Source organism: Neisseria sp. P0017.S009 (assembly GCF_051957375.1).
Taxonomy (GTDB): Bacteria; Pseudomonadota; Gammaproteobacteria; order Burkholderiales; family Neisseriaceae; genus Neisseria; species Neisseria perflava.
This window is the reverse complement of sequence record NZ_JBQCWL010000004.1, coordinates 114,535-172,205: the sequence shown is the minus strand read 5'-3', so window position 1 is coordinate 172,205 and position 57,671 is coordinate 114,535. Positions and strand designations below refer to the sequence as shown.

51 protein-coding genes and 1 pseudogene (2 of these 52 only partly in view) are annotated in these 57,671 nt (G+C 49.7%); 35 read left to right on the top strand and 17 right to left on the bottom strand.

Annotated elements, in window-relative coordinates; genetic code table 11:
* From nrdA to yfaE, 4 genes are all read left to right on the top strand, one after another.
* Positions 1-1,885: the 3' portion of a class 1a ribonucleoside-diphosphate reductase subunit alpha gene (gene nrdA, locus ACTHTG_RS06770; RefSeq protein ID WP_004520361.1), read on the top strand. It extends 395 nt beyond the left edge of the window; the window shows 1,885 of its 2,280 coding nt (coding positions 396-2,280); its start codon lies beyond the left edge, outside the window; the stop codon is at positions 1,883-1,885.
* Between the two features lie 121 nt (positions 1,886-2,006).
* The gene (locus ACTHTG_RS06765) at positions 2,007-2,156 is read left to right on the top strand and encodes a hypothetical protein (protein WP_004520360.1); all 150 of its coding nucleotides are present in this window, start codon (positions 2,007-2,009) and stop codon (positions 2,154-2,156) included.
* A 41-nt stretch (positions 2,157-2,197) separates the two neighbouring features.
* The gene (gene nrdB / locus ACTHTG_RS06760; RefSeq protein ID WP_004520359.1) at positions 2,198-3,331 is read left to right on the top strand and encodes a class Ia ribonucleoside-diphosphate reductase subunit beta; all 1,134 of its coding nucleotides are present in this window, start codon (positions 2,198-2,200) and stop codon (positions 3,329-3,331) included.
* A gap of 105 nt (positions 3,332-3,436) precedes the next feature.
* A complete protein-coding gene (gene yfaE, locus ACTHTG_RS06755) occupies positions 3,437-3,736 on the top strand; it encodes a class I ribonucleotide reductase maintenance protein YfaE (RefSeq protein WP_003686421.1) in 300 nt (99 codons plus the stop codon).
* Positions 3,737-3,813: 77 nt separating this feature from the next.
* Here the strand turns inward: yfaE and ACTHTG_RS06750 are convergent, their stop codons facing one another.
* The 7 genes from ACTHTG_RS06750 to gshA form a co-directional block, all read right to left on the bottom strand.
* Positions 3,814-4,383, bottom strand: a complete 570-nt coding sequence (locus ACTHTG_RS06750) for an acetate uptake transporter (RefSeq protein ID WP_004520357.1) — start codon at positions 4,381-4,383, stop codon at positions 3,814-3,816.
* A 134-nt stretch (positions 4,384-4,517) separates the two neighbouring features.
* Complete coding sequence (gene aroD / locus ACTHTG_RS06745; RefSeq protein ID WP_004520356.1) at positions 4,518-5,267, bottom strand: type I 3-dehydroquinate dehydratase; 750 nt, start codon at positions 5,265-5,267, stop codon at positions 4,518-4,520.
* Positions 5,268-5,294: 27 nt separating this feature from the next.
* A complete protein-coding gene (uvrC, locus tag ACTHTG_RS06740; RefSeq protein ID WP_049335213.1) occupies positions 5,295-7,136 on the bottom strand; it encodes an excinuclease ABC subunit UvrC in 1,842 nt (613 codons plus the stop codon).
* A 64-nt stretch (positions 7,137-7,200) separates the two neighbouring features.
* Positions 7,201-9,972 (bottom strand): DNA gyrase subunit A, encoded by a 2,772-nt coding sequence (gene gyrA, locus ACTHTG_RS06735; protein ID WP_440360584.1) that lies wholly within the window; start codon positions 9,970-9,972, stop codon positions 7,201-7,203.
* A gap of 127 nt (positions 9,973-10,099) precedes the next feature.
* Entirely contained in the window at positions 10,100-10,582 is a 483-nt protein-coding gene (locus ACTHTG_RS06730) for an acyl-CoA thioesterase (protein WP_003686444.1), read from the bottom strand.
* A gap of 114 nt (positions 10,583-10,696) precedes the next feature.
* Complete coding sequence (gene corA / locus ACTHTG_RS06725; protein ID WP_004520352.1) at positions 10,697-11,767, bottom strand: magnesium/cobalt transporter CorA; 1,071 nt, start codon at positions 11,765-11,767, stop codon at positions 10,697-10,699.
* Positions 11,768-11,875: 108 nt separating this feature from the next.
* Positions 11,876-13,234, bottom strand: coding sequence for a glutamate--cysteine ligase (gene gshA / locus ACTHTG_RS06720; protein ID WP_004520351.1), 1,359 nt, complete (start codon positions 13,232-13,234; stop codon positions 11,876-11,878).
* 264 nt (positions 13,235-13,498) lie between these two features.
* Here gshA and leuC point away from each other — a divergent pair, with 264 nt between their 5' ends.
* The 8 genes from leuC to leuB all read left to right on the top strand — a co-directional run bounded on the left by leuC (position 13,499) and on the right by leuB (position 19,786).
* Complete coding sequence (leuC, locus tag ACTHTG_RS06715; protein ID WP_049335217.1) at positions 13,499-14,908, top strand: 3-isopropylmalate dehydratase large subunit; 1,410 nt, start codon at positions 13,499-13,501, stop codon at positions 14,906-14,908.
* 129 nt (positions 14,909-15,037) lie between these two features.
* The gene (locus ACTHTG_RS06710; RefSeq protein ID WP_049335219.1) at positions 15,038-15,292 is read left to right on the top strand and encodes a hypothetical protein; all 255 of its coding nucleotides are present in this window, start codon (positions 15,038-15,040) and stop codon (positions 15,290-15,292) included.
* Between the two features lie 103 nt (positions 15,293-15,395).
* On the top strand, positions 15,396-15,761 hold the full coding sequence (locus ACTHTG_RS06705; RefSeq protein ID WP_440360585.1) for a VOC family protein: 366 nt from the start codon (positions 15,396-15,398) through the stop codon (positions 15,759-15,761).
* A gap of 48 nt (positions 15,762-15,809) precedes the next feature.
* Positions 15,810-16,451: a 3-isopropylmalate dehydratase small subunit gene (gene leuD, locus ACTHTG_RS06700; RefSeq protein ID WP_063067850.1), complete on the top strand. Its 642-nt coding sequence runs from the start codon at positions 15,810-15,812 to the stop codon at positions 16,449-16,451.
* A 68-nt stretch (positions 16,452-16,519) separates the two neighbouring features.
* Positions 16,520-17,188, top strand: coding sequence for a DUF2625 domain-containing protein (locus ACTHTG_RS06695; protein WP_049335224.1), 669 nt, complete (start codon positions 16,520-16,522; stop codon positions 17,186-17,188).
* A gap of 97 nt (positions 17,189-17,285) precedes the next feature.
* A complete protein-coding gene (locus tag ACTHTG_RS06690; protein ID WP_049335225.1) occupies positions 17,286-17,747 on the top strand; it encodes a YhcH/YjgK/YiaL family protein in 462 nt (153 codons plus the stop codon).
* A gap of 38 nt (positions 17,748-17,785) precedes the next feature.
* Entirely contained in the window at positions 17,786-18,649 is an 864-nt protein-coding gene (locus tag ACTHTG_RS06685; RefSeq protein WP_049335226.1) for a DUF1444 family protein, read from the top strand.
* Between the two features lie 66 nt (positions 18,650-18,715).
* Positions 18,716-19,786, top strand: a complete 1,071-nt coding sequence (gene leuB / locus ACTHTG_RS06680; RefSeq protein ID WP_004520344.1) for a 3-isopropylmalate dehydrogenase — start codon at positions 18,716-18,718, stop codon at positions 19,784-19,786.
* A gap of 128 nt (positions 19,787-19,914) precedes the next feature.
* Here the strand turns inward: leuB and ACTHTG_RS06675 are convergent, their stop codons facing one another.
* On the bottom strand, positions 19,915-21,324 hold the full coding sequence (locus ACTHTG_RS06675) for a DEAD/DEAH box helicase (RefSeq protein WP_004520343.1): 1,410 nt from the start codon (positions 21,322-21,324) through the stop codon (positions 19,915-19,917).
* Between the two features lie 115 nt (positions 21,325-21,439).
* On the opposite strand from ACTHTG_RS06675, the gene ACTHTG_RS06670 reads away from it, so the two are divergent.
* The 10 genes from ACTHTG_RS06670 (at position 21,440) to gloB (ending at position 34,871) form a co-directional block, all read left to right on the top strand.
* Positions 21,440-21,643, top strand: a complete 204-nt coding sequence (locus ACTHTG_RS06670) for a hypothetical protein (RefSeq protein ID WP_004520342.1) — start codon at positions 21,440-21,442, stop codon at positions 21,641-21,643.
* 21 nt (positions 21,644-21,664) lie between these two features.
* Positions 21,665-22,057, top strand: coding sequence for a hypothetical protein (locus ACTHTG_RS06665; RefSeq protein WP_004520341.1), 393 nt, complete (start codon positions 21,665-21,667; stop codon positions 22,055-22,057).
* Positions 22,058-22,072: 15 nt separating this feature from the next.
* Positions 22,073-23,017 (top strand): class I SAM-dependent methyltransferase, encoded by a 945-nt coding sequence (locus ACTHTG_RS06660; protein WP_004520340.1) that lies wholly within the window; start codon positions 22,073-22,075, stop codon positions 23,015-23,017.
* 112 nt (positions 23,018-23,129) lie between these two features.
* Positions 23,130-24,311, top strand: coding sequence for an aspartate aminotransferase family protein (locus ACTHTG_RS06655; protein WP_070504572.1), 1,182 nt, complete (start codon positions 23,130-23,132; stop codon positions 24,309-24,311).
* A gap of 227 nt (positions 24,312-24,538) precedes the next feature.
* On the top strand, positions 24,539-25,474 hold the full coding sequence (locus ACTHTG_RS06650) for a dihydroorotate oxidase (RefSeq protein WP_070588477.1): 936 nt from the start codon (positions 24,539-24,541) through the stop codon (positions 25,472-25,474).
* A gap of 90 nt (positions 25,475-25,564) precedes the next feature.
* The gene (rep, locus tag ACTHTG_RS06645; RefSeq protein ID WP_070588476.1) at positions 25,565-27,565 is read left to right on the top strand and encodes a DNA helicase Rep; all 2,001 of its coding nucleotides are present in this window, start codon (positions 25,565-25,567) and stop codon (positions 27,563-27,565) included.
* 307 nt (positions 27,566-27,872) lie between these two features.
* Complete coding sequence (gene purL / locus ACTHTG_RS06640; RefSeq protein WP_070588475.1) at positions 27,873-31,799, top strand: phosphoribosylformylglycinamidine synthase; 3,927 nt, start codon at positions 27,873-27,875, stop codon at positions 31,797-31,799.
* 225 nt (positions 31,800-32,024) lie between these two features.
* Entirely contained in the window at positions 32,025-32,828 is an 804-nt protein-coding gene (locus tag ACTHTG_RS06635; protein WP_070588473.1) for an HNH endonuclease, read from the top strand.
* Positions 32,829-33,012: 184 nt separating this feature from the next.
* Positions 33,013-34,098, top strand: a complete 1,086-nt coding sequence (locus tag ACTHTG_RS06630) for a hypothetical protein (RefSeq protein WP_440360586.1) — start codon at positions 33,013-33,015, stop codon at positions 34,096-34,098.
* Between the two features lie 23 nt (positions 34,099-34,121).
* Positions 34,122-34,871: a hydroxyacylglutathione hydrolase gene (gene gloB, locus ACTHTG_RS06625; RefSeq protein ID WP_049335243.1), complete on the top strand. Its 750-nt coding sequence runs from the start codon at positions 34,122-34,124 to the stop codon at positions 34,869-34,871.
* 71 nt (positions 34,872-34,942) lie between these two features.
* Here the strand turns inward: gloB and guaA are convergent, their stop codons facing one another.
* The 3 genes from guaA to dut all read right to left on the bottom strand — a co-directional run bounded on the left by guaA (position 34,943) and on the right by dut (position 37,622).
* Positions 34,943-36,508 (bottom strand): glutamine-hydrolyzing GMP synthase, encoded by a 1,566-nt coding sequence (guaA, locus tag ACTHTG_RS06620; RefSeq protein WP_003686344.1) that lies wholly within the window; start codon positions 36,506-36,508, stop codon positions 34,943-34,945.
* A gap of 148 nt (positions 36,509-36,656) precedes the next feature.
* On the bottom strand, positions 36,657-36,983 hold the full coding sequence (locus ACTHTG_RS06615) for a hypothetical protein (protein ID WP_049335244.1): 327 nt from the start codon (positions 36,981-36,983) through the stop codon (positions 36,657-36,659).
* A 186-nt stretch (positions 36,984-37,169) separates the two neighbouring features.
* Entirely contained in the window at positions 37,170-37,622 is a 453-nt protein-coding gene (dut, locus tag ACTHTG_RS06610) for a dUTP diphosphatase (protein WP_003680707.1), read from the bottom strand.
* Between the two features lie 111 nt (positions 37,623-37,733).
* Between dut and pdxH the strand changes: the two genes are divergently transcribed.
* The 3 genes and pseudogenes from pdxH to ACTHTG_RS06595 all read left to right on the top strand — a co-directional run bounded on the left by pdxH (position 37,734) and on the right by ACTHTG_RS06595 (position 41,427).
* Positions 37,734-38,366: a pyridoxamine 5'-phosphate oxidase gene (pdxH, locus tag ACTHTG_RS06605; protein ID WP_036490991.1), complete on the top strand. Its 633-nt coding sequence runs from the start codon at positions 37,734-37,736 to the stop codon at positions 38,364-38,366.
* A 159-nt stretch (positions 38,367-38,525) separates the two neighbouring features.
* A complete protein-coding gene (locus ACTHTG_RS06600; protein WP_003686367.1) occupies positions 38,526-39,584 on the top strand; it encodes a pseudouridine synthase in 1,059 nt (352 codons plus the stop codon).
* Positions 39,585-39,835: 251 nt separating this feature from the next.
* Positions 39,836-41,427 (top strand): annotated as a pseudogene (locus tag ACTHTG_RS06595) (vWA domain-containing protein).
* 53 nt (positions 41,428-41,480) lie between these two features.
* On the opposite strand, the gene rlmB reads toward ACTHTG_RS06595, so the two are convergent.
* From rlmB to ACTHTG_RS06580, 3 genes are all read right to left on the bottom strand, one after another.
* Complete coding sequence (gene rlmB, locus ACTHTG_RS06590; RefSeq protein ID WP_004520319.1) at positions 41,481-42,230, bottom strand: 23S rRNA (guanosine(2251)-2'-O)-methyltransferase RlmB; 750 nt, start codon at positions 42,228-42,230, stop codon at positions 41,481-41,483.
* Positions 42,231-42,292: 62 nt separating this feature from the next.
* The gene (locus ACTHTG_RS06585; protein WP_049335252.1) at positions 42,293-42,601 is read right to left on the bottom strand and encodes an AzlD family protein; all 309 of its coding nucleotides are present in this window, start codon (positions 42,599-42,601) and stop codon (positions 42,293-42,295) included.
* Positions 42,598-43,308: an AzlC family ABC transporter permease gene (locus tag ACTHTG_RS06580; RefSeq protein WP_049335254.1), complete on the bottom strand. Its 711-nt coding sequence runs from the start codon at positions 43,306-43,308 to the stop codon at positions 42,598-42,600. The genes ACTHTG_RS06585 and ACTHTG_RS06580 overlap by 4 nt, the downstream gene beginning before the upstream one ends.
* A 102-nt stretch (positions 43,309-43,410) precedes the next feature.
* Here ACTHTG_RS06580 and ACTHTG_RS06575 point away from each other — a divergent pair, with 102 nt between their 5' ends.
* Both ACTHTG_RS06575 and ACTHTG_RS06570 read left to right on the top strand, forming a co-directional pair.
* Positions 43,411-44,385 carry a PhoH family protein gene (locus ACTHTG_RS06575; protein ID WP_004520317.1) on the top strand — a complete coding sequence of 325 codons (975 nt, stop codon included), beginning with the start codon at positions 43,411-43,413 and terminating at the stop codon, positions 44,383-44,385.
* Positions 44,386-44,506: 121 nt separating this feature from the next.
* Entirely contained in the window at positions 44,507-45,493 is a 987-nt protein-coding gene (locus ACTHTG_RS06570) for a malate dehydrogenase (RefSeq protein WP_003680720.1), read from the top strand.
* A 50-nt stretch (positions 45,494-45,543) separates the two neighbouring features.
* Here the strand turns inward: ACTHTG_RS06570 and ACTHTG_RS06565 are convergent, their stop codons facing one another.
* Positions 45,544-46,980: an NAD-dependent succinate-semialdehyde dehydrogenase gene (locus tag ACTHTG_RS06565; RefSeq protein WP_004520316.1), complete on the bottom strand. Its 1,437-nt coding sequence runs from the start codon at positions 46,978-46,980 to the stop codon at positions 45,544-45,546.
* 329 nt (positions 46,981-47,309) lie between these two features.
* Between ACTHTG_RS06565 and dnaG the strand changes: the two genes are divergently transcribed.
* On the top strand, positions 47,310-49,082 hold the full coding sequence (gene dnaG / locus ACTHTG_RS06560; RefSeq protein ID WP_049335257.1) for a DNA primase: 1,773 nt from the start codon (positions 47,310-47,312) through the stop codon (positions 49,080-49,082).
* 194 nt (positions 49,083-49,276) lie between these two features.
* Entirely contained in the window at positions 49,277-51,229 is a 1,953-nt protein-coding gene (gene rpoD, locus ACTHTG_RS06555) for an RNA polymerase sigma factor RpoD (RefSeq protein ID WP_004520313.1), read from the top strand.
* Positions 51,230-51,343: 114 nt separating this feature from the next.
* Here rpoD and ACTHTG_RS06550 read toward each other — a convergent pair whose 3' ends face one another.
* Entirely contained in the window at positions 51,344-52,696 is a 1,353-nt protein-coding gene (locus ACTHTG_RS06550; protein ID WP_308538438.1) for a polynucleotide adenylyltransferase PcnB, read from the bottom strand.
* 218 nt (positions 52,697-52,914) lie between these two features.
* Between ACTHTG_RS06550 and ACTHTG_RS06545 the strand changes: the two genes are divergently transcribed.
* The 5 genes from ACTHTG_RS06545 to ACTHTG_RS06525 all read left to right on the top strand — a co-directional run bounded on the left by ACTHTG_RS06545 (position 52,915) and on the right by ACTHTG_RS06525 (position 55,545).
* A complete protein-coding gene (locus ACTHTG_RS06545; protein ID WP_004520311.1) occupies positions 52,915-53,100 on the top strand; it encodes a DUF3460 family protein in 186 nt (61 codons plus the stop codon).
* An 11-nt stretch (positions 53,101-53,111) separates the two neighbouring features.
* The gene (locus ACTHTG_RS06540; RefSeq protein ID WP_004520310.1) at positions 53,112-53,780 is read left to right on the top strand and encodes a class I SAM-dependent methyltransferase; all 669 of its coding nucleotides are present in this window, start codon (positions 53,112-53,114) and stop codon (positions 53,778-53,780) included.
* A gap of 14 nt (positions 53,781-53,794) precedes the next feature.
* Entirely contained in the window at positions 53,795-54,550 is a 756-nt protein-coding gene (locus ACTHTG_RS06535; RefSeq protein ID WP_004520309.1) for a tetratricopeptide repeat protein, read from the top strand.
* Positions 54,551-54,630: 80 nt separating this feature from the next.
* Complete coding sequence (purE, locus tag ACTHTG_RS06530) at positions 54,631-55,116, top strand: 5-(carboxyamino)imidazole ribonucleotide mutase (protein WP_003686478.1); 486 nt, start codon at positions 54,631-54,633, stop codon at positions 55,114-55,116.
* Between the two features lie 96 nt (positions 55,117-55,212).
* Positions 55,213-55,545, top strand: a complete 333-nt coding sequence (locus tag ACTHTG_RS06525; protein ID WP_004520308.1) for a hypothetical protein — start codon at positions 55,213-55,215, stop codon at positions 55,543-55,545.
* A gap of 82 nt (positions 55,546-55,627) precedes the next feature.
* Here the strand turns inward: ACTHTG_RS06525 and ACTHTG_RS06520 are convergent, their stop codons facing one another.
* Complete coding sequence (locus tag ACTHTG_RS06520) at positions 55,628-57,421, bottom strand: 2-isopropylmalate synthase (RefSeq protein WP_049330811.1); 1,794 nt, start codon at positions 57,419-57,421, stop codon at positions 55,628-55,630.
* Positions 57,422-57,647: 226 nt separating this feature from the next.
* On the opposite strand from ACTHTG_RS06520, the gene ACTHTG_RS06515 reads away from it, so the two are divergent.
* On the top strand, positions 57,648-57,671 hold the start of the coding sequence (locus ACTHTG_RS06515; RefSeq protein ID WP_004520305.1) for a methyltransferase. Its footprint extends 1,092 nt past the window's final position; the window shows 24 of its 1,116 coding nt (coding positions 1-24); it begins with the start codon at positions 57,648-57,650; its stop codon lies off the right edge, out of view.

Genomic DNA, 57,671 nt, shown 5'->3' with positions numbered 1-57,671 from the left:
GCTGAATGCCTATATCGACCACAGCCGCGATATGACCTTCTCTTATGCAGCCGTAAAACAGCTGGAAGGCAAATATCTGGTTCAAAACCGCGTTACCCGCCAAATTTATGAAACGCCGCAGTTCTTATATATTTTGGTCGCCATGTGTCTCTTCAGCAAATATCCGAAAGAGACCCGTTTGGATTACGTCAAACGCTTTTACGATGCCGTTTCCACATTCAAAGTATCGCTGCCTACACCTATCATGAGCGGCGTGCGTACGCCTACCCGTCAATTCTCAAGCTGCGTGTTGATTGAATGCGACGACAGCCTTGACTCCATCAACGCCACCACCAGCGCGATTGTGAAATACGTTTCCCAACGAGCAGGCATCGGCATCAACGCCGGCCGTATCCGTGGCTTGGGTAGTGAAATCCGTGGCGGCGAAGCACAACACACCGGTTGTATCCCATTCTTCAAAATGTTCCAAGCGGCGGTTAAATCCTGCTCGCAAGGCGGCGTACGCGGTGGCGCGGCAACCTTGTTCTACCCATTGTGGCACATCGAAGCCGAAAGCCTGTTGGTATTGAAAAACAACCGCGGCGTAGAAGACAACCGTATCCGCCAACTGGACTACGGCGTGCAAATCAACCGTCTGCTGTACACCCGCTTGATCAAAGGCGGCAATATTACCCTGTTCTCGCCGAATGAAGTTCCGGGTTTGTATGATGCCTTCTTCGCCGATCAAGACGAATTCGAGCGCCTCTACACTCAATACGAGCAAGATCCAAACATCCGCAAACGTACTTTGCCGGCAACAGAATTGTTCTCTACCCTGATGCAGGAGCGCGCCGGTACCGGTCGAATCTACATCCAAAACGTTGACCACTGCAACACGCACAGCCCGTTTGATCCACACGTTGCGCCTGTTCATCAGTCCAACTTGTGTATGGAAATCGCCCTGCCGACCAAGCCTTTGGATAACATCAACGATCCGAACGGCGAAATTGCCTTGTGTACCTTGTCTGCCTTCAACTTGGGCGCATTGAACAACTTGGACGAACTGGAAGAGCTTGCCGATTTGACCGTACGCGCACTTGATGCCCTGTTGGATTATCAAGACTATCCGGTTGCAGCAGCACGCACCGCAACCATGAACCGCCGCACGCTTGGTATCGGCGTCATCAACTACGCCTACTATCTGGCGAAAAACGGCGTACGTTACAGCGACGATTCCGCGCTCGGCCTGACCCACCGTACCTTTGAAGCCATGCAGTATTACCTGCTCAAAGCATCGGTAAACCTTGCCAAAGAATACGGCGCATGCCCGCTCTTCAACCAAACCGTTTATTCGCAAGGCAAACTGCCTATCGACACCTACAAAAAAGACTTGGACGCCGTGTGCAGCGAGCCTTTGCATTACGACTGGGAAAGCCTGCGCGCTGGCATCGTCAAATACGGCCTGCGCAACTCTACCCTGACCGCACTCATGCCGTCTGAAACCAGCTCGCAAATTGCCAACGCCACCAACGGCATCGAGCCTCCACGTGGCCTGGTCAGCGTTAAAGCATCAAAAGACGGTATTTTGAAACAAGTCGTACCGGAATTTGAAACCCTGAAAGATGCCTACGAAACCCTGTGGCAGCTTCCGGGTAACGAAGGCTACCTGAAACTCGTCGGTGTAATGCAAAAATTTGTCGATCAATCGATTTCCGCCAATACCGCCTACGACCCGAACAAATTTGAAGGCAGCAAAGTTTCCATGAAACAAATGCTCAAAGACCTGCTGACCGCCTATAAATACGGCGTCAAAACCCTGTACTACCACAACACCCGTGATGGCGCAGACGATACGCAGACCGATATTCAAGATGACGGCTGTTCGGGCGGGGCTTGTAAGATTTAAAATAGGCTGATTTTTGAAATATATCCAAGGCTTCTAGATAGTAGAAGGCTTTAAGGATTTTCTTAAATTAAAACCTACTACTATATGAAGCTAAGTTGTTATTTTCCAGAAAAGGAAAAATATGGATGCCATTTGGTCATTCTTAGCTGAATATAAATTTTATGTATTTATTAGTGTTCTTTTAGTCTTCGCTATTTTAGGATGGCACTTTATTGATAAAATTCAACATGTTTCATATGGTGAATTAACAATTAATAGAAAAGTCGACTAATTTTTAAAAAGAGAGACATTATGTCCTGCGAACACCTAACCATGTCATACAGCACCTTTTCCAAAACCAAAAACGACGCGCTGAAAGAGCCGATGTTTTTTGGTCAACCGGTAAATGTCGCCCGTTATGACCAGCAGAAATACGAAGTATTTGAAAAACTGATCGAAAAACAATTGTCTTTCTTCTGGCGTCCGGAAGAAATCGACGTGTCGCGCGACCGTATTGACTACGCCAATCTGCCCGAACATGAAAAACATATTTTCATCAGCAATCTGAAATACCAAACCCTGCTCGATTCGATCCAAGGCCGCAGCCCGAATGTCGCGTTCTTGCCTTTGGTGTCTATTCCCGAGCTGGAAACTTGGATTGAAACGTGGAGCTTCAGCGAAACCATCCACTCGCGCAGCTACACTCATATCATCCGCAATATCGTAAATGATCCGTCAGTCGTGTTCGATGATATTGTGCAAAACAAATACATCATCGCCCGTGCTGAAGACATTGCCTGCTATTACGATGATTTGATTGAATACACCCAATATTACAATCTGTTGGGCGAAGGTTCACACAATGTCGGCGGCAAGCTTGTTACCGTGTCTTTACGTGAGCTGAAGAAAAAACTCTATCTCTGCCTGATGTGCGTTAATGTATTGGAAGCCATCCGCTTCTACGTTTCATTTGCCTGCTCGTTCGCCTTTGCCGAGCGCGAATTGATGGAAGGCAACGCCAAAATCATCAAGCTGATTGCCCGCGATGAAGCACTGCATTTAACCAGCACCCAGCATATGCTGAACCTGATGCGTGCCGGTGCCGATGATCCTGAAATGGCTGAAATTGCAAATGAATTACAGGACGAGTGTTTCAATCTCTTCAAAAAAGCAGCCGAGCAGGAAAAAGAATGGGCGGCATATCTGTTTAAAGACGGTTCCATGATTGGCCTGAATAAAGAAATTTTGGCTCAATACGTTGAATATATTACCAATCTGCGCATGCAGGCGGTTGGCCTTCCTGCTGGATTTGAAGGTGCGACTCAAAATCCGATTCCTTGGATTAACGCATGGCTGTCTTCTGACAATGTACAGGTTGCGCCGCAGGAAGTAGAAATTTCCTCTTACCTGATTGGTCAGATTGATTCGGAAGTCAATGCCGACGATTTGGGCGATTTCGAGCTGTAATCGAACATTCGGTTTTATGATCAAGGCCGTCTGAACGGTGTGGCAGAAATCTTTGATTTCGTCTTTACACCGTTTCAGACGGCCTTTCCAATCCAAACAAATCATATGGCACTCATCAGCACACACGACAAAACCTTCCAACTCCAACAAGGCGAAACCTTATTGGAGGGCTTGGAGCGCACCGGTCACGAGGTTGAATACCAATGTCGCAGCGGTTATTGCGGTTCATGCCGGGTCAAAATCTTGGATGGAAAAGTCTCTTATGATAATTTTCCGCTCGCTTTTGTCGCGCCCGGAGAAATTTTGCCGTGTTGCTGTCGGGTTACTGAAGACATCAAGCTCGATTGTCGGGAGCGCATCAAAGAGCCGGACTTATTTGATGTCGATTTATTTGAAGATAAATAAAAAATGCCGTCTGAACATTGTGGCCGAAATCTTTGATTTCATTTCCACCGTTCAGACGGCATTTTGTATGGTCAAGCTTACTTACGTTCGCCAACCGGCAAAACCGTCTTGCCGAAAGATTCGTTGATGACTTCTGCCGCTGCCAAGTAGAACGCACCAAGTGCAGTTACCAAGCCTAAGCAACCGCCGATATGGACGATGCTATGATTTTCCATGCCATCGCCAATACCCAATGCAAAGAAAGTCAGTGTCAAGCAAAAGAAAATACCGCTCAATACTTTAGGCTTGGTCAAGGTGGCCACAAACATCATTAGCGAAAACATACCCCATGCGCAGAGATACCAACCGATAAATGCCGGGGCTGTTTCACCTTTAAAAAAGATGGTAAACAAAGCCCATGTCCACCAGAAGGCGCCATAGCTGATAAAAGCGGTAAAGCCAAACGTATTACCTTTCTTGAACTCAAACATGCCGGCAATAACTTGGGCGATACCACCAAAGGCGAGAGCCATGCCCAAAACTAAGCCGACACCCTCTTGAGCAGTAAAAAAGCCGCCGTTAATCAGGCTGAGCAACCAAGTTGTCAATGCAAAGCCACACAGGCCTACTGGACCTGGATTCGCCAGGTTTTCTTTAGTAGTAGTCATTTTATTTCTCCTCTGGTTATTAAAATAGGAAACCCATTGTTACCTATTTTATTTAAAATTAAAAGAAATAAATTTAAAAAAATCAGGCCATCTGAAAAATATTTTTCAGACGGCCTTGAATATTAATAATTAAACTATCCCAAAATTGCCAAGATTTTCCTTAATTCGTTGGCATCAATTTGGCCGGGGGCCGACGTTTTTTGTGCCGCACCAAAGGTAACGGCCGAGCCGAAAGTCGAGCCGGCCAAGCGACTGACAGCTCCGATTTTACCCATAGACATAGTAATAATCGGGCGGTCGATAATTTGTGAAACATCATATGTTGCCTGTAATAAGGTCAATACATCTTGCGACGATTGCGGCATCACGGCAATTTTGCAGATATTCGCGCCCCACTCGGCCATTGTTTTCAGACGGCCTGTAATATCTACCAAAGACGGCGTGGCTTGAAAATCGTGATTGCAAAGCAAGGCGGCAGTTTGATGTTCATGTGCCAAAGCTATGGTTTGTTTTACGCCATTTTCCTCGGCAAAAAGCTCAATGTCGATCATATCAGCTTGTTTGGAACGGATGATTTTTTCCAATAATTCAAAATAATAGTCATCCGAACAAGGTGTATTGCCGCCCTCTTGCGCCCTTCTAAACGTAAACAGTAAAGGCTTGTCAGGAAAAGCCTGTCGGACAATGCCTAATTGTTCGGTAATAAAATCGGCATCAAGCGCTTCTTGAAAAAAATCTGCACGAAATTCAATAATGTCAAAAGCCGTCTCTTTCAATACGCGCAAAGCCTGCTCCAATTCCTGCGTATTGGCGGCCACCAGCGGCACGGCAATTTTAGGCAGGCCTTTGCCGATCTCGATATTTTTGATGATGACAGGTTTCATATTGTTCCTTTTTGCTGTTCAAGCCAATCAGTGCAGATGCTCGTAAATGGTTTCCGCCAAGGCTTTGCTGATGCCTTCCACTTTTTCCAAGTCCTCGCGGCTGGCTGCAATCACACCGCGCAGACCGCCGAATCGGGTAAGCAATGCTTGGCGGCGTTTGCTGCCGATACCGGGGATTTCGCTGAGTGATGAAGTAACGCGTGCTTTGTCGCGTTTTTTTCGGTGGCCTGTAATTGCAAAGCGGTGCGATTCATCGCGTACGGTTTGCAATAAATGCAAGGCCGGGCTGTTGGGTGGCAGGCGGAAGACTTCGCCGGTAAAAGGCAGTATGAGTTCTTCCATACCGGCTTTGCGCTCAGGGCCTTTGGCGATACCGACCAAAGGAATGTGCAACCCAAGTTCTTCCCATACTGATACGGCTACGCCGATTTGCCCTTTGCCGCCGTCAATCAACACGACATCTGGCCATTTGGCGCTTTCGCCGTTGGCTTCGGCCTCCTGCATTTTGCCGTAACGGCGCGTCAACACTTCGCGCATGGCGGCGTAGTCATCGCCAGGCTTGGCGGTCGTGATATTATAGCGGCGGTATTGTGAAGGCTGGATGTTTTGCTCATCGTACACAACGCAGGACGCAATAGTGGCCTCGCCTTGCGTGTGGCTGATATCGAAACATTCAAGGCGGTTGAGGCCGTCTGAATCCATGCCGAGGATTTTGGCCAGTTCATCAATACGGTGTTGCTGACTGCTTTGTTGCAGGCGGCGTTGTGCAATCGCCATTTGTGCGTTTTGTTCCGCCATTTTCAACCAGACTTTTCGTTCGCCTATGGTTTTGGTGACAAATTGCATCTGCTTGCCGTGTTCGCCTTCCAAAGCCTCTTTCAGCACATCGGGAACGGGAAAGTTGCTGATGATGATGTCGGGTTTGCTTTTGCCCAGATAGTGTTGAGCGACGAAGGCTTCGGCGTAATCTTGCCCGTTTGGCTCGGGATCGTTTTTGGTGTCAGGGAAAAAGCTTTTATCGCCGACATGCCGTCCGCCGCGTATGCTGACCCAGTGTACGCAAACCAGGCCGTCTGAAACCGCCAGCGCGAGCAAATCAATATCGTTGGGATTGTTCGGATTTTTGCTGTCGATAAACTGATTACTCTGCATGATGCCGAGTGCTTGGATTTGATCGCGGTAACGGGCAGCTTCTTCAAATTGCAGATTCGCGGCGGCAGTTTGCATCTTGTGTTGCAAGGTGCGCGTCAATTCGTCGGTTTTGCCATTGAGGAAAGTTGCGGCCTCGCGCACGCTGTCGCGGTAATCTTCTTCGCTGATGTGGCCGACACAAGGCGCGGTGCAGCGTTTGATTTGGTACAGCAGACAAGGACGGTCGCGATGCTCGAATACGCTGTCTTCGCAGGTACGCAGCATAAAGACTTTTTGCAACACTTGAATGCTGTCGCGCACGGCGTTGCTGTTAGGATATGGGCCGAAATATTGATTTGGTTTCTTCAGCGTGCCGCGGTAATACGCCATTTGCGGATATTGATGGCCGCTGAGCATCAAATAAGGATAGCTTTTGTCATCGCGGAAAAGAATATTGTATTTCGGCGACAAGGCTTTGATGAAGTTGTTTTCGAGAATCAGCGCTTCGGCTTCAGAACGCGTGATGGTGGTTTCGATATGGTGAACCTGTTTTACCATCAATGCGATGCGCGGCGAATGGTCGTTTTTTTGGAAATAGCTGGAAACGCGCCGCTTGAGATTGACCGCTTTGCCGACATACAAAACATTGTTGTCTTCGTCAAAAAAACGGTACACGCCCGGTAGATTGGGCAGATTTTTCAGAAAAAGAGGTAAATCGAACGGTTCGGTTGCGCTCACGGGATTTTCTTTTGGAATAAGCAGGCCGTCTGAAAACTTTTCAGACGGCCTTTTTCATTGACGTTTAAGATTCTTGAGACGGAGTATCTTCAGCTTCTACCACTTGGTTTTCAGCTGCATCGCTTTCCAAAGCGGCTTCATCTTCAGCCTCTTCGGCCACGCGCTCCAAGCTGACCAAGGTTTCGCCTTCATCCAAATTAATCAGACGCACGCCTGCGGCAGCGCGGCCGGTCTCGCGGATTTGCTCAACTTTGGTACGAATCAGGACACCGCCGCTGGTAATCAGCATCAGGTCGTCGATTTCACTGACCAAAGTTGCGGCAACCAAATCGCCGTTGCGCTCGCCGGTATTGATAGCGATATTGCCTTGGCCGCCTTTGTTTTTACGGCTGTAATCGGCAATCGGGGTACGTTTGCCATAGCCGTTGGCGGTAGCGGTCAATACTTGCAAATCGCTTTGTTCGGCTTCAGGGGCAAAGGTAATCAGGCTGACAATCTTGCCATCGGCCGGCAGGCGCATACCGCGCAAACCGCCACTGCCGCGACCGGACGGACGGACACCGTGTTTGCCGCTTGGCAATGCGTTTTCGGCATTTTCATCATCCAGGCCGTCTGAATCTTCGTTTTCGGTTTCGATATCGGCATCTTCTGCTTCATCGTTACCGGATTTTTCCCAATATTCGTTAAAGCGGATGGCTTTGCCCAAGTTGGAGAACAACATAATGTCATCCGCACCGCCGGTTTGCGCTGCGCCGACCAAGTAATCGCCTTCTTTAAGCGCGATGGCTTTAATGCCTTGGCTGCGGACGTTTTTAAACGCAGACAACTGGACTTTTTTCACCATGCCTTGTGCAGTGGCGAAGAAAACGTATTGGTCTTCCGGGAACTCGCGGACGGCCAAAATCGCGCTGACTTTTTCGCCCTCTTCCAATTGGATAACGTTGTTAATCGGACGACCACGGCTGTTGCGGCCGCCTTCCGGCAGTTTGTACACTTTAATCCAATGGCACTTGCCCAAATTGGTAAAGCACATCAAATAATCATGCGTATTGGCAACAAACAGGGTTTCGATAAAGTCTTCGTCTTTGGTTGCCGCTGCCTGTTTGCCGCGGCCGCCGCGACGCTGCGCCTGATAATCGGTAGTCGGCTGGGTTTTGATGTAGCCGCCATGAGTCAGGGTAACGACCATTTCACGTTGCGGAATCAGGTCTTCATCGGCGATATCGCCGCCAAACGGATTGATTTCGCTGCGACGCTCATCGCCAAAGTTGGCTTTGATGTCTGCCAATTCTTCGCGGATGATTTGGGTAACGCGCTCAGGTTTGGAAAGAATATCCACGAAATCAATGATTTTGCTCATCAGGTTTTTATATTCGCCGACAATTTCTTCCTGATCGAGACCGGTCAGGTTACGCAAGCTCATGCGCAAAATGGCATCGGCTTGCAATTCGCTCAGGTAATAGCCTTGGCTATGCAGGCCCAAATTCTCTGGCAAGCCTTCAGGGCGCATCATGTGCAGGTCTAAATCCGTACGGCTGAGCATGTCTTCAACCAAGCTGCTGCGCCATGGGCGGGACAGCAGTTTTTCTTTGGCTTCCGGCGCATTGGCAGATTCCTTAATCAGGCGGATAATTTCGTCGATATTAGACAAGGCAACTGCTTTACCTTCGGCAATATGGCCTTCATGACGCGCTTTTTTCAGGCGGAATAAAGTACGACGGGTAACGACTTCGCGACGGTGGCGCAGGAATTCGGACAGGATTTGTTTCAGGTTCAGCAAGCGCGGCTGGCCGTCAACCAAGGCCACCATGTTGATACCGAAGCTGTCTTGCAGCTGGGTCAGTTTGTAGAGTTGGTTCAAAACGACTTCGGCATTTTCATTGCGTTTCAATTCGATCACGACACGCATACCGGATTTATCGGACTCGTCGCGCAGGTCGGATACGCCTTCCAACGTTTTTTCGCGTACCAACTCGCCGATTTTCTCAACCAGCTTGGCTTTGTTTACTTGATATGGGATTTCATCGATAACGATGGCTTCGCGCTCGCCGTTTTTACCGATAGGCTCAATATGGGTTTTACCGCGCATCACTACACGGCCGCGGCCGGTTTTATAGCCTTCGCGCACGCCGCTCAAGCCATAAATAGTTGCGCCGGTTGGGAAATCGGGTGCTTGGATAATGTTGATCAGCTCGTCGATTTCAGTTTCAGGCTCATCCAACAAACGCAGGCAAGCATTGATGGTATCGCCCAAATTGTGCGGCGGGATATTGGTTGCCATACCGACGGCAATACCGGACGAACCATTGACTAACAACGCCGGGAAACGGGTCGGCAATACCAGCGGCTCATGTTCGCTGCCGTCATAGTTGGGACCGAAATTGACGGTTTCTTCTTCGATATCCGCCAGCATTTCATGGGAAATTTTTTCCATGCGGATTTCGGTATAACGCATGGCTGCTGCGGCCAATCCGTCGACAGAACCGAAGTTGCCCTGACCGTCAATCAGTACATAACGCATGGAGAAGTCTTGCGCCATGCGGACGATGGTGTCGTAAACGGCTGTATCACCGTGGGGGTGATATTTACCGATAACGTCGCCGACGATACGCGCCGATTTTTTATAGGCGGAATTCCAGTTGTTTTTCAACTCGTGCATCGCGTACAACACGCGGCGGTGTACCGGCTTGAGACCGTCGCGGACATCCGGCAGGGCTCGTCCCACAATCACGCTCATGGCGTAATCGAGGTAGCTCTTGCGCATTTCGTCTTCAAGGCTGACAGGCAGGGTTTCGAGTGCAAATTTATGGTCGTTGCGGATGGTTGCGTCGGTCATGATTATCTGTAATTTCGTATGGCAAAAATCTTGTTGATTCTACCACAAAACAAGCGGTTTATGGCTTTTGCGTGAAGGCCGTCTGAAACAGGATTTCAGACGGCCTTCGTTATTTAATAAATTTAATTTAGTTGCAGCCAGAATCTTCGTTCGCAGCCTGCAAACTCAACTCTTTACGCTTTTTAGCCCTTTCATAACGGCAGCGTTGGCGCTGTGTATTGATTTCCAAAGGTGGTACAGGAACCGGCTTACCGTCTTCAACGGCAACCATGGTGAAGTAGCAGCTGTTGGTATGACGCACTTCGCCTGTGTGGATGTTTTGCGCCTCCACACGGATACCGACTTCCATAGAAGTACGGCCGGTATAGTTGATACTGGCGTAAAAGGTTACCAACTCACCGACATGAATAGGCTCTTTAAACAATACTTTATCAACAGACAGAGTAACGCAATAGGTACCGCTGTAACGGCAGGCGCAGGAATATGCTACTTGGTCGAGCAGGCGCAGAAGATCGCCGCCGTGAACATTTCCGCTGAAGTTTGCCGTATAAGGCATCATCAGTTCGGACATAATCAGTTCATGGGAAGGTAGTTGGCGTTCCGGTTTCATCGTTTATTCTCCTTTTGATATTTATTTTAAAATTGTCTGAAAACTTCAGACTGCACGTGTGCAAAATCATTCTACCGTTTTTAATCGTTGAATTTCAACCCATTGCCTTCCTGTTTACAGCCATTTTCTACGTGAGAAGAAAATCAGCAGTCCGATAATAATGCACAGCATCATACCCAAAACCATGAAGTAGCCGTAATGCCAATGCAGCTCGGGCATATTGTCGAAGTTCATGCCGTAGATGCCGGTGATGACGGTCAGCGGCATAAAGATGATGGTGATAACCGTCAACACGCGCATTTGCTGGTTCATGCGGTTGGATTGGAAGGAAAGGTAAATGTCCATCATGCTCAACACCATATCACGCGAGGCATCAAGCGATTCGATAAGTTGCATATTGTGGTCGTACACGTCGCGCAGATAGACGGTCGACTCGCCTTTGAAAATGGCAAAATCGCCGCGCACGGCCAGTTGATAGAACACATCGCGCAATGGTAAAAGCGTGCGTCGCAGACGGACGGCATCTCGCTTGAGGCGGTGAATCTTACTGAGAATATCGCTGTTTTCATTTTTAAACAGGGACTTGTCTATGACTTCGACGCGGTTGTTGTATGACTCCAAAACAATGAAATAGTCGTCCACAATACGGTCAAGCAGGCAATAAGCAAGAAACGCCGTATTTTTGTTCAAAATATTGTGCGGATTTTCGTGCATCTGCCGACGGAGATGGCTGAACAAGCCCAACGGTTTTTGTTGGAAAGACAACACAAAATCTTTGCCGATAATCACATACACTTGGTCAGAATGGAGTTTGCCCGTAGAGGTATAGTGGTATACCTGTGCGGCAGTAAATACATAGTTGCCGTAGTCTTCGATTTTCGGACGCTGCTTGCGGCTGAGAATATCTTCAATAACTAGCTCATGAATACCATAAGGTTCAAGCGCGTGTTTGAGCAAGACGACATCATTAATACCGACAAAATGCAGCCAGTTGATTTGACCTTCTTGCGGATGGGCAATATCGGGCAAATTTTTTCCGGCAAGATAATCATGCTGAACAAAGGTATCGGCGGAATACAAGGTTTGATGGATAGCAGAACGCGGCGCATTGTCGGTATTGCTGCGCTGCATGGTTTGGTCTTGCAGATTGTCGGTTGTCTCAACTGGATTGGCTGGTTTGCTCATAAAAATAAATCATGTTTTTTAGTTAGAATGAATTGTACAGACAGAAAAGGCCGTCTGAAAACAAATTTTCAGACGGCCTGACAATATCGATCAACGCTTTATGCTTTATTAGGCTTGAGGCGCGGTTTTCTCCAATTCCAATGCGGCAGCAAGCAAGGACAGGCGCGCCATTACGCCGTAAACGTAGAGGCGGTTGTGTTCATTGTCGACGTCGCAGTCTTTTTCAGAACGTGGCATGCCGAGCGAGTCCCATTGTTCAAATACGCGCTTGCAGGCTTCGGGCGCTTCTTGGGAATTGTCGCCGCTGCCGGTGGGGATGCTGTTGGACAGCGGGACGAATACCATGCCGCCGGCGTTGAGGTTTTCGTCTGCACCACGGCCTTCGTGTACACGGAAGAAACCGCCGATAACGAAACGGTCCATCATATAAACGACAGGTTCACACACGGCGCCGTTCATGGTTTCGTAGGTATAAATACCTTCTTGGACAATGACTTCGCTAACTTCTAAACCCTCTTTGACTTTCGCCATTTTGTTGCGGTTTTTACGGTTCAAGCCGCGCACTTCATCCGCAGATTTAACGCTCATCACGCCCATGCCATAAGTACCTGCATCGGCTTTCACAATAACGAAAGGCTGGTCGGTAATGCCCAATTCATCGTATTTGGCTTGAATTTTCGCCAATACGCGTTCTACCGCGTCTGCCAACGCATCCTCGCCTTCACGCTCTTGGAAATCCAAACCGCTGATTTTTTCAAAATAAGGATTGATTTGCCATTCGTCGATATCAATCAACTTGGCAAAGTCGGCAGCAACTTGGTTGTACGCGCCGAAATGTTCGGTTTTACGGCGAGTCGTCCAGCCGCCGTGCAATGGAGGCAAAACGGTTTGGTTGATACCTTTAAGGATTTCAGGAACACCCGCAGACAAGTCATTGTTCAACAAAACAACGCAAGGCGAGAAACCGTCGGCAAGATGTACACGCTCACGGGTACGCAATAAAGGTTCAAGCAAAATTTTGTTGCCTAATGCGGTTTCAAACTCGGTTGGCTCAGTCACTTCAGGATTCAAGCTGCCCAAGCGCACTTCGTATCCTGCCGAACGCAAAATCTCGCTGAGGGCGTAAACGTTTTGCAGATAGAATGTGTTGCGCGTGTGGTTTTCAGGAATAATCAATACGGATTTTGCCGTTTCACATGCGCGCTGTACCGCATCTTGCGCGGCAACCGCCGCCAGCGGGATAAAGTTGGGATTCAAATTATTGAAGCCGCCCGGAAACAGGTTCATATCGATAGATGAAATTTTGTAACCGGCATTACGGATGTCAACCGAGCCATAAAACGGCGGACGGTGTTCGTTCCAATGCGAACGGAACCATGCTTCGATTTTGGCATGATTGGCAAGGACTTTTTTCTCAAATTCCCGTAATTGAGTCAGATGCTCAGGAGCCATTACCGGTAATTTCATTCTCTATACCTCTTGGTAAGTGTGGATGTTGAGTGAGAATGATAGAACTTTTTAGTGCATTTCGACAAGCATTCTTTCAGATAAGATGCATCTTTTTGTTAACAATTCTACAATTTGTCCAATTTTTGATAAGCGTTTTTGAAACTTTGCGACAAATTTTAAAAATTGGACAAATTTCTATTGCGCAGCCCCTATAAAAAGCCTAAAATCCGCCCATAAACGCAAACCATCATTCATACCTACCAATAGCAAAGAATACTCATCATGAGCGCACAAACCCTTTACGATAAACTTTGGAACAGCCACGTTGTCCGCGAAGAAGAAGACGGCACTGTCCTGCTTTACATCGACCGCCACCTGGTTCACGAAGTAACCAGCCCGCAAGCATTTGAAGGCTTGAAAATGGCCGGCCGCAAACTCTGGCGTATCGACAGCGTGGTCTCCACAGCCGACCACAACACCCCGACCGGCGACTGGGACAAAGGTATCCAAGATCCGATTTCCAAACTGCAAGTCGATACTTTGGACAAAAACATTAAAGAGTTTGGCGCACTCGCCTACTTCCCGTTTATGGATAAAGGCCAAGGCATCGTGCACGTTATGGGCCCGGAGCAAGGCGCTACCCTGCCCGGCATGACCGTCGTTTGTGGCGACTCGCACACTTCTACCCACGGCGCATTCGGCGCATTGGCGCACGGTATCGGCACTTCCGAAGTCGAACACACCATGGCGACCCAGTGCATTACCGCAAAAAAATCCAAATCTATGCTGATTTCCGTTGAAGGCCGTCTGAAACCCGGTGTTACTGCCAAAGACGTGGCACTTTACATCATCGGCCAAATCGGTACGGCAGGCGGTACGGGCTACGCCATCGAGTTTGGCGGCGAAGCCATCCGCAGCCTTTCTATGGAAGGCCGCATGACCTTGTGCAATATGGCGATCGAAGCCGGTGCGCGCTCAGGCATGGTTGCCGTCGACCAAACCACCATCGACTATGTAAAAGGCAAACCTTTCGCACCTAAAGGCGAAGCGTGGGACAAAGCCGTCGAGTACTGGCGTACGCTGGTGTCTGACGAAGGTGCCGTATTTGATAAAGAATACCACTTCAAAGCCGAAGACATCGAGCCTCAAGTAACTTGGGGCACCTCGCCTGAAATGGTTTTAGACATCAGCGGCAAAGTGCCTAATCCTGCCGAAGAAGCCGATCCGGTCAAACGCAGCGGCATGGAACGCGCCCTTGAATACATGGGTTTGGAAGCCGGTACGCCATTAAACGAAATCCCTGTCGATATCGTCTTTATCGGTTCTTGCACCAACAGCCGTATCGAAGACTTGCGCGAAGCCGCCGCTATCGCCAAAGGCCGCAAAAAAGCGGACAATGTACAACGCGTATTGATTGTCCCCGGCTCCGGTTTGGTTAAAGAGCAGGCAGAAAAAGAAGGCTTGCACGAAGTGTTTATAGAAGCCGGTTTTGAATGGCGCGAGCCGGGTTGCTCTATGTGCCTCGCCATGAATGCCGACCGCCTGACCCCGGGACAACGTTGTGCCTCTACTTCCAACCGTAACTTTGAAGGCCGTCAAGGCAACGGCGGACGCACCCACCTCGTCAGCCCTGCCATGGCAGCCGCAGCCGCAGTGACCGGCTACTTTACCGATATCCGCACTATGGCTTAAAGTATTTTCAGACGGCCTTTATTGATCAGGCCGTCTGAAACAATACCTTGCTCAAGTAAGTTTTCCTATTGTATTGCGAAAAACGTCCGAAAACCTTCTTAATCATTGATAACTTGAAAGGAATCTAGTATGAAAAAACTGTTTGCATTAGCTGCCGCAGCCCTCATCCTGTCAGCTTGTTCCAGCACTTGGTCCGGTGCAAAAGACGATACCAACCGCAATTGGGACAAAACCAAAGAGACTGCCGAGCGTGTAGCCGATAAAACCAAAGAAACGGCAGAACACGTTGCCGACAAAACCGGCGAAGCCGTTAAAAAAGGCGGCAATGCAGTAGGCCGCGGCATGAGCCATGTTGGAGAAAAAATCGAAGCCGCTACCGAATAATTCGGTAAATCAGGCCGTCTGAAGCTCCTGACTCCGTTTCAGACGGCCTGATACATTATTAATTTTTCAGACATTTTCACGATTCAAAGCAAAGGAAGAAACAATGAGTAATCCGTCAAGCTGGTTTGGTATTCATGCTCATGATTTGGATCGCGCCAAAGCCTTTTACGAATCCGTATTCGGTAAGCCCCTGCAAGACGTTGGCGGCAACGGATTCCGTTTCATCATTTTCCCAGCCGATTACACCCAACACGGTACGGCCGGCATGATTTGGCACGACAGCAATGCCCAGCCCGGCCACGGCGGTACAACCATTTTCTTTAATTGCCCGAATTGCGCCGAAACAGCAGAAAAAGCCGTTGAAGCAGGCGGCAAACTGTTACAAGAGAAATTCCGCATTGCCAACGGCTTTGCAGCATTTATCGAAGACACAGAAGGCAACCGAATCGGTTTGCACATCACACGCTAACCCGAATAGCCATAAAATAATTTCCCATTATTACTATAAGAATCTGACATGAAAGCCTTTACCAAAATTACCGCCATCGTTGCCCCGCTCGACCGCAGCAACGTCGACACCGATGCCATCATCCCCAAACAATTTCTGAAATCCATCAAACGCAGCGGCTTCGGCCCCAATGCCTTTGATGAATGGCGTTACCTCGACCACGGCGAACCTGGCATGGACAACAGCAAACGCCCGTTGAATCCTGATTTCTCCCTGAACCAGCCACGCTATCAAGGCGCACAAATCCTGTTGACGCGTAAAAACTTCGGTTGCGGCTCTTCACGCGAACACGCCCCTTGGGCATTGGACGACTACGGCTTCCGCGCCGTCATCGCCCCCAGCTTCGCCGACATCTTCTTCAACAACTGCTACAAAAACGGCCTTTTGCCTATAGTTTTGACAGAAGAACAGGTTGACCAGCTTTTCAAAGAAGTTGAAGCCAACGAAGGCTATCAGCTCTCCATCGACCTTGCCGAGCAAACCCTGACCACCCCTAGCGGCGAAACATTCACATTCGACGTTACCGAACACCGCAAACACTGCCTCTTAAACGGCTTGGACGAAATCGGCCTGACCCTGCAACACGCTGACGAAATTCACGCCTTCGAAGAAAAACGCCGCCAAAGCCAGCCTTGGCTGTTTAACGGTTGACATACAAAAGGCCGTCTGAAAAATTTAAGTGTTTCAGACGGCCTTTACTGAATGTTTTGGGATAGACCATGAGATCATTCGACGAATTAATCCAAACCCAAGACCCTGCGTGGCCATTGATTCAAGAGTGGCTTACAGAAGCGGTAAACAGCGTTGAAGTTCTGCCACGTACGCTTGAAAAGGCAAAGGAAGAACTTGTCAAAACCCAAGTAACGATACGTTCGTTTATGGGTGCTGTCGTTTATGAAACCGGCGGTATCCTTATCGATGACGGCTGGTTACGGATACTTGGTTCTAGCAGCGCGAAGCTACCTCGTGGTTTGGGAAGTTGGAATCTAAACCGTACACAATCCGAGCCAGCAGGCCCTGCTCCCTATTATCTGTTTGCCGATGATGTTGCTGGAGGCTATTTTGCGATTAATGGCGGAGGATTGAATGGCAAAGTAGGTAATGTTTTCTACCTACCACCGGATACACTGGAATGGGAAGATTGCGGTAAAGGTTATGGCGACTTCTTAAATTGGGCATTGACCGGCGATTTACAGTTGTTTTACGAAAACCTGCGTTGGGAAAATTGGCGCGAAGAAATCCATGATTTGAATGGCGACAGCGTTTACACGTTCTTTCCGTTTTTATGGGCTGAAGAAGGCAGCGATATAAACCAAGTCAGCCGCAAGCGTATTCCTATTGCTGAACATTATGCTTCCACTTTGAATCTGCAAAACACAACTCCATAAAAAGCCCTTTCAGACGGCCTTGTTGTCATAATCTCAATAAAGCGTCCTTAAAACGTATTCTTCACATCCTGAAGTTTAATTTCTACCTAACCACACCATGATTACCGACACCATAAGCAATGCCACCCGCTACGCTGCCTTGCATCCCGACTTTGCCGAAGCCTTCCATCTGTTGCAGACCCTAAATTTTGCCAAGCTGCCGGACGGCCAAGTACCATGCGAGAATCCCAATATCCGTATTTTTATCGGTAGCGAGCCGATGAGGACTAAGGGAGAAGCCCAGCCTGAAGCGCACTTAAAACATATTGATATTCAAACGCCGATTGATGGCAGCGAAACATATGGCTGGATAGACAGAGGCCGTCTGAAAAACGGTTTAGGCTACAACGAAAAGCGCGATATCGAATTTTTCGACTGCGAGCCGGAAACCTGGCTGACCTTGGAGCCAGGTGAATTTACGCTATTCTTCCCGAATGATGCGCATGCCCCATTGGTTGGCGACAGGCCGAACATACGCAAAGTCGTTTTTAAAATCCGTGTTGAAACCGAACGTCTATAATTTTTCAGACGGCCTTATCCCCTTATTCAGGACACAATATGTCTTTTTTCAGCAGGTTGTTCCGCTCCAAACCTAAATTAATGACTTGGCAGGAATTTGTCGAATACTTTGCCCGTCGCATCCAAGAAGAATTGGATCTTGAGGCGAAAATCGACTGGGGTGAAAATATTGCGTCTTCGCCCATCATTGTCCAGTTTTCCGAAGACGATGAAGCATCGTTCAGCACATATTTGAGCAACCATTACACAAGTTATCTGCAAAATCCCGAGGCCTTGGAAGCTATTGTTGCAGCCAATTTAGCGGTTATCGATAAGCTTCAGGACTCTGATGCCAGTGTTTCAGCACAACAAATTCTTCCGACGATTAAAAATACAATTTATCTGGAAAACGTCAGACTGATTACAAATACGGACGAAGACGAGCCTGCCGATTACCTGGTATACAAACCAATTGCCGGCGATATCATGTTGCTTTATATGGTGGATACGGAAGAATCCATGCATACACTCAATCGTGAGCATATGAAAGAGGCCGGTATTGAAGATGAAGACGCCTTGTATCGTACCGCCATGGATAATTTGCGCCAACAGATGAATGGACATGTCCAAATTCATCATGCTGAAGGTTGGTCATTGGCTCAAATCCATTTGGATAACGACTATGATGCTTCCCTGATTTTGCTTTTGGACGAAGTACTTAAAGACGATTCTATGCTGCCGGCCAACCCTGTTTTTGCAGTCCCGGCACGCAACGCCCTGCTCGTTTGCAGCCCGTCCGATGAAGAGGCTTTGCAGGCGATGGCGAATATTGCCCTGCAGGCATTTGAAGATTCTGCCTACGCGATTTCTACCCAGCTTTACCAGTACCATAATGGTACAATCAGCGTTTTCAGAGCAAATTGATTTAAGGCCGTCTGAAAAACAGACGACCTGCCCTTTACCTAAAACCTTCTCATAAGGAAACCCGAAATGACCAAACATATCGCTATCTTGCGCGGCGACGGCATCGGCCCTGAAATCGTTGCAGAAACCGTCCGTGTACTCGACAAACTTATCGAACAAGGTTTGGATGTCAGCTACGAATACGCACCTTTGGGCGGCGAAGCCTATGACGAATACGGCCATCCTTATCCAGAATTCACGCAAAACCTTTGCCGTAAAGCCGATGCTGTCTTGCTTGGTGCAGTCGGTTCTCCTCAATACGATAATCTCGACCGTCCGCTGCGCCCTGAACGCGGCTTGTTGGCCATTCGTAAAGACTTGAATCTGTTTGCTAATTTGCGCCCTGCCATTTTGTATAAAGAGCTGGCCAATGCTTCTACTTTGAAACCGGAAATCGTAGCCGGCCTCGACATCCTTATCGTACGCGAACTGACCGGCGATATTTATTTTGGCGAACCGCGCGGCATCCGTGTTTTAGAAAACGGCGAACGCGAAGGCTACAACACCATGAAATACAGCGAAAGCGAAATCCGCCGCATCGCCCACGTTGCCTTCCAATCTGCCCAAAAACGCAGCAAAAAAGTCTGCTCCGTAGGCAAAGCCAACGTTTTGGAAACCACCGAACTGTGGCGCGAAATCTTTGAAGAAATCGGCAAAGAATACCCTGATGTCGAGCTTTCCCATATGTACGTCGACAACGCCGCCATGCAGTTAGTACGCGCGCCCAAACAATTTGACGTGATTGCCACCGGCAACATCTTCGGCGACATCCTCTCCGACGAAGCCTCCATGCTGACCGGTTCCATCGGTATGCTGCCTTCTGCTTCTTTGGACGAAAACGGCAAAGGCCTGTACGAACCATCTCACGGCTCAGCTCCCGACATTGCCGGTCAAAACAAAGCCAATCCGCTGGCGACCGTATTGTCTCTTGCCATGCTGCTGCGTTACAGCCTGAACGACGAAGCCCGCGCGCAACAAGTTGAAAACGCCGTACAAAAAGTACTGCAACAAGGCTTGCGTACCGGCGACATTTACGAAGAAGGTACCAAACTGGTTTCCTGCTCCGAAATGGGCGATGCCGTATTGGCTGCTTTGTAAGAAGGCCGTCTGAAAAAAGAGTGGGATCAATCCCGCGCTTTTTTATATGCGAAAACTTGAAACCATAAAAAAGGGCGTGTCTTCACACGCCCTTATGTCTTTTTCAGACGGCCTTAAGATTGAAAAAATCAACCTCTTTTGTGTTTGCCGCCAAAGCTGTCGTTAGACTTACGCTTGCCTTTAAAGCCTTCGCCGCCTTTTTTGAAACCATCAGCTTTTTTGAAACCATCTTTCTTAAAGCCATCTTTCTTGAAACCGTCTTTTTTATGGCCTTCGCCGCGAGCTTTACCGCCGAAACCTTCTTTAGCCGGTTTCTTATCGCCGCGCCAGCCGCCGGATTTACGATCGCCCCAGCCGCCTTTGCCTTTCGGTTTAGCGCCGGCAGATTTGCGTTTGCGTGTCGGCTCCATGCCTTCGATGGTCAGCTCAGGCAATTTACGGCCGATGTATTTTTCAATTTTGTGTACTTTGACGTATTCGTTCACTTCGGCAAAAGTAATCGCAATACCGGTGCGGCCTGCGCGGCCGGTACGGCCGATACGGTGAACGTAGTCTTCAGCCTGTTTCGGCAAGTCGTAGTTGATAACGTGGGTAATGGTTGGTACGTCGATACCGCGTGCGGCAACGTCGGTGGCAACCAAAATTTTGCAGCGGCCTTTGCGCAAGTCCATCAGCGTGCGGTTACGCCAGCCTTGCGGCATATCGCCGTGCAGGCAGTTGGCGGCAAAACCTTTTTCGTACAACTCATCCGCAATGACTTCGGTCATGGCTTTGGTGGATGTAAAGATCACGCATTGGTCGATATTGGCATCGCGCAAAATGTGGTCGAGCAGGCGGTTTTTATGGCGCATATCGTCGCAGTACAACAGCTGCTCTTCGATTTTGCCTTGATCGTCCACACGCTCAACTTCGATGGTTTCAGGGTCTTTGGTCAGTTTGCGCGCCAGTTTGCCCACCGCGCCGTCCCAAGTGGCGGAGAACAACAAAGTCTGACGGTCGCTCGGCGTTGCTTCAACGATGGTTTCGATGTCGTCGATAAAGCCCATGTCCAACATACGGTCGGCTTCGTCCAGAATCAGCACTTCCAAACGTTCAAAATCAACTTTACCGCTCTGCATCAAGTCCATCAGACGGCCCGGAGTGGCGACAATCAGGTCAACCGGTTTGCTCAGGGCACGGGTTTGGTAGCCGAAAGATGCACCGCCGACAATGCTGACAGTACGGAACCAACGCATATTTTTAGCATACGCCAGTGCATTTTTTTCTACCTGAGCCGCCAGTTCGCGGGTCGGGGTCAATACCAAAGCGCGCGGACCTTTGCCCGGTTTTTCGCTGCGTTTGGTCAGTTTTTGCAAAGTCGGCAGCAGGAAGGCTGCAGTTTTGCCTGAACCGGTTTGTGCCGAAGCCATAATGTCGCGGCCGTCCAAAGCAAACGGAATCGCTTGCGCCTGAATCGGGGTCGGGCTTTCATAACCCTCGCTGCTTACGGCAGACAAAATGTTTTTATCAAGGTTCAAATCGGCAAATTTAATAGACATATCTATCCTAAGAGACAACAACGCGCACGCCTGAACAAGTTCAGACGACCTGAAGCAAAGGAAAGTAACGATACGGGAAATGTGAAGTTACAGGGTTGTCGCAAGCATCTTGCTTGTGGTTAACATCGACGACAACCTGCACAGAAAAGGCTTTGCAAATATGCAAGCAATAAAAGAAACGCGCCCGAAACGGCGGTTTAGGTTGGATGACGATGGCTTCGTATCAAAAGGCGAAGGGCGGATAATAAAGGAGAAAACCGCCCAGGTCAAGCAAAACAGGCTGCGAGTGCAAAATCAAGCTATAATGCCGTTTTATTGAATCAGCACGGATGAATCCGACATGAAGTTTTTCAAAACCGCCTTATTACCTGCACTTGCTGCCGCCCTGTTGCTTGGCGCGTGCAGTGGCTCGGAGAGTTATCGCGGCGAATGGAAGGCCGTTGCGTCCGACGGTAGCAAAGCCGAAATCACCTTTGCCGAAAAAAGCTTTACTGTCAAAGACGAAAAAGGCAAAGAAACCGTTTACGAATACACTCAAAACCAATACAAATTAGAAAGCGGCAGAACCAGCTACGGCATCGACATCAAAAACGCCTCGGAAGCACGAATCGTGTTCCCGTTTAAAGGCAAGACCGACCGTGCCACCATAGTTGCGCCTGACGATACAATTCTCTATATGCTTGACCGCCACGCCTACGTCCCTACTGATCAATTCTGGAAACTTCCCCAATAAGGCCGTCTGAAAACCATGACCGACATTACCCCCTTTGCCAACCGCTTGGGCAAAAACATCAAACATCTTATGAAATGGGCCAAACGCAACAATATCGAAGCCTGGCGCATTTACGACCGCGATATTCCCCAATTTCCCTTTGCCGTCGATGTTTACGGCGACCAAATCCATCTTCAGGAATACGATACCGGCTGGCTGATGCAGCCCGAAGAATACGAAGCATGGCTTGCCGATGTATTGGAAGCTATTGGTTTTGTGACCGGTTTTGCGCCCGAACAAATCCACCTCAAACGCCGAGAACGTCAAAAAGGCTTGCAGCAATACGAAAAAACCGGCAAAACCGGCGACGATTTCGTCATCACTGAAAACGGCCGCAAGTTTTGGGTCAACCTCGACAAATACCTCGATACCGGCCTTTTCCTCGACCACCGAAATACGCGCAAAAAGGTCGGCGACACCGCAGCGGGCAAACGCTTCCTCAACCTGTTTTCCTACACAGGCAGCTTCACCGTCTATGCCGCAACCGGGGGTGCAGTATCCAGCGAAACCGTCGATTTATCGAATACTTATCTGGAGTGGGCAAAACGCAATTTCGAACTCAACGGCATCGACCTTGAGCAACACAAAATCGTCCGCGCCGACGTGTTCCAATACCTGCAAAATGCCGCAGACGAAGGCAAAAAGTTCGACCTGATCGTCATGGACCCGCCCAGCTTTTCCAACAGCAAAAAGATGCTCGACATCCTCGACATCCAGCGCGACCATAAAAAGCTGATTGACGGCGCAATGAGCCTGCTCGCTTCAGACGGCATTCTGTATTTCTCCAACAACCTGCGCAGTTTTGTGTTGGACGATTCGGTCGCGGAACAATACACCGTCAAAGACATTTCCAAGCAGTCCGTTCCCGACGATTTCCGCAACAAAAAAATCCATCAATGCTGGGAAATCAAGCATAAATAAGCATCAGGCCGTCTGAAAGCCAGTTTTCAGACGGCCTGATTACCATATTGAATCTCTCAATCAATAGGCGCATAATTGAAGAAATTGTTGACAATATCAAAAGGAAAAGAACATGCAAAACTACCTGACGCCCAATTTCTCATTCGCCCCCATGATTCCGGAACGCGCGCTCGGCAGCCGGGTTTGGGATACCGAAGGACGAGAATACATTGACCTGTCAGGCGGTATTGCTGTGAACGCGCTAGGCCATTGCCATCCCGATTTGGTCGCAGCCTTGGCCGAGCAGTCGCAAAAGCTCTGGCACATTTCTAATATCTACACCACCCAACCGGCGCAAGAATTGGCCAAAAAACTGGTCGAAAACACCTTTGCCGACAAAGTGTTTTTCTGCAATTCCGGCGCGGAAGCCAATGAAGCCGCACTGAAACTGGCGCGCAAATACGGCCGCGATCATTTTGGCGAACACAAAACCGAAATCATCTCCTGCCTCAACAGCTTCCACGGCCGCACCCTGTTTACCGTATCCGTCGGCGGCCAGCCCAAATACAGCAAAGACTACGCGCCGCTTCCGGCCGGCATTACCCACGTTCCCTTCAATGATGTTGCCGCATTGGAAGCAGCCATCAGCGACAAAACCTGCGCCGTGATTATCGAGCCGATTCAAGGTGAAAGCGGTATCCTGCCTGCCACCCAAGAATATCTGCAAGCCGCACGCCGTTTATGCGACAAACACGGCGCCTTGCTGATTTTGGACGAAGTGCAAACCGGCATGGGTCATACGGGCAAACTGTTTGCCTACGAGTATTACGGCATCACACCCGACATCATCAGCTCCGCCAAAGCCTTGGGTGGCGGCTTCCCGATTGGCGCGATTCTGACCACCGATAAAATCGCCCCAACCTTCGGCCCCGGAACACATGGCTCGACCTTTGGCGGCAATCCGATGGCGTGTGCGGTCGGCAGCCGTGCGTTTGACATCATCAATGCGCCCGAAACATTGGCACACGTTAAACAACAAGGCCAAAAACTTCAGACGGCCTTGCGTGAAATAGGCGAAAAAACCGGCGTATTTAAAGAAGTCCGCGGCATGGGCTTGCTGCTCGGCTGCGTGTTGGCAGACAAATACGCAGGCAAGGCATCTGAAATCACCGCCGCCGCTTTAAAACACGGCCTGATGGTACTGGTTGCCGGCGCCAATGTCGTGCGCTTCGCCCCCAGCCTGCTGCTGAACGATGAAGACATGGCCGAAGGCTTGAAACGTTTTGAAGCGGCCTTGGCCGAATGGTTGGCCTGATTTTCAAAACCCAATATCCAAATCAGCCGACAGCTTTTATTCCCTAATTGATGCCATATAGCGAAGACCGTCTAAAAGACCGTTTGAGTTTTTCAGACGGCCTTTTTTCAATATTGAAAACAACATCCGCCTACATGCTTTGTCATTTGATGTTTGTTAAAAATCGTACCGCTTCTTCGTGTTACGCTTGTCAAACAATTTGATTTTACGAAGAAAAGGAGCAGGAGATGGTATCGTTGAAAACACAAATCGCCGGTTTTTCTTTTGACAACTGCCTGATGAATGCGGCTGGTGTGTCGTGCATGACTGTTGAGGAATTGGAAGCGGTCAGACAGTCTTCGGCAGGCACTTTCATTACCAAAACTGCTACGCTTACCCCTCGTCAAGGCAACCCCGAACCGCGTTATCGGGACGTGCCTCTCGGCAGCATCAATTCGATGGGTTTGCCGAATCAAGGCATTGATTACTATCTGGATTACCTGCTTACCCTTCAAGAGTCTCAGCCGGAACGGACATTTTTCCTATCACTGGTCGGTCTGTCGCCCGGCGAAACACATATCCTGCTGGAAAAGGTGCAAAACAGCGGATTCAACGGCATTACCGAACTCAACCTATCCTGCCCAAACGTCCCCGGCAAGCCGCAAATCGCCTATGATTTTGAAACCACCGAGCGGATTTTGAGCGAAGCCTTCAGCTACTTCGATAAACCTTTAGGCGTCAAACTGCCGCCATATTTCGATATCGTCCATTTCGATCAAGCGGCGGAAGTGTTCAACCGCCATCCCTTAAAATTTGTCAACTGTGTCAACTCCATCGGCAACGGCATGTATATCGAGGACGAATCCGTTGTTATCCGCCCGAAAAACGGCTTCGGCGGCATAGGTGGCCAATACATCAAACCGACCGCACTTGCCAATGTCCATGCGTTCTATCAAAGACTGGATCCGTCTATCCAAGTCATCGGAACAGGCGGCGTTTATAGCGGCCGTGATGCGTTTGAACACATCTTGTGCGGCGCAAGCATGGTGCAGATCGGCACGGCGCTACACCAGCAAGGCGTGGGCATTTTCGAACGGATTTCCCTTGAATTAAAAGCCATCATGGCGCAAAAAGGCTACGAAAAACTGGAAGACTTCAAAGGCAAATTAAAATATTTTTCATAGGGGTTACTCTAAAAAACGCCCAAGGCCGTCTGAAAATTTCAGACGGCCTTGTTGTATAATTGCTCCCCACATTACCCGTCTTCCCCTTCAATGAAACTCAACCCCCAACAGCAAGCCGCAGTCCAATATCTTGGCGGCCCCCTGCTCGTCCTTGCCGGCGCAGGCAGCGGTAAAACCGGCGTGATTACGCAAAAAATCAAGCATTTGATTGTCAATATCGGCTATCTGCCGCATACCGTTGCCGCGATTACCTTCACCAATAAAGCCGCTACGGAAATGCAGGAACGCGTTGCCAAAATGCTGCCCAAATCGCAAATGCGCGGGCTGACGATTTGCACCTTCCACTCTTTGGGCATGAAGATTTTGCGCGAAGAGGCGAACCAAATCGGTTACAAAAAAAACTTTTCCATCCTCGACTCTACCGACAGCGCGAAAATCATCGGCGAACTTTTGGGCGGTACAGGAAAAGAAGCCTTATTCAAAGCGCAGCACCAGATTTCCCTTTGGAAAAACGATTTAAAAACGCCTGAAGAGGTAGTTCAGACGGCCTCTAATGTGTGGGAACAGCAAACAGCGCGTGTCTATGCCAGTTATCAGGAAACCCTGCAAAGCTATCAGGCGGTGGACTTCGACGACTTAATCCGCCTGCCCGCCGTGCTGTTGCAGCAAAACAGCGAAGTGCGCAACAAATGGCAGCGGCGGCTGCGTTATCTGCTGGTTGATGAATGCCAAGACACCAACACCTGCCAATTCACCCTGATGAAGCTCTTGACCGGCGCGGAAGGGATGTTTACCGCCGTCGGCGATGACGACCAGTCCATCTACGCATGGCGCGGCGCGAACATGGAAAACCTGCGCAAAATGCAGGAAGACTATCCGCAGATGAAGGTCATCAAACTGGAGCAAAACTACCGCTCCACTGCGCGGATTCTCAAAATCGCCAACAAAGTCATCGAAAACAACCCCAAACTCTTTACCAAAAAACTTTGGTCGCAGTTCGGCGAAGGCGAAATCGTCAAAGTCGTTGCCTGTCAAAGCGAGCAGCACGAAGCCGACTGGGTTGTCAGCCAAATCGTCAAGCAGAAGCTGGTCGGCGGCGACAAAACCCAATACGCCGATTTCGCCGTGTTATACCGCGGCAACCATCAGGCGCGGATTTTTGAAGAAGCCTTGCGCAGCGCGCGCGTTCCCTACCAACTCTCCGGCGGGCAGAGTTTTTTCGACAAAGCCGAAATCAAAGACGTTTTGTCCTATTTGCGCCTGCTTGCCAACCCCAACGACGATCCTGCCTTCTTGCGCGCCGTCACCACGCCCAAACGCGGCATCGGCGACGTAACGCTGGGCAAGCTCAACACCTACGCGCACGAACACGAATGCAGCCTGTATGAAGCCGCGCAAACCGAAGAAGCGCTTGCCCTGTTGAACAATACCAACCGCCAACACCTGCAAGCCTTCATGGATATGATTGAAAGCTACCGCGCCAAAGCCGAAACCAGCGAAGCAGGCGAGCTTATCCATAACCTGCTGAAAGAAATCGACTACGAAAACCACCTGTTGGCCAACGAAGAAGGCAAAGCAGGCGAAATCAAATGGCGCAACGTTACCGACCTGACCGGCTGGCTGGAACGCAAAGGCGAGCAAGACGGCAAAAACATCATCGAGCTTGCCCAAACCATCGCCCTGATGACGCTTTTGGAGGGCAAAAGCGAAGAAGAAGTCGATGCCGTTAAACTTTCGACCCTGCACGCTTCCAAAGGCTTGGAATACCCCTACGTTTTCCTTGTCGGTTGCGAAGAAGGCATCTTGCCGCACAATGACAGCATAGAAGAAGACAACGTCGAGGAAGAACGCCGTCTGATGTACGTCGGCATTACCCGCGCCAAACGCCAACTTACGCTGACCCACTGCCTCAAACGCAAAAAGCAAGGCACATGGCAATTCCCCGAGCCGAGCCGCTTCATAGACGAAATGCCGCAGGAAGACATCAAGATTTTAGGCCGCAAAGGCGGCGAGCCGATTGTGAGCAAGGAAGAAGGAAAAAGCAATCTGGCTGGTTTGCTGGATATGCTGGGAAACAAAAGAAAGGGATAAAGCAAGGCCGTCTGAAAGCAATCTTTCAGACGGCCTTATTGTCAGCAAAATGTCAAAGACAACAATTAAATAATTTTTACTTTATACCTTTACGCCTATCCGTCCCCACTTCTCTCGATTCTTCAAAAATAAACAAAAATAATCGAATAATCAGGTACAAAATAAAAAATCAAGCGACACGATTGCTCCCATTCTCCTTCAATTTACAAGTAAAAATTGTCAACATTTCAAGTATAAATTCACAAGCAAAATCGCATTTTTCAGGTATAATAACGGATTCCCCAACTGCATTTTGTGAGCTGAATCCATGTCTGTTGTTCTGCCCTTGCGCGGTGTAACCGCCCTTTCCGATTTCCGTGTTGAAAAACTCTTTCAAAAAGCAGCCGCACTCGGCCTGCCCGAAGTCAAATTAAGCAGCGAATTTTGGTATTTTGTCGGTAGCGAAAAAGCACTTGATGCCGCGACAGTCGAAAAACTGCAAGCCTTACTGGCGGCGCAAAGCGTTGAACAAACGCCCAAAGCGCGCGAAGGCTTGCATTTATTTTTGGTAACGCCCCGTTTGGGCACCATTTCGCCTTGGGCTTCCAAAGCAACCAATATCGCCGAAAACTGCGGTTTGGAAGGCATTGAACGTATCGAACGCGGCATGGCCGTATGGTTGGAAGGCGCACTTACCGACGGGCAAAAACAACAATGGGCAGCCCTATTGCACGACCGCATGACCGAAAGCGTGTTGACTGACATCGATGCAGCGGCGCAACTGTTCCACCACATCCAATCGGAAACCTTCTCCAGCGTAGATGTATTGGGCGGCGGTAAAGAGGCATTGGTTAAAGCCAATACTGAAATGGGCTTGGCGCTTTCAGCCGACGAAATCGATTATCTGGTTGAAAACTATCAGGCTTTAAACCGCAATCCGTCCGATGTTGAATTGATGATGTTCGCTCAGGCAAACAGCGAACACTGCCGCCACAAAATCTTCAACGCCGACTTCATCCTCAACGGCGAAAAACAACCGAAATCCCTTTTCGGCATGATTCGCGACACACACAATGCGCATCCCGAAGGCACAGTCGTTGCCTATAAAGACAATTCGTCCGTAATCGAAGGCGCCAAAGTCGAGCGTTTCTATCCGAATGCGGCGGAAAACCAAGGCTACCGTTTCCACGAAGAAGACACCCATATCATCATGAAAGTGGAAACACACAACCACCCGACCGCCATCGCGCCGTTTGCCGGAGCGGCAACAGGTGCAGGCGGTGAAATCCGCGATGAAGGCGCGACAGGCAAAGGCTCACGTCCGAAAGCAGGCTTGACCGGCTTTACCGTCTCCAACCTGAATATCCCTGGCTTGGAGCAGCCTTGGGAACAAGCCTATGGTAAACCCGGCCATATTGCTTCTCCTTTAGACATCATGATTGAAGGCCCGATCGGCGGCGCAGCGTTCAACAACGAATTCGGCCGTCCGAACCTCTTGGGCTACTTCCGCACTTTTGAAGAGAAGTTCGACGGTCAGGTTCGCGGCTATCACAAACCAATTATGATTGCAGGCGGCTTAGGCAGCATTCAGGCGCAGCAGACGCATAAAGACGAAATCCCCGAAGGCGCATTGCTGATCCAACTGGGCGGCCCGGGTATGCTCATCGGTTTGGGTGGCGGCGCGGCCTCTTCCATGAACACCGGCACAAACGACGCATCTTTGGACTTCAACTCCGTACAACGCGGCAACCCCGAAATCGAGCGCCGCGCGCAAGAAGTCATCGACCGTTGCTGGCAGCTTGGCGACAAAAACCCGATTATCTCCATCCACGACGTCGGCGCAGGCGGCTTGTCCAACGCCTTCCCCGAACTCGTTAACGATGCCGGTCGCGGCGCGGTATTCAAACTGCGCGAAGTGCCGCTGGAAGAACACGGCCTCAGCCCATTGCAAATTTGGTGTAACGAATCGCAAGAACGTTATGTGTTGTCCATCTTGGAAAAAGATTTGGAGACCTTCCGCGCCATCTGCGAACGCGAACGCTGCCCATTTGCCGTAGTCGGTACAGCGACCGACGATGGTCATTTGAAAGTACGCGACGATTTATTCTCCAACAATCCCGTCGATTTGCCATTGAACGTCTTGCTCGGCAAACCGCCCAAAACCACGCGTACCGACAAAACGGTTACGCCGTCTGAAAAACCGTTTAACGCGGGCGATATCGACATTACCGAAGCCGCCTACCGCGTTTTGCGTCTGCCTACCGTAGCAGCCAAAAACTTCCTGATTACCATCGGCGACCGCAGTGTCGGCGGCATGACCCACCGCGACCAAATGGTCGGCAAATACCAAACCCCCGTAGCCGACTGCGCCGTTACCATGATGGGCTTCAATACCTATCGCGGCGAAGCGATGTCTATGGGAGAAAAACCGACTGTCGCCCTGTTTGACGCGCCTGCTTCGGGCAGAATGTGCATCGGCGAAGCCATTACCAACATCGCGGCGGTCAATATCGGCGACATCGGCAACATCAAACTTTCCGCCAACTGGATGGCGGCATGCGGCAACGAAGGCGAAGACGAAAAACTTTACCGCACCGTCGAAGCCGTCTCCCAAGCCTGTCAGGCATTGGATCTGAGCATCCCCGTAGGCAAAGACAGCCTGTCAATGAAAACCGTGTGGCAGGACGGCGAAGAGAAAAAATCTGTCGTCTCGCCGTTGAGCCTGATTATCTCCGCGTTCGCGCCAGTTCAAGACGTACGCAAAACCGTTACGCCCGTATTAAAAGACAATGCCAATTCATTCACTATTCTGCTGATGATTGACTTAGGCAACAACAAGTGCCGTATGGGTGGGTCTGCACTGGCTCAAGTGTATAACCGAAGCGGCGGCGAAGCACCTGATATTGATGCAGGCCATCTGAAAGCGTTTTATCAGTTAATTCAGCAACTCGTTCAAGAAGATAAGTTGCTGGCCTACCACGACCGCAGCGACGGCGGTTTGTTTGTGACTCTGGCAGAAATGGCATTTGCTTCTCGCCGTGGCATGAATCTCGACCTGCTGACAATGGTAAGTAAAAATATTAACGTTCAAAACGAGTATTACTCGTCTCAAGAATGGCAAAAATTTGTCCTAACTACCCTGTTTAACGAAGAATTAGGAGCCGTTATTGCTGTTCACGCTGCCGACCACGAATATATTTTCAATTTGTGCGAGAAACTGAATCTCACGCTGCACTATTTGGGAGAGTTTGCCGACAGCGGCCATATGGTCATCAATGCAGGAGAAGAAATTTTCAATCAATCCCTTACCGACCTGCAACGCGCATGGCAGGAAACCAGCCACGCCATTCAACGTCTGCGCGACAACCCTGCCTGCGCCGACAGTGAGTTTGCCCTGATTGACGACAACGACCGCAGCGCATTGTTTGCCGACGTGAAGTTCGACGTGAACGAAGACATCGCCGCGCCTTTCGTCAACAGCGGCGCGAAACCCAAAATCGCCATCCTGCGCGAACAGGGCGTGAACGGACAAATCGAAATGGCCGCCGCCTTCACCCGCGCCGGATTCGATGCTTACGACGTGCATATGTCCGACCTGATGGCAGGCCGCGTCCACCTTGCCGACTTCAAAATGCTGGCGGCGTGCGGCGGTTTCAGCTACGGCGACGTACTCGGTGCAGGCGAAGGCTGGGCGAAATCGATTCTGTTCCACCCTGCTCTGCGCGACCAATTTGCCGCCTTCTTCGCCGATCCAAACACGCTGACATTGGGCGTGTGCAACGGCTGCCAAATGGTCAGCAACCTCGCTGAAATCATCCCCGGCACGGCAGGCTGGCCGAAGTTCAAACGCAACCTGAGCGAACAGTTCGAAGCGCGCCTGAGCATGGTTCACGTCCCCAAATCAGCCTCCCTGATTCTGAACGAAATGCAAGGCTCCAGCCTGCCTGTCGTGGTCAGCCACGGCGAAGGCCGCGCCGACTTCGCGCTTCACGGCGGCAATATTTCCGCCGATTTGGGCATTGCGCTGCAATATGTGGACGGCCAAAACCAAGTGACCCAAACTTATCCGCTAAACCCTAACGGCTCGCCTCAAGGCATCGCCGGTGTGACCAACGCCGACGGCCGCGTTACCATCATGATGCCGCATCCGGAACGCGTATACCGTGCCGCACAAATGAGCTGGAAACCGGAAGACTGGACGGAATTGTCCGGCTGGTACCGCCTCTTTGCCGGAGCAAGAAAGGCTTTGGGTTAACCGGCAGGCTGATTTGATTCGGCTTTAAAGAGAAAGGTCGTCTGAAAACGATTTAGCGGATTCTGCTATATCTGTTTTCAGACGACCTTTATATGTTCTTTTGCGTATAAGACCGAGCCGACCGCCGTCATTCCCGCCTGCGCGGGAATGACGGCCTAGATTTTTTGTCCCGAACCTATATACAAATAAACTTAATTGAATTTATAGAAAGATTTGGAGAAGCTTATGTCTAACATAGTAATTTTTAAAAACATGCCGAATGATGATGACTATATTAAATGGATTGATGAAAACCCAAATGGATTTGTATTAAATATAGATCAAACTAAAGACCCTTCTAAGATTTGGAAAGATTATCCCAAAATACATTTTGCTAATTGTAACCAACTAAATAAAAGGCCGGGGCGCACAACTGGAAAATATTTCAAAGTTTGCTCAAACTCAATTGAAGAACTTGAAAAATGGAGCCTGGATGAATACAGGAGAGAACTAACTCCATGCGGAACCTGTAAGAAAAACGGATTACCGGTAGGACGGCTCATGGGAATACCAAATTTTCAGGTAGCTTCTACCCTGTCCTTAAAATCTAATATAGACGAACTCGAAGAATGTTTAGCCTCCGAGACTAATCCAGAAAAGCGAACCGAAATTGAAACTTTGATAAAAGCCCGTCAAGGGCAAGGCAGATTCCGGCAAAAACTACTCGAACTGTATCCGAACTGCCCGCTAACAGGTCTAGATGTTCGGTCTTTACTTATTGCCAGCCATATCAAACCTTGGAGCAAATGCAATAATGAAGAGAGGTTAGATCCCTTCAATGGACTGATGCTCGCACCCAATATTGACGCATTATTCGATAGCGGACTGATTACGTTTGATGCCGACGGTACGATAAAAATCAGTCCGAAAATCGATCTGGAAAATCAAAAGCGGCTTGGAATTTCTCCCGATATGAAATTAAAAATCGAACCTGAAAGCGAAAAATATTTCGAGTATCACCGCAACCATGTTTTCCAAAAAGAAGAATAAATAGTGTTGAACAGTCCGTTGATTTAAGGTTGTCTGAAAACGATTTAGCGAACCTCGCTATATCCGTTTTCAGATGACCTTTTTGCGTCCTTTTGCGTATAAAGACCAAACTCGTCGCCGTCATTCTGTATAATTGCCACTTTTAAACTATAATCGACATATTCAGACGGCCTTTCCTGACATTATGACTCGACAAGCCTTTATCCTCAGCGATTGCGAATTTTCCGAATGCGGCGAAAAGCCTTACGCCCTGTTGACCGCGAATCCGACGAAGGAACACCACTTCATCGCCCAAACCGAGCAGCGGCAGCACGCGCATAATCCGCAGGTCAGCCCTCAGAATCAGAATGTTTACAAGCTGCCTTTGTCCATATTCCATACTGGTGAAAAAACCCGTAGCAAAGAACAAAACCGCAGCGAAGCGATAAGCGTCAACATCATCGGCAACTTGGCGGCGAAAAACCTCTATACGCTGACCTTTGTCGAAGACTCCGCCAACCAATATAATCTGGAAAGCTGGTTCAACCGTCATGAAAGCGGCTACGAAGAAGCCTGCAACCACCTGCGCACCCTGCCTGCAGACCGTCTGAAAACAACTACGGCAAATACCGATACCGTCAAAGTACCGGATGCGTTGTGGCGGATATTACGGCTGAAATTCCTCGGTATCCTGCGCAATCCGCACAACCATAAAAACCTGTTTGCCCACCGCCTACATCAAACACTTCGGGCGCGGCTGCCGGAAGTCGGTTTTGAATTTGTCCGCTTGATCAGCAAACGCGACCCCAAGCGCATCGAAGCCATTATACAGGACTACCGTTTCACTTTTCTCGGCTATGTCGATTGGCTGGGCGGACTTTACGGTATGTTGAGCGAAGGCGTGGCACAGCCGTCGTTGTTTGAACGGCTGTTTTGTAATATCTTTGCCAAACCCGAAGCCGTGAAAATCGAATTGTTCCGCTATCCGGAAAACACGGGGCTATGCCTGTTTGGCGACAGCAGTTTCTGCCTGCAAGCCTCGGCCAAGCTATTCAGTGTCGGCGTTAATATCTCGCACGATATGTTTGCCGTCGTCCATCTGCAAACCGACCGTTGGCACGCGTTTAAGAATACCTTTCATCACGACGCGCCCAAACTGCAAGGCCAAGTGCGGATTATCGACAGCGACCAAACCCAAAGATTGCTGTTCAACCGACTGTGCATCCATCAAGCCCATGAAGCCGTGTTCGGCCAAAGCCCGAATATCAAAGATTATTTAGAGGCCGTCTGAAACCCCAAACCAGAAGAAAGCATATGAAAATCACGCCAATTAAAGCCCTAAACGACAACTACATCTGGATGATTCAAGAAGGCAACCATGCTGCCTGCGTCGATCCATCCGATGCCACGCCCGTTTTGAAATTCCTCGTCCACAACCGCCTGATGCTGGCGCAAACATGGATTACCCATCCGCACCCCGACCATACCGGCGGCGCAAAAAGCTTGTTCCATGGCTTTTTAGAATCCCCAATCTATGGCGAAAGCGACATCGACGTGGCGACGCATACCGTCACCGCAGGTACGCAGTTCCCGTTTGGCGAAGGCTTGGTTACCGTTTGGGCAACCCCCGGCCATACCGACCGCCACATCAGCTATCTGTTGGAAAATTCAGACGGCCTGCACGTTTTCTGCGGCGATACCTTGTTTTCCGCCGGTTGCGGCCGCGTATTTACCGGCACAATCGAGCAGCTTTACGACAGCTTCCACCGATTCAACCAGCTGCCCGAAGAAACACTGTTTTATCCGGCGCACGAATACACCGCCTCCAATCTGCGCTTTGCCCAGCACATCGAGCCGGACAACATCGACATTCAGACGGCCTTGGCCGCAGCCGAACACACGCCGACACTGCCTGTCAGCCTGGCGCACGAGCGCAAAGTCAATCCGTTTTTCCGCGTACACCTGCCCCAAGTTCAGGCACGCGCCGAAGAATTGAGCGGACGAAAATTAAACAGCGAACTCGAAGTCTTCGCCGCTTTGCGTGAATTGAAAAATCAATTTTAATTGGGCTTAGGTCCCTAATAAATAAGGCCGTCTGAACAATATCTGTTCAGACGGCCTTTATTATTGAGGGATTATTCCCACTCAATCGTGGCAGGCGGTTTGCCGCTGACATCATAAACCACGCGGTTGATGCCTTTGACTTCGTTGATGATGCGGTTGGACACGCGGCCAAGCAGCGAGTAAGGCAGCTCAGCCCAGTGGGCAGTCATAAAGTCGCTGGTAATCACGGCACGCAAGGCTACGACGTAATCGTAAGTACGGCCGTCGCCCATCACGCCGACGGATTTCACAGGCAGGAATACGGCAAATGCTTGGCTGGTCAGGTCGTACCAAGATGTGCCGTTTTCATCGGTAGTATTGCGCAATTCTTGAATAAAAATATCGTCTGCTTGACGGAGCAAGTCAGCATATTCTTTTTTCACTTCGCCCAAGATACGCACGCCCAAACCCGGGCCCGGGAACGGATGACGGTACACCATTTCGCGCGGCAGGCCCAAAGCGACGCCCAGTTCGCGCACTTCGTCTTTGAACAAATCACGCAAAGGCTCAAGCAATTTGAGCTTCATGTTTTCAGGCAGGCCGCCGACGTTGTGGTGGGATTTGATGGCGTGGGCTTTTTTGGTTTTCGCGCCTGCGGATTCGATTACGTCAGGGTAAATCGTACCTTGCGCCAACCATTTGGCGTTAGTGAGTTTTTTCTCTTCAGCGTCAAAGACTTCGATAAATTCCGCACCGATGATTTTGCGTTTTTTCTCCGGATCGGTCACGCCGGCAAGTTTCGCCAAAAATTGCTCTTCGGCATCAACGTGAATCACACGTACGCCCAAGTTGCGGGCAAACATGTCCATTACCATTTTGCCTTCGTTCAAACGCAACAAACCGTGGTCAACAAACACGCAGGTCAGTTGGTCGCCGATAGCGCGGTGAATCAACGCGGCTGCTACGGAAGAATCCACGCCGCCGGACAAACCCAAAATCACTTCGTCGCTGCCGACTTGTTCGCGGATTTTGGCAACGGCTTCTTCGATGTAGTTCGGCATGGTCCAGCTTGGTTGTGCGCCGCAAATATCCAAGACAAAGCGGTTCAACAACGCGCGACCTTGTTTGGTGTGGGTCACTTCAGGGTGAAATTGGATGCCGTAGAATTGTTTCTCAGCGTTTTCCATCATGGCAATCGGGCAAGACGGGGTGTCGCCGATGACAGAGAAGCCGGTAGGCAGTTTGGAAACTTTATCGCCATGGCTCATCCATACGTCGAGCGTATTAGGCGCATCATCTTGAATGCCGCGTGTCAGCTCGCTGTCGATGGTTTTAACTTGTGCATAACCGAATTCGCGTTGGTTGCCCGGGCTAACTTCACCGCCCAAGTGGTGCGCCATAAATTGCATGCCGTAGCAGATGCCCAAAACCGGAATGCCCAAATCAAAAATACCGGTATCGGCTTGATAATCGGATTCGTAAACGGAATTAGGGCCGCCGGAGAGGATGATGCCTTTCGGGTTGAAGGCTTTGATTTCTTCCAAAGGCATGTCGAAAGAATGCAGTTCGCAGTAAACATGGGCTTCGCGCACGCGGCGGGCGATCAGCTGGGTAACTTGCGAGCCGAAGTCGAGAATAAGGATTTTGTCTTGGGTCATGGAGGAAACTTTGCAAAATGTAAGAAAACGGTGCGGCCGATAGGGTAAATTTCAAATTTAAACCACAATAAAAAAGGCCGTCTGAAGCGGCGGATTATACCATTGTTCAGACGGCCTTTATAGGGCAAAACCCAAATCTCTCATCTTTCTATTTTGTGTGTTTCTCAGGAATCATATCGCTGCGCGAGAGCAACAGCAGGCAACCCAACACGACCATGCCGATGGCCAGCAACGGCGAGAGGTAAATCCAGTAGCTCATGTGCAGATAAATGGCTGTACCGATATAAACCAACATCGGGCCGGAAACAATGGACTGTTTGTTGATGCCGTCCATAATCAATACGGCAAAGCCCAAAATAATTAATACACCGGCAATCATTGTCGATGTCGCAGGCAAAATATCCGTAGCGCGTAAAAACCAAATCGCGCCAAAGATAATCAAAAACAAAGGCAGAAAAAGTGAGGGGCGGGACATAACAACGCTCCGTAAAGGTTTCAGACGGCCTGTATTATTGGGTGCGTCGGCCATGCAGGCAAGATATAAAAATGCAATCTTGTGTGTAATTATGCAAAGGTTGGCACAACAAAAAGGCCGTCTGAACCGTGGCAAACCGAAATCAAATATTTCAATTTATCCTGTTTCAGACGGCCTTTTAAATCATCAGGCTTTGCCGGTGCTGCCGAATCCGCCTTCACCGCGCTCGCTGGCGGCAAACTCGTCCACAACCTTAAACGCAGCTTGGACAACCGGCACAATCACCATCTGCGCGATGCGTTCCATCGGCTCGATGGTAAACGCTTCTTTACCACGGTTCCACAAAGAAACCTTCAATTCGCCTTGATAATCCGAGTCAATCAAACCGACCAAATTGCCCAAAACAATACCGTGTTTATGACCCAAGCCGGAACGCGGCAATAAAACGGCTGCATACGCAGGGTTGGCCAAATGCACCGCCAAACCGGTCGGAACGAGATACACATCACCCGGCTGCAATACAACAGCTTCATCCAAGCAGGCACGCAAGTCCAAACCGGCGGAACCGGGCGTTGCATAAGCAGGCAGGGAATCGGCCATTTTCGGATTTAAGATTTTCAGTTCGACTTCGGTTTGCATGACGGGACTCCGTATTGTTCTATATTGGAAAGGGCTACGATTATACACAAATGCCCTTGAGGCCGTCTGAAAAAACGGAGTATGATTCAGTCAGACCTAAGGAGAAAAATCATGGATCTGCACAATATCCGCGAAGATTACAGCAAACGCGAGCTGTCGGAAGCCGAATGCCACGCCGACCCGATTGTCCAATTCGAGCAATGGCTGAACGAAGCGATTCACGCCGAAGTCAACGAGCCGACCGCGGTCAACGTTGCCGCCGTAGGCGAAGACGGCAGGCCTAACAGCCGTATGGTACTACTGAAAGAAGTCAACCCCAAAGGCTTTGTTTTCTTTACCAATTACCACAGCCGCAAAGGCCGCTCCTATACGGCACACCCTTTTGCCGCCATGACTTTTTTCTGGCCGGAACTCGAACGCCAAGTGCGCATTGAAGGACGCATTGAAAAACTCGACGCCGCCGCTTCGGACGAATATTTTGAAAGCCGCCCCTACACCAGCCGTATCGGCGCATGGGCAAGCGATCAAAGCGAAGTGATTTCCAGCAAAGCCGTCTTGGTGGCCAAGGCCGCGGCCGTCGGTGTCAAACATCCCCTGCATGTTCCCCGCCCGCCGCATTGGGGCGGATACCTCGTTATTCCCGACCGCATCGAATTCTGGCAAGGCCGCCCCAGCCGCCTGCACGACCGCATCCAATACCGCCTGGTTGACGGCAACTGGATACGCGAACGCCTTTCGCCATAATTTTCGGATTTTCAAACAAAAATTTACTGGTTGAGTTACAATACAGCCTTTCATCGGCAGGCCGTCTGAATCTGATTTTCAGACGGCCTTTTCCCCCAATCCAACCCCTGCCGCAAATGCCGCAGAAGAACCGCTTTTTCAAGCGAGTTAGGAAAAATCATGTCCAAACAGCCTTCCAGCAAACGCCAATGGCGCGACGGCGTATCATCTACCGCCAAAAAACCTTCCAAACCGGCCAAATCCTTTGCCAATAAAAAACGTCCAGACGACGAGCGCAAAACATCAGGCAAACCTTACGGCCAAAAAGTTTCAGACGGCCCCAAAGCTCAAAATACCGCCCCAAAACAACGTGCCGCCAAAGCCAAAAAACTGGTTGTCCGCAACCCCAACCAAAAAATCATGGAGCACGCCCGCGATTTGAAAGAACGCCGCAGCGACCTTTCACGCTTTGAACCTGAGCGCCTGCAAAAAGTCTTGGCCGCTTCCGGCGTCGGCTCACGTCGCGAAATGGAAGAATGGATCAGCAACGGCTGGGTAACCGTCAACGGCCGCGTAGCCCAACTGGGCGAAAAAGTTACGCCCGATGACCATGTTACTGTCAAAGGCAGCATCATCAAACTCAAATGGGCAGACCGCCTGCCACGCATCATCCTCTACTACAAACAAGAAGGCGAAATCGTTTCCCGCGACGACCCGCAAGGCCGCGTCAGCATTTTCGACCGCCTGCCGCAAGCAGCCAGCAGCCGCTGGGTGGCCATCGGCCGTTTGGACATCAATACCAGCGGCCTCTTGATCCTGACCACTTCAGGCGAACTCGTTCAACGCTTTGCCCACCCCAGCTTTGAAGTCGAACGCGAATACGCCGTACGCGTATTGGGCGAGTTGACCACCGAACAAATGCGCGTCCTGACCGAAGAAGGCGTCATGCTCGAAGACGGCTTGGCTAAAGTAGAACGCATCTACGAACAAGGCGGCGAAGGCGCGAACAAATGGTACAACGTCGTCATCAAAGAAGGCCGAAACCGCGAAGTACGTCGCATTTTTGAAAGCCAAGGCCTGACCGTCAGCCGCCTTGTCCGCGTAGGCTTCGGCCCCATCGGCCTGCCAAACCGCCTAAAACGCGGCCAGTTCTACGAACTCAATCCGGCAGAAGTCGCCAACATCATCAAATGGGCAGATATGCTGCTGCCAGGCGAACGTCGCCGGAAGAAAAGTTAATGTAAGATAATTCGGGGCTGAGGCCTTTACAAAATCGTCTCAGCCCGACAAAATCTTGCCCAAGTCATAAACATAGTGGGTTAAGTTTAAACCAGTACCGCATTACTCCGCCTTGTCCTGATTTAAACTTAACCCACTATTCACACATTAAAATTCAAAAAAAGTAACTCAGCGCCAGCGTTAACTCTGCCAATACACTGCCATCAACACTTTTAACAATCAGCATGTGATATTTCCCAGGAGCTTAAATCATGCCCCGTTTCTTCCTGAAAACCATTTCCATACTCACTTTAGCGGCTTTGACTGCGTGTTCCGGTCCACTCGACCGATCAGACTCGTCAACCGAAAATCTTCAGGGCGCACCGGACTCAACATTGCCTGCTGCTGCCGTTGCTGAAGAAAATCTGTCTCTTACAGAAAACACTGAACGCTACCAAGAACAACCTGACCAACCGGTTAAATCCGTTGCTCAAGAACCTGTTTCCACATTCAGCATCGATGTCGATACCGGCAGCTACGCCAACGTCCGCCGATTTCTGAACAGCGGCGAACAGCCGCCTACAGATGCTGTACGAATTGAGGAAATCATCAATTACTTCCCTTATAACTATCCACTGCCTACTGACGGCCGTCCATTTGCCGTTCACACTGAAACCATTGATTCTCCATGGCAACCGGAAGCCAAGCTGATCAAAATCGGTATCCAAGCACAAGACACGGCAAAGAAAGATCTTCCGCCTGCCAATCTTGTGTTCCTCGTGGACGTATCCAGCAGCATGGATGAAAAAAATAAACTTCCGTTGGTTCAAAAACGCTGCAGATCTTGACCCAACAATTACGTCCTCAGGACAAAGTTACCCTGATTACCTATTCATCAGGCGAAGAGCTGGTACTTCCGCCTACATCAGGTTCAGAGAAAGAAACCATCCTGAAGGCCATCGACAAACTGAAAGCCGAAGGCTCGACTTCGGGCGAATCCGCTTTACGCATGGCCTACGAAGAAGCGCAAAAAGCCTTTGTACCCAACGGCATCAACCGTATCCTGCTGGCAACCGATGGCGACTTTAACGTTGGCGTATCTGATACCGAGACGCTCAAATCCATAGTTGCCGAAAAACGTAAAACCGGCGTTTCACTCAGCACGCTAGGCTTCGGTACAGACAATTACAACGAAGACATGATGGAACAAATTGCCGATGCAGGCGACGGCAATTACAGCTATATCGACAATGAAAAAGAAGCGAAAAAAGTTCTGCAGCAGCAACTGACTTCCACGCTTGCCACCGTTGCGCAAGATGTCAAAATCCAAGTCGAATTTAATCCTGCCACTGTCAAAGAATACCGCTTGGTCGGCTACACCAACCGCACCTTGCGCAATGAAGACTTCAACAATGACAAAGTAGATGCGGGCGATATCGGCTCAGGCCACAGCGTGACCGCCATCTATGAAATCATTCCGGCAGGCAAAAACGGCTGGCTGAACGAATCACGCTATCAAAAAGCCCCTGCCGTCAAAGGCAGTAAAAACGAATACGCCTTTGTCAAAGTACGCTACAAACTGCCCGGAGAAAAAGACAGCAAGTTGATGGAACAAGCAATTCCCGTTGGCAGCAAACTGCTGGAGCAAGCCGATAAAGACACCCTACTTGCCCTTGCCGCAGCTTCCTATGCCCAAGCCCTGCGCGGCGGTGAATACAACGGCAAACTGGGCTGGAGCGACATCGAAAAAATGGCGCAGCAAGTCCAAGGCAACGATCCGTTTGAACTGAAATCGGAATTTCTCCAATTGGTACGCATTGCCGCCGGTAGCGAAAAGAAATCAGGTCCTTTGGTTAAAGAATAAAACCTGAAAAAGGCCGTCTGAAAAATATTCAGACGGCCTTTTAATTAAACTTTTTATTTTTCCGATTTCAACACCCGTTGACGGCGGGTTTCACTCAATACCATGCCCGCGCTGACGGAAACGTTCATGCTTTCTACCGTGCCAAACATCGGAATCGATACCAGCATATCGCAATGCTCGCGCGTCAGGCGGCGCATGCCTTCGCCTTCATTGCCCATTACCCAAGCCACGCTGTCAGGCAGGTCGCAGTGGTAAAGGTCGGAGTCGCCGCCCATGTCTGTGCCGACAATCCAAATGCCGTATTCTTTCAATTCACGCAAAGTACGGGCAAGATTGGTTACGGTAATATACGGCACAGTTTCCGCCGCGCCACAGGCAACTTTGCTGACGGTCGCATTCAGGCCGGCGCTTTTGTCTTTGGGCGCAATCACGGCATGTACACCCATCGCATCGGCAGTACGCAGGCACGCGCCAAGGTTGTGCGGGTCGGTAATACCGTCTAATACCAGCAAAAACGGCGGTTCGCTCAGGTTTTCCAACACATCTTCCAAATGAACATGGTTTTTGGAAGCATCGATAAATCCGACCACGCCCTGATGACGCGCCCCTTTGCTGATGGCATTCAGGCGGTCGGCATCAGCAAAATGCACGCGTACGTTTTCAGAGGCCGCTTTATCCAATACATCGCGGGTGCGCGCATCAGATTTGCCCTCTTGGATATAGAGTTCGGTAATCGATTTCGGGTTTTGCCACAAACGGGCATTGACGGCGTGAAAGCCATAGATGAGTCGTTGGTTTGCCATGTTTTTGCTTTATCAAAAAATTTAGATGGCCATTATAACAAGTAAGGCCGTCTGAAAATTTTTTATTTCATCAAATAACCGAGTATGCCCGAAGTGCCAACGCCGATTAATACCGTCACCAACATCGAAAACCGGCTGGCCACCAATACCGTCAAAGCAATGGCAATCAACTCATGCGGTTTGTCCGACACAAAATAAGGCGCAATTACAGAAATCAACACGCAGCCCGGCGCAGCCTCCATCACCACTTGCGCGCGACGGCTCAACATACGGTTGCGCAATGCAAAAAAGCCGATTAATCGGGTTGAATAAGTAACGGCCAACATGCTTAAAAACAGCAAAAACGATTGCAGCGACAACAAATCCTTCATTTTTGCTCTCCCCACACATACGCCGCCAACAAGCCCGACAACGTCCCGGCCGGAACATACCATGCGCCATCCACGGTCAAATAAGTTGCGCACGCCACAATCAAGCTGACAAACCAAGGGCGTGAAGCCGCAAAGCTCTTCCACATACCGCGCAGCAACACTAAAAACACCGCAGGAAACGCCATGCCGAAGCCCCAAGCCGCCACATCGCCGAACATCGGGCCGACTGCCGCGCCAAACGCCGCAAAACCAATCCACGTTACATACAAAATAAAACACACGCCGGCATAAAACGGCATATTGAATGCAGGCAAACCTGCCGCCTTACGCTTTTGAATTTCAGCAAATGCCATTGCCCAGCTTTCATCACACATAAAAAACAGCGCGGGCATCGCCTTTTTCAGCGGCATATCCCTCATATACGGCGCAATCGCCGCACCCATCAGGATATGGCGCGAATTAATCATAAACGTAACTGTTGCAATCAGCATAATTGGCAAAGGATTTGCCCACAAATTGACTGCGGCAAATTCCGAACCTCCGGCAAAGTTCATGCCCGTCATCAACAGCATTTCCAGCCAGCTCATGCCCTTTTGCCCGCCCTGCATGCCCAAAATCAGCGCCCACGGCAACAAGCCGATCAGCATGGGGGAACATTCTTTGATACCGCGCAGAAATTCCGATTGAGGAGAAGCAGTGTGATTCATTTTGATTGAAACGGTTTATTAAAAAGAAGCGACGTATTATAAAGCAGGCCGTCTGAACAAGGGTATAATACGGAAAAATTAGATTTATTTACGGAAACCAATATGACCCACACCGTCCATCTGCAGTTTGAAGAAATTGACAATACCGTGTTGCAACGCCTGTGCGGCGCGCTCGACAGCAATCTCGAAGCCTTAGGTAAAGCCCTTGATATCCAAATCAGCCGCCGCTTCGAACATTTCACCTTCATGGGCGAACTGGCACACGCCGGCCGCCGTGCCTTGCTGTCGCTTGCCGAAGCCGCAGAAAAAGGCGACTTAGACGACAACGCCATCAGCCTAGCGGCCGTTGAAGCCAAAACCGCAGATGAAAAACACGAAGAGAAACACCACGACCAACAATACTATTTCCGCACCAAACGCGGCAGCATCGGCGGCCGCACCCCGCGCCAAAACGGCTATATCCGCGCCTTGCTCAACCACGATGTCGTGTTCGGCTTAGGCCCTGCCGGTACGGGTAAGACCTATCTTGCCGTTGCCGCCGCCGTCGATGCCATGGAAAAACATCAAATCGAACGCATCGTTTTGGTGCGCCCAGCAGTCGAAGCAGGCGAAAAATTAGGCTTCCTGCCGGGCGATTTGGCGCAAAAAGTCGATCCCTACCTGCGACCGCTTTACGATGCGCTTTACGATTTGATGGGTTTCGACCGTGTAACCAAACTGATGGAAAAAGGTTTGATTGAAATTGCGCCGCTGGCCTATATGCGCGGCCGCACCTTAAATGGCGCGTATGTCATTTTGGACGAAGCGCAAAACACTACGCCCGAACAAATGAAAATGTTCCTGACCCGTATCGGCTTCGGTGCCAAAGCAGTCATTACCGGCGACATCAGCCAAATCGACCTGCCGCGCAACATCAAATCCGGCTTGAAAGATGCACGCGAAAAACTGCGCGATGTAGAAGGCCTGTATTTCCACACCTTCACCAGCGAAGACGTCGTCCGCCATCCTTTGGTGCAAAAAATCGTCGAAGCCTATGAAGCTGCCGAAGAACAAGCCGAAAAGAAAAACGGCGAATAATCTTTTCAAACACTTAAGGCCGTCTGAAAATCAAATTTCAGACGGCCTTACTACATCATTCTCCCCATAATACTGCTATAATCCGAAAATCAAGTAAAACAACGACTTCAAAAGGAAAAATATGACCCTCAAGCCACCCGTCCGAATTGCCGTTACCGGCGCGGCAGGCCAAATCGCCTACGCCACCCTCTTCCGTATCGCCGGCGGCATCATGCTCGGACGCGACCAACCCGTTATCCTACAGCTGCTCGACCTGCCGCAGGCACAACAGGCATTGCGCGGCGTGATTATGGAAATGCAGGATTGCGCCTTCCCGCTCCTTGCCGACATCTTCGCCACAGACGACCCCGAAGTCGCCTTCAAAGATGCCGACATCGCCCTCTTGATTGGAGCGCGCCCGCGTACGCAAGGCATGGAGCGCGCCGACTTGCTGCACGCCAATGGCGAAATTTTCAAAGTACAAGGCGCGGCGTTGAACAAAGTTGCCAATCGCAACGTTAAAGTCCTCGTTGTCGGCAACCCGGCCAATACCAACGCCTACATCGCCATGAAATCTGCACCCGACATCCCTCCGGAAAATTTTACCGCCCTGATGCGTCTCGACCATCACCGCGCCGTCAGCCAAATTGCCGAAAAAATCAACCGCCCGATTACTTCCATCGAGCAAATGTGTGTCTGGGGCAACCACAGCCCGACTATGTACGCCGACTACCGCTACGCCACCAGCAACGGCGAGTCCGTCCAAGACATGATTACCGAACCCGACTGGAACACCGAAGTCTTCATGCCGAAAATTGCCGGACGCGGTGCCGCCATTATTGCCGCACGCGGTTCATCATCCGCTGCCTCTGCCGCCAATGCCGCCATCTACCACCTGCGCGACTGGTTGCTCGGCAGCAGTGGTAAATGGATAACCATGGGCGTTCCATCCGACGGCTCTTACGGCATTCCCGAAGGTTTGATTTTCGGCTTCCCCGTCATTTGTGACGAAGGCAGCTACCGCATCGTCCAAGGCTTGGACTTGTCGGATGAATTCAGCCAAAAACGTATCGCCGCTACGCTGGCCGAATTGGAAGAAGAGCGTTCAGCCATCCAGGATCTACTCTAAAACAAAGGCCGTCTGAAAACCAAATTTCAGACGGCCTTTACTGTACAGCCTTATTCCGCCATATCAATACACAAATATTTCAATTCCAAATATTCGTCCACACCATATTTACTGCCTTCACGTCCCAAACCGCTGCGTTTTACGCCGCCAAACGGTGCTACTTCATTACTGATTAAGCCCGTATTGATGCCGACCATGCCGTATTCCAAGGCTTCGCCGACGCGCCATTGACGGGCGGTGTCAGAGGTAAAAAGGTAAGCTGCCAAACCGTATTCCGTATTGTTCGCAGCCTCGATAACTTCGGCTTCGGTTTCAAAACGGAACACCGGACACAAAGGTCCGAAGGTTTCCTCGCGAGCTACCGCCATTTGCGCCGTAACGCCGCTTAAAACAGTCGGCTCAAAAAATGTTCCGCCCAACGCGCTGCGTTTGCCGCCAGTCAGGCAAACCGCGCCTTTGGAGAGCGCGTCGGCGATGTGCTGCTCGACTTTCTCCACCGCTTTTTCCTCAATCAATGGCCCTTGGTTGACGCCTTCATCCAAGCCGTTGCCCAATTTGAGCGCAGCCACTTTTTCACTTAATTTGCTGCAAAATTCGTCGTAAATGCCGGATTGAGCGTAAACGCGGTTGGTGCAGACGCAGGTCTGACCGCTGTTGCGGAACTTGCTGGCCAGAGCGCCTTCAACGGCTTTGTCCAAATTGGCATCGTCAAACACGATAAACGGCGCATTGCCGCCCAGTTCCAAACTGAGTTTTTTAATGTCTGCCGCGCTGTCGGCAAAAATCTTCGCGCCGACTTCGGTTGAGCCAGTAAAGCTGATTTTGCGCACAGTCGGATTCGTGGCAAATTCATGGCTGATTTCCGAAGCACTACCGCTGACAACAGGCAACAAATCCTGCGGCACGCCGGCTTCATAAGCCAAAACGACCAATGCATACGCACTCAAAGGCGTGAGCGATGCAGGTTTAACTATCATCGCACAGCCCACCGCCAAAGCAGGCGCAGCCTTGCGCGCAATCATCGCAGACGGGAAGTTCCACGGCGTAATCGCAGCGGTAACGCCGACAGGCTGTTTCAGTACAACCAGTTTTTGCGACGCTTTCACACTTGTCAGCACATCGCCGTCAATCCGCCGCGCCTCTTCCGCAAACCAGCGCACAAACGAAGCCGCATAATCAATTTCACCACGCGCCTCAGTCAGGCTTTTGCCCTGCTCCATCGTCATGATACGCGCGAGTTCTTCTTTGTTTTCTTTAATCAAAAAATACCAGCGCCACAACACATCGGCCCGCTCCAACGCAGTTTTTGCCGCCCATAATTTTTGTGCCGCCTCTGCCTTTTGAATCAAAAGCTTCAGGCCGTCTGAATCAGTCTTACGGACAAACGCCAAAGCCTCACCTGTTGCAGGGTTATCAACTTTAATGGCATCTGGAATCGGAGAAAAGGAAATATCGGGATGATTGAGCAAACGTGCAAAATCTTTCATGAGAAACGACCTTTCTAAAACCGAGGATATACGTTCATTATCATATTCATACCATGAAAGCGCAACTGAATCGCAAAATAAGACAACAGCAAAGGTCGTCTGAATATCTTATAGCCGGCCTTTGCTTTAACGACATCATATCTATCTTAATAACGAATGAAATACGATTATTAATACCCTACCTCAAAAGGATAAGACACATGTATTACAACTATTTGCTATAATACAAAACTCATCTCGACCCTCATCTAAAATTCCATTTTCAGACGGCCTTTGTCTGTTTATAAGGCCGTCTGAAATATTTTCCGTCCATCCTCTTCTGCCGAACCATGATTCCATCTGATTTCATTGACGAGCTTTTGTCCAAAGTCGATATTGTCGATATTATCGACGAACAGGTTCCGCTGAAGAAAGGCGGGGCGAACTATATGGCCTGCTGTCCGTTTCATAAGGAAAAGACGCCATCGTTTTCGGTCAGCCCGACCAAGCAGTTTTACCATTGCTTCAGTTGCGGGGCTCATGGTTCGGCGATTGGTTTTGTGATGGAACATCAGGGGCTGTCGTTTCCGGAGGCGGTGCAGTTTTTGGCTGATCGCGTCGGTATGACAGTGCCTAAAGTTCGCGGGCAGGAAGACAACCCCGAAATCCGTGCCGAACGTAAAAAAAAGCAACAAACTTTGGAAGAAACGACGGCGGCGGCGGCGGATTTTTATGCGCAACAGTTGAAATTCAATCCGGTGGCGAAGGCTTATTTGGATAAGCGCGGCTTGAGTGCGGAAGTCATCGCGCATTATGGTTTGGGCTATGCGCCTGACGGTTGGCAACCTTTGGCGCAAGTATTCCAACCCTATCCGAATACTGCGTTAGTGGATACGGGTATGGTCATTGATAACGAAGGCAAACATTATGACCGCTTTCGCCATCGGGTTATGTTCCCCATCCGCAATCCTCGCGGACAGGTCATCGGCTTTGGTGGCCGCGTATTGGATGACTCCAAACCCAAATACCTGAATTCTCCCGATACCCCTTTGTTCGATAAAGGGAAAAACCTTTACGGGCTATATGAAGGGCGTGCTGCCGTAAAAGAGGCAGGACGGATTTTGGTGGTCGAAGGCTACATGGACGTGGTCGCATTGGCGCAGTTCGGCGTCGGCTACGGCGTAGCGGCTTTGGGTACGGCAACCACGGCGGAACACGTCAAAATCCTGATGCGTCAGGCCGACAGTATTTATTTTTGTTTTGATGGCGACAGCGCGGGACGTAAAGCGGCTTGGCGCGCGCTGGAAAATGCGTTACCGCAATTAAAAGACGATAAATCGCTGCATTTTCTATTCCTACCCGAAGAACACGACCCAGACAGCTACATCCGTGCCTATGGCAAGGCTCAATTTGAAGATGCCTTGTTAAACCAAAGCAAGCCCCTATCGGAATACTTTTGGGAACATCTTTCAGACGGCCTCAACCTCAATACGCAAGAAGGCAAAGCAGAATTGGTCAAAACCAGTTCTCCGCTTTTAGCGCAAATTACCGCGCCGGCATTGGGCTATCTCCTGAAACAAAAACTTAGTGAGTTGGTGGGTATTGATCCTGACAACCTCGCCCAGTTACTCGGACAAGAAGCGCCCAAGCGGCACGTCAAACAAAAAAGTTACAAACTGCCGCCTATTTCTGTCAAACAGCCAACCATGCTGACACTGGTTCAAAGACAGATACGAAGCCTCTTGATAAATCCGGCTTGGGCTTCATATATAGACCTGCCCGATTATCTGGCGTTAAGCGGCGATTTTGCCTGCCTTGCCAATTTGGCCGAAACCATCAAGCATCACGACACGACTCCTGCAACTGCACAAGTGTTTGAATATATGCGCGGTTCGCCCTATGAGGAAACCGTCAATCAAATCTTTTTATCGACCCTTCACTCTGAAGAAATGGAAGGGGATAACGAAGAAGATTGCGAAAGTTTCCAAATCGGCATGAAAAAGTTGTTAAATGAATTAAAATACAGTCAAATCGAAACTTTAAAGCAAAAAAGTATTCAAACTGGTTTGACTGAAAATGAAAAAAGACTATTGCTGTCGCTTTTGACGGCAAAGCAAAACTAACCCCTCAGGCCGTCTGAACAATCTAAACACACGCTGCGAAACATGACACGCAGAACACTCCATCTGTAATATTTTCAGACAGCCTCAGAGTATTAAAGTGAAATCTGATTTCACAACAAAAAGCTCTGCTCCGCCTTCAGGTACGGCCACATCACCGTAAACCGTCGGCATCCTATCAACCTAGAGAGCAATCCATGTCTAAAAACCAAAACTACGAAGAATACCAAGACCAAGATGACAACCGTCCCTTGAGTATCGAAGAGCAGCGCGCGCGTCTGCGCCAACTCATTATCATGGGTAAAGAACGCGGCTACATCACTTATTCTGAAATTAACGACGCTCTGCCCGACGATATGTCCGATGCCGAACAAATCGACAACATCGTCAGCATGATTTCCGGCTTGGGCATCCAAGTAACCGAGCAAGCCCCCGATGCTGAAGACATCCTCTTGAGCGACAACGCCGCCGCCATGACCGACGACGATGCTGTTGAAGAAGCCGAAGCAGCACTCTCCAGCGCAGATTCAGAATTCGGCCGCACAACCGACCCTGTGCGTATGTATATGCGTGAAATGGGGCAAGTCGATCTGTTGACGCGTGAAGACGAAATCATCATCGCCAAAAAAATCGAAAATGCACTGAAAAACATGGTGCAGGCAATCTCCGCCTGCCCGGGTTCGATTGCCGAAATTCTGGCGTTGATCGAGCAAGTCCGCAACGACGAAATCCGTGTGGATGAGGTCGTTGAAGCCATCATCGACCCTAATGAAGTTTTGTTGAACGAATTGGGCTTAGGTCATTTGGAAAATGCCAAACCTGATGATGAAGAAGGTGAAACCGATAGCGATGATGAAGATGGCGACGAGGAAGATGAAGACGATTCAGGTAACGACTCTGAAGCCATATCCGCCGCCCATTTAGCCGAACTGAAACAAAAAGTTTTGGAACACTTCGCCTTTATCGAGAGCGAATACGGCAAAATGATCAAGCAGTTGGAAAAACACGGCAGTCAGCACGCCAACTACCTGAAACACCGCGATGCCATTGCCAACAAACTGTTAGAAGTCCGTTTTGCCACACGTCAAATCGAAAATTTGAGCAGCAACCTACGCAGTCGCGTTGAAAACATCCGCAAACTCGAACGCGAAATCCGCGATATCTGTATCGACCGCGTACGTATGGAACGCGACTACTTCATCGAAAACTTCCTGCCTGCTATTACCGATTTGGAATGGGTTGAAAAAGAAGTAGCCAAAGGCCGTGTATGGGCAAACGCATTGGATCGTTTCCGCCACGCCATCCTAGAAAAACAAGCCGAGCTGGCCAATATGGAAACCGAAACCCGCATTTCCATCGAAGAGTTGAAAGAAATCAACAAAAACATGGTACTGAGCGAGAAAGAAACCTCAGCAGCCAAACAGGAAATGATTCAGGCCAACTTGCGTTTGGTTATTTCCATTGCCAAAAAATACACCAACCGCGGCTTGCAGTTCCTTGATTTGATTCAAGAGGGCAATATCGGTCTGATGAAAGCGGTGGACAAATTCGAATACCGTCGCGGCTACAAGTTCTCGACTTACGCCACATGGTGGATCCGTCAAGCGATTACCCGTTCCATCGCCGACCAAGCGCGTACCATCCGCATTCCGGTTCACATGATTGAAACCATCAACAAAATGAACCGTATCTCGCGCCAATACCTGCAAGAAACCGGTGAAGAACCTGATTCCGCCAAACTGGCCGAGCTGATGGAAATGCCGGAAGACAAAATCCGCAAAATCATGAAAATCGCCAAAGAGCCGATTTCCATGGAAACACCGATTGGCGATGACGACGATTCGCACTTGGGCGACTTCATCGAGGATGCCAACAACGTTGCACCGGCAGAAGCTGCAATGTACACCAGCCTGCACGAAGTAACCAAAGAAATCCTCGAAAGCCTGACGCCGCGCGAAGCCAAAGTGTTGCGCATGCGTTTCGGTATCGATATGAATACCGACCACACTTTGGAAGAAGTCGGCAAACAATTTGACGTAACCCGTGAACGTATCCGTCAAATCGAAGCCAAAGCCCTGCGCAAGCTGCGCCACCCTACCCGCAGTGACCGTCTCCGCAGCTTCCTCGACAGTGAAGAAAACAAATCATAAAAGCAAACCGCAGGTTGAAAGACCTGCGGTTTTTTTTGAAATACGAAGGCCGTCTGAAAACCAAATCTCAAAAGATTTAATGGTTTCAGACGGCCTTAAATTTATTTTGATAATTTATTTGGCCTCAATGGTTTTCTTTTTCGGACGGCGGCGGCGACGTTTGGGTTTGCTGTCAGTTGATCCACTTTGTTTCTGACGTTTGTGCTCATTGGCCACAGTCATTTGCTGACGGGTTTCCTCATCGGCATGTTGGAAAGTTGTCCACCAAGAAGCCATCTCTTCATCAACCTCGCCAACCTCGCTACGCAAAATCAGAAAATCATAAGCAGCTCGGAAACGGGCTTGTGATAGCAGGCGATACGGGCGCGCGCCGCGCATATTGTCAAATTGCGGCTGAAATTGCCAGATTTCACGCATGGTTGCAGAAAATCGTTGCGGTACGCCCCAACCTTTCTCTACCGTATCACGCATGGTGTTCATCGCATCCATCAATGCAGGGACAGGTTTTTGACCATGGCTTTGATTGCGTTGCCACATAGCGTTTAGTGTCGGCCATAATACCGCCGCCAATACAAAACCGACAGAAACGGACTTATCCGCACGAAGACGCTCGTCGGTATTTTTCAAAGCCAACATAATCATACGTTTGTCGGCTGCTTCGGCAGTTTTCAAGGCATCTAAAAGCGGATGGATGCCTTCGGGAATACCCAAATCGTTCAACCGTTTCAAACAGGCACGGGAATGGCCGGAAAACAGGATTTTCATGATTTCGTCAAAAAGACGAGCCACCGGCTCATTTTTCAGACGGCCTGCGTATTCGGCAATCGGCAAAGCAGTTTGCTCTTCTACTTCAAAGCCCAACTTACCCGACAAACGGACGGCGCGAAGAATACGGACGGGATCTTCCTGATAGCGTTCAGCAGGATTACCTATCATCACCAATTTCTTATCGGCAACATCAGCCACGCCTTGATGGAAATCCCAAATTTCCTCTTTAATCGGGTCGTAATACAGCGCATTGCAAGTAAAGTCGCGGCGCATGGCATCTTCTTCAATGCTGCCGTAAGTATTGTCCTTCATAATGCGGCCTTGCGCATTCTGCTGAACCTTATCGCCACCGCGAAACGTCGTCACTTCAATAGTTTCGGGGCCAATCATCACATGAACAATTTGAAAGCGGCGGCCGATAATACGGCTGCGGCGGAATATTTTACGGATTTGCTCCGGCGTGGCATCGGTTGCAATATCAAAATCTTTGGGTTCAACCCCGAGCAACAAATCCCGAACGGCTCCCCCTACAACATAAGCCTGAAAACCGGCTTCATGCAGGCGTTTGGCAATTTTCTCAGCGGCAAAGCTCAACATATCCGCATGGATACCATGTTGCTCAAGCGGAATAATCTCCTTTTCGGGCAACGACTTGACGTGTTTTTTAGGCAACACTTTATGCAGCCATTTTTTTAACATAAGCAGCTCTTTTCACGATAAAAAAGGCCGTCTGAAACTTGTCCGGCTTAAGCCTTTGCACAATATCCTGCCGTAGATTAAAGACAAAACATTGAGCAAAGGCTTCAGACAGCCTAAAAAAGACGTGCCATTATACCTTATGGAAGTTCGATTAATTAGCGTATTGGCAAAAAATATCGGCTATAATGACGGTCTGACAACGATTCAGGCAAAACATCATGTACCACTACAAATCCGAAGCTACCCAATTCCTCGACAAACTCATGTCCGACCATCCCGAATTAGAAGCGCAACGCCTCGAAAACCGCCATTTACTGTGGGATGTAACCCTTAATCCGGCCGAACAGGCTGAATTTGAAGCGGCCAAAGTCAACAAAAAACCTTACACCTACTATCAAGACTAACCCGTATCGGTATGACGACCAACACCCACAATACCGATCCGGCGTTACAGCAGTACCTCAACAGCATCGGTCAGCACGAACATCCCGTTTTGACCGCATTGCGTGAGCGTACCCAATCACATCGTCTGGGAAAGATGGCCATCGCCCAAGAGCAGGCAGCCATGTTGGTGTGGTTGGCCAAATTATTGAATGCTAAAAAATATTTGGAAGTTGGTGTCTTTACCGGTTACAGCAGCACCGCCATGGCGCTTTCCCTCCCCGAAGACGGCAAAATCACGGCTTGCGACATTAATGTAACCTTTACCGATATTGCCCGAGAAACATGGCAGGCAGCAGGTATAGCGCATAAAATCTCGCTTCATCTGCAACCAGCTTTGCTGACTTTGGACGATTTGATTGCGCAAGGCGAATCGGAAAGCTACGACTTGGCACTTATCGATGCCGACAAACCGCCTACGCCAAAATATTTCGAACGCTGTTTGCAACTGGTACGGAGTGGCGGCGTGATTGCCATCGATAATATCTTGTTGGGTGGGCGCGTCATGAATGAAGCTGCCGAAAATGATCCGCCAAGCTTGGATATCCTGCGCCATTTCAACCAAAATCTGCCGCGCGATACACGCATTATTCCCATTACCCTGCCTGTCGGCGACGGTTTGACACTGCTACTAAAAAAATAAAACGACACAATCCGATGAAAACATTATCACATTCCCTGTTTCTTTTGCCGCTTACTCTATTGGCCACATCGTGCGCCGTTTCCCATCCTCTTCAACCAGCCGATAATCCTAACTTCGTCCTGCCGGATATTCCGCGTGAGCCTTTGCCTGAAAAAAGTATTCCCTATCCGCGTTTGGACGCACAAACCCAGATTGACCACTTAGGTATACAAATTGCCCGACTGGAACGCACGGTTGAAGAATTAAATCAACGCTTGCACACATTGGAACAACAACGGACTATCAAACGTCCGACTACTTCTGCTTCCAATCCCAAAGCCCAGCGATTGGACGACCGCAAGCTGAAAATGAACTATTTGGCAAATGGCGGCGGCGTGCCGTCTGAAACAGACTCAGCCGCACAAAACGAATTACGCCTTTATAATCAGGCGCAAAAATACTATCAGCGTAACAACTATTCCGCCGCAGTGGCCATTTTGAAAGAGGCTGACGGCGGCAATGGCAGCGAAATTGCCCGCCGCAATATGTACCTGCTCCTGCAAAGCCAACAACGTCTGGGCAACTGCGAATCCGTTATCGAAATCGGCAACCGCTACGCCAACCGATTCCGCAACAGCCCGCAAGCTCCCGATGCCATGTACAGCATCGGCCAATGCCAATACAAACTGCAACAAAAAGACATCGCCCGCAGCACATGGCGCAAACTGATACAAAGCTTCCCCAACAGCGAAGCGGCAAAACGCGCTTCCATCAGTCTCAAACAAAGATAAACGTTCAGACGGCCTTGTCATCCCCAAGGCCGTCTGAATATTTTTTTACCCTTAATCCATTCAAGCAAAAGGAACTCTTCATGATCCAAGTCGGCATTATTATGGGCAGCAACAGCGATTGGCCGGTGATGCAGCAGGCAGCACAATTTCTCAAAGAATTCGGCGTTGAATACGAAGCGCGTGTCGTCTCTGCACACCGTACGCCTGATTTGATGTTTGAATACGCCGAAACCGCACGCGAACGCGGCATCAAAGCCATCATTGCCGGCGCAGGCGGCGCAGCGCATTTGCCAGGCATGGTTGCAGCCAAAACCACGGTGCCCGTCTTGGGTGTTCCCGTGCCCAGCAAATATCTGCGCGGCGAAGACTCCCTGCTTTCGATTGTACAAATGCCCAAAGGCGTTCCTGTTGCCACATTTGCCATTGGCGAAGCCGGTGCGGCCAATGCAGCGCTGTTTGCTATTTCACTTTTGGCCAATGAAAATCCTGAATTGGCTGAAAAATTGGCGGCTTTCCGTGCCAAACAAGAGCAAACCGTTCTAGCCATGGAATTGCCTGAAGCATAACTGACAAAGGCCGTCTGAAAGTTGTAAAGGGAAACTTTGATTTCGTTTTACGATTGTTTAGACGGCCTTAGTGTTTTATCAAATTGAATTAATGCCATGAAAACCCTAGCATTCATCCTACTCTCCACCCTGCTTTGCGCCTGCCAAAGCCCAAGTACTCCTACTCAATCAACTGCCATCCCATCTCAGCAACAAGCCCAAGATACAAATGGAAACCTGATTATCTTCTATGATGCCCAAACCGGTTCTGCGCCATTGCTAAAAGCAGTGAAAACCTCGGGTGCAAGTTTGATTTATGAATACAAAAACCTGAACGGCATTGCTATTCGTCCGTCTTCCAAGACCAAGATTGAAGATGCCATTGCCTATTTCAAAAAAATAAATGGCGTATTGTCGGTCGAACAAGACCGACTGCTTAAACTTCAATAAATAAACTATTTTCTAACCAAATAAAAAAGGCCGTCTGAAACGTATCACTACGATTTCAGACGGCCTTAACCTTTTCAATAAATTAAATCATGCCTCTGCCTTGCGCTTTTGGCTTGGCTTGGCCGAATTCCAATTTACTCAGCGCAGATAAATAGGCTTTGGCAGTTGCCACCAATACGTCGGTATCCGCACCTTGGCCGTTGACCACACGGTCGCCACGTTGCAGGCGGACGGAAGTTTCGCCTTGGCTTTCTGTACCTTGAGTTACCGCATTGACAGAGTAAATCTGCAAGGTTGCGCCACTTTGTGCTACGCTTTCAATGGCTTTGAAGATGGCATCAACAGGGCCTGAGCCGCTAGCGGAAGCGTGTTTTTCTTCACCGCGAATACTGAACACAATATCGGCGCGCGGCTCTTCACCAGTTTCAGTGCTGATTTTTTGGGAAATGAATTTGTAGCTTTCGGTATTCATATTGCCCATTTCGTCAGACACCAAAGCGTGCAGGTCTTCATCAAAGATTTCGCGTTTCTTATCCGCCAGCTCTTTGAAGCGTGCAAATGCCGCATTCAACGCCTCTTCACTTTCCAACTCAATACCCAAATCTGCCAGCTTGGTTTTGAAAGCATTACGGCCGGAGAGTTTACCCAAAGTCAGGCGGTTGGTTGACCAGCCAACTGATTCGGCAGTCATGATTTCATAGGTTTCAGGGTGTTTCAACACGCCGTCTTGGTGGATGCCTGATTCGTGTGCAAAGGCGTTTGCGCCGACTACTGCTTTATTTGGCTGAATCGGATAGCCGGTAATAGTAGATACCAGTTTGGATACTGGCACGATTTGCGTGGTATCAATGCCGGTTTCCAAGCCGAAAAGGTCGTGGCGCACTTTCAACGCCATCACGATTTCTTCAAGGCTGGCATTACCCGCACGTTCACCCAAACCGTTGATGGTACATTCCACCTGGCGCACGCCTGCCTGAACAGCGGCCAGCGAGTTGGCAACCGCCATACCCAAGTCGTTGTGGCAGTGGGTCGACCAGACTACTTTGTCGCCGTTGGGCACGCTTTTGATGATGTTACTGATACGCTCGTACCATACGGAAGGGATGGAGTAGCCGACAGTATCGGGAATATTGATGGTGGTTGCGCCTGCCTCGATAACCGCCGTAAAGATTTTGGCGAGAAAGTCCAAATCCGAACGCACGGCGTCTTCGGCAGAAAATTCCACATCGTCAGTATATTCTTTGGCAATTTTCACCGCTTTGACCGCCGCATCGATGACCTGCTGCGGCTTCATTTTCAGTTTGTGCTCCATGTGGATGGGGCTGGTGGCGATAAAAGTGTGAATACGTTTTTTCGGAGCAGGGGAAACAGCTTCGCCTGCTTTGCGCACATCGTTTTCAACGGCACGCGCCAATGAGCAAACTGTAGATTTAGTAATGATTTTGGCAATCGCATTAACCGATTCAAAATCGCCCGGGCTGGCGGCGGCAAAACCCGCCTCAATCACATCCACGCCCATTTTCTCCAACTGGCGGGCAATGCGGATTTTCTCCTCTTTGGTCATGGACGCACCGGGCGACTGCTCGCCATCGCGCATGGTAGTGTCAAAAATAATTACACGATTGGTCTGTGTCATTTCTGTTCTCTCCAGAGATTCGTTTTTTTGTAAAAAAGCATTCAAATCAAGCGGTCTGCCTTGCGCTTCCGCCAAAGCGGTCAGTTTTTGCAACTGAGCCAAAGGCAGGGAACCGCGTGTACGCCATTTGTAGATAGCCGCAGTGGTCGCAGCATTTTCCGGGTCGTGCTGTTTCAGGGCTTCGGCCAGCGCGTTTACACCGCCAAAATAGGCAACCAAACGGTCAATGTCTAATTGCATGATGTTCCTTGTCCAAATCTGATTAAGATTATTGAGTTCTGGTTTTGCATTATACTCATTTTAGACAAAACGACAATCTATTTTTATCAAAATATTGGTATAAATTTTAAAACTTGAAAAATTTTTATACATTTTGTCTAATTTGGACTATTAAAAGCTCCTCTCAAACCGAACACATCCTAAATATAGTAAACTAATCCCCTATTTCCCCGATTTGAAACACATTATGCCCCATACCATCCCTACCAAC

Coding starts and splice junctions, on each gene's coding strand:
- ACTHTG_RS06765 (WP_004520360.1), top strand. CDS start 2,007: ATGGATGCCATTTGGTCATTCTTAGCTGAATATAAATTTTATGTATTT.
- nrdB (WP_004520359.1), top strand. CDS start 2,198: ATGTCATACAGCACCTTTTCCAAAACCAAAAACGACGCGCTGAAAGAG.
- yfaE (WP_003686421.1), top strand. CDS start 3,437: ATGGCACTCATCAGCACACACGACAAAACCTTCCAACTCCAACAAGGC.
- ACTHTG_RS06750 (WP_004520357.1), bottom strand. CDS start 4,383: ATGACTACTACTAAAGAAAACCTGGCGAATCCAGGTCCAGTAGGCCTG.
- aroD (WP_004520356.1), bottom strand. CDS start 5,267: ATGAAACCTGTCATCATCAAAAATATCGAGATCGGCAAAGGCCTGCCT.
- gyrA (WP_440360584.1), bottom strand. CDS start 9,972: ATGACCGACGCAACCATCCGCAACGACCATAAATTTGCACTCGAAACC.
- ACTHTG_RS06730 (WP_003686444.1), bottom strand. CDS start 10,582: ATGAAACCGGAACGCCAACTACCTTCCCATGAACTGATTATGTCCGAA.
- corA (WP_004520352.1), bottom strand. CDS start 11,767: ATGAGCAAACCAGCCAATCCAGTTGAGACAACCGACAATCTGCAAGAC.
- gshA (WP_004520351.1), bottom strand. CDS start 13,234: ATGAAATTACCGGTAATGGCTCCTGAGCATCTGACTCAATTACGGGAA.
- leuC (WP_049335217.1), top strand. CDS start 13,499: ATGAGCGCACAAACCCTTTACGATAAACTTTGGAACAGCCACGTTGTC.
- ACTHTG_RS06710 (WP_049335219.1), top strand. CDS start 15,038: ATGAAAAAACTGTTTGCATTAGCTGCCGCAGCCCTCATCCTGTCAGCT.
- ACTHTG_RS06705 (WP_440360585.1), top strand. CDS start 15,396: ATGAGTAATCCGTCAAGCTGGTTTGGTATTCATGCTCATGATTTGGAT.
- leuD (WP_063067850.1), top strand. CDS start 15,810: ATGAAAGCCTTTACCAAAATTACCGCCATCGTTGCCCCGCTCGACCGC.
- ACTHTG_RS06695 (WP_049335224.1), top strand. CDS start 16,520: ATGAGATCATTCGACGAATTAATCCAAACCCAAGACCCTGCGTGGCCA.
- ACTHTG_RS06690 (WP_049335225.1), top strand. CDS start 17,286: ATGATTACCGACACCATAAGCAATGCCACCCGCTACGCTGCCTTGCAT.
- ACTHTG_RS06685 (WP_049335226.1), top strand. CDS start 17,786: ATGTCTTTTTTCAGCAGGTTGTTCCGCTCCAAACCTAAATTAATGACT.
- leuB (WP_004520344.1), top strand. CDS start 18,716: ATGACCAAACATATCGCTATCTTGCGCGGCGACGGCATCGGCCCTGAA.
- ACTHTG_RS06675 (WP_004520343.1), bottom strand. CDS start 21,324: ATGTCTATTAAATTTGCCGATTTGAACCTTGATAAAAACATTTTGTCT.
- ACTHTG_RS06665 (WP_004520341.1), top strand. CDS start 21,665: ATGAAGTTTTTCAAAACCGCCTTATTACCTGCACTTGCTGCCGCCCTG.
- ACTHTG_RS06660 (WP_004520340.1), top strand. CDS start 22,073: ATGACCGACATTACCCCCTTTGCCAACCGCTTGGGCAAAAACATCAAA.
- ACTHTG_RS06655 (WP_070504572.1), top strand. CDS start 23,130: ATGCAAAACTACCTGACGCCCAATTTCTCATTCGCCCCCATGATTCCG.
- ACTHTG_RS06650 (WP_070588477.1), top strand. CDS start 24,539: ATGGTATCGTTGAAAACACAAATCGCCGGTTTTTCTTTTGACAACTGC.
- rep (WP_070588476.1), top strand. CDS start 25,565: ATGAAACTCAACCCCCAACAGCAAGCCGCAGTCCAATATCTTGGCGGC.
- purL (WP_070588475.1), top strand. CDS start 27,873: ATGTCTGTTGTTCTGCCCTTGCGCGGTGTAACCGCCCTTTCCGATTTC.
- ACTHTG_RS06635 (WP_070588473.1), top strand. CDS start 32,025: ATGTCTAACATAGTAATTTTTAAAAACATGCCGAATGATGATGACTAT.
- ACTHTG_RS06630 (WP_440360586.1), top strand. CDS start 33,013: ATGACTCGACAAGCCTTTATCCTCAGCGATTGCGAATTTTCCGAATGC.
- gloB (WP_049335243.1), top strand. CDS start 34,122: ATGAAAATCACGCCAATTAAAGCCCTAAACGACAACTACATCTGGATG.
- guaA (WP_003686344.1), bottom strand. CDS start 36,508: ATGACCCAAGACAAAATCCTTATTCTCGACTTCGGCTCGCAAGTTACC.
- ACTHTG_RS06615 (WP_049335244.1), bottom strand. CDS start 36,983: ATGTCCCGCCCCTCACTTTTTCTGCCTTTGTTTTTGATTATCTTTGGC.
- dut (WP_003680707.1), bottom strand. CDS start 37,622: ATGCAAACCGAAGTCGAACTGAAAATCTTAAATCCGAAAATGGCCGAT.
- pdxH (WP_036490991.1), top strand. CDS start 37,734: ATGGATCTGCACAATATCCGCGAAGATTACAGCAAACGCGAGCTGTCG.
- ACTHTG_RS06600 (WP_003686367.1), top strand. CDS start 38,526: ATGTCCAAACAGCCTTCCAGCAAACGCCAATGGCGCGACGGCGTATCA.
- rlmB (WP_004520319.1), bottom strand. CDS start 42,230: ATGGCAAACCAACGACTCATCTATGGCTTTCACGCCGTCAATGCCCGT.
- ACTHTG_RS06585 (WP_049335252.1), bottom strand. CDS start 42,601: ATGAAGGATTTGTTGTCGCTGCAATCGTTTTTGCTGTTTTTAAGCATG.
- ACTHTG_RS06580 (WP_049335254.1), bottom strand. CDS start 43,308: ATGAATCACACTGCTTCTCCTCAATCGGAATTTCTGCGCGGTATCAAA.
- ACTHTG_RS06575 (WP_004520317.1), top strand. CDS start 43,411: ATGACCCACACCGTCCATCTGCAGTTTGAAGAAATTGACAATACCGTG.
- ACTHTG_RS06570 (WP_003680720.1), top strand. CDS start 44,507: ATGACCCTCAAGCCACCCGTCCGAATTGCCGTTACCGGCGCGGCAGGC.
- ACTHTG_RS06565 (WP_004520316.1), bottom strand. CDS start 46,980: ATGAAAGATTTTGCACGTTTGCTCAATCATCCCGATATTTCCTTTTCT.
- dnaG (WP_049335257.1), top strand. CDS start 47,310: ATGATTCCATCTGATTTCATTGACGAGCTTTTGTCCAAAGTCGATATT.
- rpoD (WP_004520313.1), top strand. CDS start 49,277: ATGTCTAAAAACCAAAACTACGAAGAATACCAAGACCAAGATGACAAC.
- ACTHTG_RS06550 (WP_308538438.1), bottom strand. CDS start 52,696: ATGTTAAAAAAATGGCTGCATAAAGTGTTGCCTAAAAAACACGTCAAG.
- ACTHTG_RS06545 (WP_004520311.1), top strand. CDS start 52,915: ATGTACCACTACAAATCCGAAGCTACCCAATTCCTCGACAAACTCATG.
- ACTHTG_RS06540 (WP_004520310.1), top strand. CDS start 53,112: ATGACGACCAACACCCACAATACCGATCCGGCGTTACAGCAGTACCTC.
- ACTHTG_RS06535 (WP_004520309.1), top strand. CDS start 53,795: ATGAAAACATTATCACATTCCCTGTTTCTTTTGCCGCTTACTCTATTG.
- purE (WP_003686478.1), top strand. CDS start 54,631: ATGATCCAAGTCGGCATTATTATGGGCAGCAACAGCGATTGGCCGGTG.
- ACTHTG_RS06525 (WP_004520308.1), top strand. CDS start 55,213: ATGAAAACCCTAGCATTCATCCTACTCTCCACCCTGCTTTGCGCCTGC.
- ACTHTG_RS06520 (WP_049330811.1), bottom strand. CDS start 57,421: ATGCAATTAGACATTGACCGTTTGGTTGCCTATTTTGGCGGTGTAAAC.